Annotated in this window: 46 protein-coding genes and 1 pseudogene (1 of these 47 only partly in view); 17 read left to right on the top strand and 30 right to left on the bottom strand. The window is 50.7% G+C overall.

What is annotated here, in order from left to right:
• Positions 1-100: 100 nt before the first annotated feature.
• On the top strand, positions 101-1,018 hold the full coding sequence (locus D7M11_RS18605) for an AraC family transcriptional regulator (protein WP_158606702.1): 918 nt from the start codon (positions 101-103) through the stop codon (positions 1,016-1,018).
• 61 nt (positions 1,019-1,079) lie between these two features.
• Here the strand turns inward: D7M11_RS18605 and D7M11_RS18600 are convergent, their stop codons facing one another.
• From D7M11_RS18600 to D7M11_RS18585, 5 genes are all read right to left on the bottom strand, one after another.
• Positions 1,080-3,230 (bottom strand): peptidase domain-containing ABC transporter, encoded by a 2,151-nt coding sequence (locus tag D7M11_RS18600; protein WP_205127075.1) that lies wholly within the window; start codon positions 3,228-3,230, stop codon positions 1,080-1,082.
• Positions 3,223-3,414 (bottom strand): hypothetical protein, encoded by a 192-nt coding sequence (locus D7M11_RS18595; RefSeq protein ID WP_120748742.1) that lies wholly within the window; start codon positions 3,412-3,414, stop codon positions 3,223-3,225. The genes D7M11_RS18600 and D7M11_RS18595 overlap by 8 nt, the downstream gene beginning before the upstream one ends.
• A gap of 3 nt (positions 3,415-3,417) precedes the next feature.
• Positions 3,418-6,471 (bottom strand): lantibiotic dehydratase, encoded by a 3,054-nt coding sequence (locus tag D7M11_RS18590; protein WP_205127074.1) that lies wholly within the window; start codon positions 6,469-6,471, stop codon positions 3,418-3,420.
• A 270-nt stretch (positions 6,472-6,741) separates the two neighbouring features.
• Positions 6,742-6,897: a class I lanthipeptide gene (locus D7M11_RS36470; RefSeq protein ID WP_158606701.1), complete on the bottom strand. Its 156-nt coding sequence runs from the start codon at positions 6,895-6,897 to the stop codon at positions 6,742-6,744.
• Between the two features lie 28 nt (positions 6,898-6,925).
• Entirely contained in the window at positions 6,926-8,179 is a 1,254-nt protein-coding gene (locus D7M11_RS18585) for a lanthionine synthetase C family protein (protein WP_120748740.1), read from the bottom strand.
• A gap of 239 nt (positions 8,180-8,418) precedes the next feature.
• Between D7M11_RS18585 and aac(2')-IIb the strand changes: the two genes are divergently transcribed.
• The gene (gene aac(2')-IIb, locus D7M11_RS18580) at positions 8,419-9,144 is read left to right on the top strand and encodes a kasugamycin N-acetyltransferase AAC(2')-IIb (protein ID WP_240041192.1); all 726 of its coding nucleotides are present in this window, start codon (positions 8,419-8,421) and stop codon (positions 9,142-9,144) included.
• Between the two features lie 149 nt (positions 9,145-9,293).
• Here the strand turns inward: aac(2')-IIb and D7M11_RS18575 are convergent, their stop codons facing one another.
• Both D7M11_RS18575 and D7M11_RS37765 read right to left on the bottom strand, forming a co-directional pair.
• Positions 9,294-9,683: an SRPBCC family protein gene (locus tag D7M11_RS18575; protein ID WP_158606700.1), complete on the bottom strand. Its 390-nt coding sequence runs from the start codon at positions 9,681-9,683 to the stop codon at positions 9,294-9,296.
• A 60-nt stretch (positions 9,684-9,743) separates the two neighbouring features.
• Entirely contained in the window at positions 9,744-9,878 is a 135-nt protein-coding gene (locus D7M11_RS37765) for a hypothetical protein (RefSeq protein WP_275671715.1), read from the bottom strand.
• A gap of 221 nt (positions 9,879-10,099) precedes the next feature.
• Here D7M11_RS37765 and D7M11_RS18570 point away from each other — a divergent pair, with 221 nt between their 5' ends.
• From D7M11_RS18570 to D7M11_RS18560, 3 genes are all read left to right on the top strand, one after another.
• Entirely contained in the window at positions 10,100-10,693 is a 594-nt protein-coding gene (locus D7M11_RS18570) for a TetR/AcrR family transcriptional regulator (protein ID WP_120748738.1), read from the top strand.
• Positions 10,686-11,330, top strand: a complete 645-nt coding sequence (locus D7M11_RS18565; protein WP_193556230.1) for a DNA-3-methyladenine glycosylase family protein — start codon at positions 10,686-10,688, stop codon at positions 11,328-11,330. The genes D7M11_RS18570 and D7M11_RS18565 overlap by 8 nt, the downstream gene beginning before the upstream one ends.
• 182 nt (positions 11,331-11,512) lie before the next feature.
• Complete coding sequence (locus D7M11_RS18560; protein ID WP_205127073.1) at positions 11,513-12,682, top strand: trans-sulfuration enzyme family protein; 1,170 nt, start codon at positions 11,513-11,515, stop codon at positions 12,680-12,682.
• A gap of 116 nt (positions 12,683-12,798) precedes the next feature.
• On the opposite strand, the gene D7M11_RS18555 is transcribed toward D7M11_RS18560, so the two are convergent.
• From D7M11_RS18555 to D7M11_RS18540, 4 genes are all read right to left on the bottom strand, one after another.
• Complete coding sequence (locus D7M11_RS18555) at positions 12,799-14,064, bottom strand: extracellular solute-binding protein (protein WP_205127072.1); 1,266 nt, start codon at positions 14,062-14,064, stop codon at positions 12,799-12,801.
• Positions 14,065-14,107: 43 nt separating this feature from the next.
• Positions 14,108-14,701 carry a histidine phosphatase family protein gene (locus D7M11_RS18550; RefSeq protein ID WP_120748735.1) on the bottom strand — a complete coding sequence of 198 codons (594 nt, stop codon included), beginning with the start codon at positions 14,699-14,701 and terminating at the stop codon, positions 14,108-14,110.
• Positions 14,702-14,715: 14 nt separating this feature from the next.
• A complete protein-coding gene (locus tag D7M11_RS18545; protein ID WP_120748734.1) occupies positions 14,716-16,116 on the bottom strand; it encodes an MBL fold metallo-hydrolase in 1,401 nt (466 codons plus the stop codon).
• 200 nt (positions 16,117-16,316) lie between these two features.
• Positions 16,317-17,111 (bottom strand): DeoR/GlpR family DNA-binding transcription regulator, encoded by a 795-nt coding sequence (locus tag D7M11_RS18540; protein WP_120748733.1) that lies wholly within the window; start codon positions 17,109-17,111, stop codon positions 16,317-16,319.
• A 231-nt stretch (positions 17,112-17,342) separates the two neighbouring features.
• On the opposite strand from D7M11_RS18540, the gene D7M11_RS18535 reads away from it, so the two are divergent.
• On the top strand, positions 17,343-18,230 hold the full coding sequence (locus tag D7M11_RS18535) for an MBL fold metallo-hydrolase (RefSeq protein ID WP_120748732.1): 888 nt from the start codon (positions 17,343-17,345) through the stop codon (positions 18,228-18,230).
• Between the two features lie 72 nt (positions 18,231-18,302).
• Here D7M11_RS18535 and D7M11_RS18530 read toward each other — a convergent pair whose 3' ends face one another.
• The 5 genes from D7M11_RS18530 to D7M11_RS18510 form a co-directional block, all read right to left on the bottom strand.
• Entirely contained in the window at positions 18,303-23,183 is a 4,881-nt protein-coding gene (locus D7M11_RS18530; protein WP_120748731.1) for an NHL domain-containing protein, read from the bottom strand.
• Between the two features lie 84 nt (positions 23,184-23,267).
• Positions 23,268-23,861 carry a TetR/AcrR family transcriptional regulator gene (locus tag D7M11_RS18525; protein WP_120748730.1) on the bottom strand — a complete coding sequence of 198 codons (594 nt, stop codon included), beginning with the start codon at positions 23,859-23,861 and terminating at the stop codon, positions 23,268-23,270.
• A gap of 259 nt (positions 23,862-24,120) precedes the next feature.
• On the bottom strand, positions 24,121-24,840 hold the full coding sequence (locus tag D7M11_RS37135; RefSeq protein ID WP_205127071.1) for a hypothetical protein: 720 nt from the start codon (positions 24,838-24,840) through the stop codon (positions 24,121-24,123).
• Positions 24,841-24,843: 3 nt separating this feature from the next.
• Complete coding sequence (locus tag D7M11_RS18515; RefSeq protein ID WP_120748729.1) at positions 24,844-25,710, bottom strand: SDR family oxidoreductase; 867 nt, start codon at positions 25,708-25,710, stop codon at positions 24,844-24,846.
• Positions 25,707-26,402 carry a hemerythrin domain-containing protein gene (locus D7M11_RS18510; RefSeq protein ID WP_120748728.1) on the bottom strand — a complete coding sequence of 232 codons (696 nt, stop codon included), beginning with the start codon at positions 26,400-26,402 and terminating at the stop codon, positions 25,707-25,709. Before D7M11_RS18510 ends, D7M11_RS18515 begins: the two co-directional genes overlap by 4 nt.
• A 280-nt stretch (positions 26,403-26,682) precedes the next feature.
• Here D7M11_RS18510 and D7M11_RS18505 point away from each other — a divergent pair, with 280 nt between their 5' ends.
• Complete coding sequence (locus tag D7M11_RS18505) at positions 26,683-27,528, top strand: PEP/pyruvate-binding domain-containing protein (protein ID WP_120748727.1); 846 nt, start codon at positions 26,683-26,685, stop codon at positions 27,526-27,528.
• A gap of 13 nt (positions 27,529-27,541) precedes the next feature.
• Positions 27,542-29,167 carry a PEP-utilizing enzyme gene (locus D7M11_RS18500; protein WP_120748726.1) on the top strand — a complete coding sequence of 542 codons (1,626 nt, stop codon included), beginning with the start codon at positions 27,542-27,544 and terminating at the stop codon, positions 29,165-29,167.
• A gap of 76 nt (positions 29,168-29,243) precedes the next feature.
• Here the strand turns inward: D7M11_RS18500 and D7M11_RS18495 are convergent, their stop codons facing one another.
• Positions 29,244-31,445 (bottom strand): helix-turn-helix domain-containing protein, encoded by a 2,202-nt coding sequence (locus D7M11_RS18495; RefSeq protein ID WP_240041191.1) that lies wholly within the window; start codon positions 31,443-31,445, stop codon positions 29,244-29,246.
• Here D7M11_RS18495 and D7M11_RS37445 point away from each other — a divergent pair.
• Positions 31,422-31,790 carry a hypothetical protein gene (locus D7M11_RS37445; RefSeq protein WP_240041190.1) on the top strand — a complete coding sequence of 123 codons (369 nt, stop codon included), beginning with the start codon at positions 31,422-31,424 and terminating at the stop codon, positions 31,788-31,790. The genes D7M11_RS18495 and D7M11_RS37445 overlap by 24 nt on opposite strands.
• Here the strand turns inward: D7M11_RS37445 and D7M11_RS38110 are convergent.
• Positions 31,728-32,165: pseudogene (locus D7M11_RS38110) on the bottom strand (AAA family ATPase); the annotation flags it as partial. The gene D7M11_RS37445 and the pseudogene D7M11_RS38110 overlap by 63 nt on opposite strands.
• Positions 32,166-32,446: 281 nt before the next feature.
• Positions 32,447-33,169: a hemerythrin domain-containing protein gene (locus tag D7M11_RS18490; protein WP_158606698.1), complete on the bottom strand. Its 723-nt coding sequence runs from the start codon at positions 33,167-33,169 to the stop codon at positions 32,447-32,449.
• A 138-nt stretch (positions 33,170-33,307) separates the two neighbouring features.
• Here D7M11_RS18490 and D7M11_RS18485 point away from each other — a divergent pair, with 138 nt between their 5' ends.
• Entirely contained in the window at positions 33,308-35,356 is a 2,049-nt protein-coding gene (locus D7M11_RS18485) for a LuxR family transcriptional regulator (protein WP_147433456.1), read from the top strand.
• A gap of 81 nt (positions 35,357-35,437) precedes the next feature.
• On the opposite strand, the gene D7M11_RS18480 is transcribed toward D7M11_RS18485, so the two are convergent.
• The 10 genes from D7M11_RS18480 to D7M11_RS18435 form a co-directional block, all read right to left on the bottom strand.
• Positions 35,438-35,929, bottom strand: coding sequence for a hypothetical protein (locus D7M11_RS18480; RefSeq protein WP_120748722.1), 492 nt, complete (start codon positions 35,927-35,929; stop codon positions 35,438-35,440).
• 236 nt (positions 35,930-36,165) lie between these two features.
• On the bottom strand, positions 36,166-36,462 hold the full coding sequence (locus tag D7M11_RS18475; protein ID WP_120748721.1) for a hypothetical protein: 297 nt from the start codon (positions 36,460-36,462) through the stop codon (positions 36,166-36,168).
• Between the two features lie 199 nt (positions 36,463-36,661).
• The gene (locus tag D7M11_RS18470) at positions 36,662-37,273 is read right to left on the bottom strand and encodes a PspA/IM30 family protein (protein WP_120748720.1); all 612 of its coding nucleotides are present in this window, start codon (positions 37,271-37,273) and stop codon (positions 36,662-36,664) included.
• A 23-nt stretch (positions 37,274-37,296) separates the two neighbouring features.
• Positions 37,297-38,379 carry a hypothetical protein gene (locus D7M11_RS18465; protein WP_120748719.1) on the bottom strand — a complete coding sequence of 361 codons (1,083 nt, stop codon included), beginning with the start codon at positions 38,377-38,379 and terminating at the stop codon, positions 37,297-37,299.
• Between the two features lie 153 nt (positions 38,380-38,532).
• Positions 38,533-42,936, bottom strand: a complete 4,404-nt coding sequence (locus D7M11_RS18460; protein ID WP_193556228.1) for an immunoglobulin-like domain-containing protein — start codon at positions 42,934-42,936, stop codon at positions 38,533-38,535.
• A 435-nt stretch (positions 42,937-43,371) separates the two neighbouring features.
• Complete coding sequence (locus tag D7M11_RS18455) at positions 43,372-44,370, bottom strand: LacI family DNA-binding transcriptional regulator (protein WP_158606697.1); 999 nt, start codon at positions 44,368-44,370, stop codon at positions 43,372-43,374.
• 88 nt (positions 44,371-44,458) lie between these two features.
• A complete protein-coding gene (locus tag D7M11_RS18450; RefSeq protein WP_120748716.1) occupies positions 44,459-45,775 on the bottom strand; it encodes an ABC transporter substrate-binding protein in 1,317 nt (438 codons plus the stop codon).
• A gap of 26 nt (positions 45,776-45,801) precedes the next feature.
• Positions 45,802-47,007 carry a Gfo/Idh/MocA family protein gene (locus tag D7M11_RS18445; RefSeq protein ID WP_120748715.1) on the bottom strand — a complete coding sequence of 402 codons (1,206 nt, stop codon included), beginning with the start codon at positions 47,005-47,007 and terminating at the stop codon, positions 45,802-45,804.
• Between the two features lie 302 nt (positions 47,008-47,309).
• Positions 47,310-48,374, bottom strand: a complete 1,065-nt coding sequence (locus D7M11_RS18440) for a sensor histidine kinase (RefSeq protein WP_120748714.1) — start codon at positions 48,372-48,374, stop codon at positions 47,310-47,312.
• Positions 48,371-49,063 (bottom strand): response regulator transcription factor, encoded by a 693-nt coding sequence (locus tag D7M11_RS18435; protein ID WP_120748713.1) that lies wholly within the window; start codon positions 49,061-49,063, stop codon positions 48,371-48,373. The genes D7M11_RS18440 and D7M11_RS18435 overlap by 4 nt, the downstream gene beginning before the upstream one ends.
• Before the next feature lie 163 nt (positions 49,064-49,226).
• Here D7M11_RS18435 and D7M11_RS18430 point away from each other — a divergent pair, with 163 nt between their 5' ends.
• From D7M11_RS18430 to D7M11_RS18405, 6 genes are all read left to right on the top strand, one after another.
• Positions 49,227-50,756 (top strand): multicopper oxidase family protein, encoded by a 1,530-nt coding sequence (locus D7M11_RS18430; RefSeq protein WP_120748809.1) that lies wholly within the window; start codon positions 49,227-49,229, stop codon positions 50,754-50,756.
• 336 nt (positions 50,757-51,092) lie between these two features.
• Positions 51,093-52,538 carry an MFS transporter gene (locus D7M11_RS18425; RefSeq protein ID WP_120748712.1) on the top strand — a complete coding sequence of 482 codons (1,446 nt, stop codon included), beginning with the start codon at positions 51,093-51,095 and terminating at the stop codon, positions 52,536-52,538.
• A gap of 154 nt (positions 52,539-52,692) precedes the next feature.
• Positions 52,693-53,025: a metal-sensitive transcriptional regulator gene (locus tag D7M11_RS18420; protein ID WP_120748808.1), complete on the top strand. Its 333-nt coding sequence runs from the start codon at positions 52,693-52,695 to the stop codon at positions 53,023-53,025.
• A 144-nt stretch (positions 53,026-53,169) separates the two neighbouring features.
• Positions 53,170-55,605 (top strand): heavy metal translocating P-type ATPase, encoded by a 2,436-nt coding sequence (locus D7M11_RS18415; protein ID WP_120748711.1) that lies wholly within the window; start codon positions 53,170-53,172, stop codon positions 55,603-55,605.
• A 70-nt stretch (positions 55,606-55,675) separates the two neighbouring features.
• Positions 55,676-55,918, top strand: coding sequence for a glutaredoxin family protein (locus D7M11_RS18410; RefSeq protein ID WP_120748710.1), 243 nt, complete (start codon positions 55,676-55,678; stop codon positions 55,916-55,918).
• 298 nt (positions 55,919-56,216) lie between these two features.
• Positions 56,217-56,612, top strand: coding sequence for a hypothetical protein (locus D7M11_RS18405; protein ID WP_205127070.1), 396 nt, complete (start codon positions 56,217-56,219; stop codon positions 56,610-56,612).
• Positions 56,613-56,666: 54 nt separating this feature from the next.
• On the opposite strand, the gene D7M11_RS18400 is transcribed toward D7M11_RS18405, so the two are convergent.
• On the bottom strand, positions 56,667-57,176 hold the full coding sequence (locus D7M11_RS18400; protein WP_120748806.1) for a cupin domain-containing protein: 510 nt from the start codon (positions 57,174-57,176) through the stop codon (positions 56,667-56,669).
• Between the two features lie 151 nt (positions 57,177-57,327).
• On the opposite strand from D7M11_RS18400, the gene D7M11_RS18395 reads away from it, so the two are divergent.
• Positions 57,328-57,671 carry the 5' portion of a DUF3995 domain-containing protein gene (locus D7M11_RS18395; RefSeq protein WP_120748709.1) on the top strand. The gene runs 163 nt beyond the window's last position, so the window shows 344 of its 507 coding nt (coding positions 1-344); it begins with the start codon at positions 57,328-57,330; its stop codon lies off the right edge, out of view.

The following is a 57,671-nucleotide window of genomic DNA, read 5'->3' as shown; positions in this document are numbered from 1 at the left end:
GTTTTAATGAGGATCATGATTTCATGTTTACAGTCCGATGTAGGTGATGGTTTAATGGAATAAATGTATTCTGTGACACTTACGTATAAGGATGATTCTCATGGATAACACATTTTATCTGGAGTACCAGGGAGACATCGACGATATTCCGAGATTCCGAGAAACGCAAGAACGCTTCGGCATCTATCAGACTAACGTTTCACAGACCAACCTGCATTATCACGATTATGCGGAAATCTCGTACTTCACGGGCGGAAGCGGTTTCGAAACGATCAATGGCGTCCGTCATCAGCTGCGGCAGGGTACGGTCTCGTTCCTCTTGCCCAATCATATGCACTCCATCTCAGGCGCACCTGGTCAGCAAGTTTCCAAATACTGCTGTATGTTTGACGTTCAATTGCTGTTCGGACATCAGGAAGATCGTGAGTTTTCCAGCTTACTTGATTCCATCGGCACCGATTTACCTTCCTTCCTGGATTTCGAAGGCTCTGATAAGGAGAGAATGAAACAAATTTTCGAGTTCTTGTTGGAAATTTTCAGCGAATCCGATACTCCCTTTTACCGCCATCTGGTTCGCACCAAGCTTACGGAGGCGATCCTGATCTACATCCGCTGTGCGAGGCGCCAGCAATCCCGCCCTAACTCACTAATCGCAAACAAAGAATCAGTTGCGCGCACACAACTGTTCTGGCCCGTTCTGCGATATGTTCATCTCCACTATCGAAAACCGCTCAGCCTGGAGGAACTGGCTGAGCGGTTCGAACTCAGTGTCTCTTATATCGGTGTGTCTTTTAAAAAGTATACCGGCCACACCTTCGTAAAATATATCCATCACCTGCGAATTGAAACGGCTGACAATATGCTGCAGCACACGAATATCAGCGTAACGGATATTGCTATGGAAGTCGGGTTTGAATCGTTTCGTACATTCGCTCGCGTATTCCGCGAGAGGAAAGGGATTACGGCCAACCAATTTCGCAGCTTGTCGAAACAAAAGAAGGATAGCGATCCTGTCTAATAACGATCGAGGCAACGGGACACCATTCATACCACACTGCCAGCAATGCGCTCTCTCGCCTTCATGTCACCTGTGCCGACACAAGTTCGGCGTATTTTCCGCCTAGTGCAAGTAACTGCTCGTGGCAGCCTTGCTCCACGATTCGCCCTCCCTCCATCACCAGGATTCTGTCAGCCCGAATAATGGTGCTGAGCCGCTGTGCAATAACAATCCGGGTACATCGGAGCGACGTTAGCGCTTCCTGGACGTACGCTTCGGTGACCGTGTCCAATGCGCTTGTTGCCTCGTCCAGCAGTAAAATAACCGGATCGTGAACAAGCGCCCGAGCCAAGGCCAGCCGCTGCCGCTGCCCTCCGGAAAGTGTTGTTCCCCCTTCCGCCAACAAGGTTTCATAGCCCATCGGCATGTCGATAATATCGTCATGAATGTGCGCTAGGCGGGCGGCCCGGATGACGGAATCCAGGGGCAGGGCCGGATCGGGAAGCGTTATATTGTCCCTGATAGTTGCAGCGAATAGGTAGGGATGCTGAGGCACGATGCCGATTTGACGGCGAACGGAACGAAGGTCCAGTTCAGCCAGACGGATGCCGTCATACCGAATTTGCCCTCTGTTTGGCACGTACATACCCAGCAGCAGGCCGGCCAAGGTGGATTTGCCCGATCCGGAGCGTCCGACAATGGCAACGAACTCACCCGGACGAATCTCAAGGGACACGTCCTGTACGGCCTCTTCCGACAACGGACCATATCGGAAAGAACCCCCCTGCAAGCTGATGCCGCCCATCAACTCTCCCGACTTCCTTACCTTGGACAAATCCTGTTCCGGCGGCTTATCCAAGACATCGTTCAACCTGTCGATATAACTGCGTGCTTGCTCCAGCTGGACGGCGGTCGTAAGCAGGCTGGAGAGAGGGAGCAAAAAGCCTCCGGCCAGCGCGCTGAGCGCCAGCATACTGCCGAGCGTTAGACTCCCCGTAAGCACTTGGACGCCCCCGACCACCAGAATCAAAAGCGGCGACCCCATACGAATCGTACTCAACAGCGATTCTACGTTAGCATGGAGCCGGTCCCGTTTCAGCAGTTGGTTCAGCTCATGAATAAAAAGCCCGGACCAGTGCCTGACGGCACGTTCTTCCGCGCCCGTCGCCTTGAGCGTCTCCATCCCTGCCAGCACCTGTACCAGGTAGGCGCCGGAACGGGCGTTAGCCTCCAAGCCGACAATGGTTAATTCGCGGAGACGCCTCCGGGATGCGAGAAAGATACAGATTTGTACCAGTCCCAGTCCTAGGGTGACACATCCAAGAGTCGGGCTCATAACGAGGAGGATCATCAAATAGGTGATGACAAGCCCGCCGTCCAGAAGCGTCGAGACCGCACCGGAAGTTAACATCTCTCGCAGTACGGCGTTGCCTCCGACTCTCGACATGAGATCGCCCGATGTCCGGGATTGAAAAAAGGGGTACGGAAGGTCCATCAGATGCGTAAGGAAGCCTTCCGTCATCTTCCGGTCCAGGATGCTCCTTAGATGGAGCAGCAAATGCGACCGAACCAGTGCAGCCAGCAGTTGAAAAAGGACAATGGCAAGCAGCCCGACAGACAACACACTCAGCAGCGAGTAGTGGTGTCCAGGCAAAACGCGGTCCACCAGGGCGCCGGTCAGAACAGGCAAAGCGAGTGCAAGAATTTGAATCAATACGGACATCAGCACAATCTTAATCAACAAGCCCGGGGACTGGAATACGATTCTGAGATGCCGCCATAAGGGCTGCTCCGTGCGCTTTGACGGCTGGAAGCCGTCACCCGGCTCCAGCAGGAGGGCGACGCCTGTGAAGGAACGGCGAAACTGTTCCATTGGGATGATCCTCCGTCCGAAGGAAGGATCGACGATCTGAACACCACGCGCAAAAATCCGTTCAAACACGACATAGTGATTGAAATTCCAGTACAGGATCGCACCGGGAGCAAGATCCTGCAGGTAGTCAAGCTCAAAGGTCACTCCGTTTCCATCGAGGCCGAACCAGCGGGCGGCCTTCAATAGCGACCGGGCATCTAATCCGTCCCGTCCGGAGCCCGTTACTTGACGTACTTCATCAAGCTTGACGGACATGCCGTAGAAACTTAAAACCATCGCCAGACATGCTGCACCGCAATCCGCCGTCTCCATTTGAAGGATGACCGGAATTTTGCGTCTGAACCGTATCCGGTTATCCAAGGAAGCCACCTCCGAACAGCGTTACCAGATAAGGCAGTCTGCCCGACAGGACGAGTCCCGCAACGAGGGCGCTAGCCGAAATGACGAACCAAAACGTACCGTTCACCCAGACCGGAATCGGTGCAATTTCCGTCTCCTTGACTTGTTCCTCGTCTCTATGGGCAAGAGCCTCCTCTCGGAACACGGTTCATCCCCCTCCTCTCATTCGAGCCGACCATGACTCGTAAACCCGAGCCAAATAGTCGTAGAGCACTAGCTCTTGGGCACGATGGGCCGAGCGCAGCAGTCGATTCACATACATATGAATGAAGCTCGCCGCCAATTGGTCGATGGAGGGCAAACCGGTGCCCAGCCGTTGTAAGGCCTGCAAATGCTCTGCCGCTGCCTGGATTCGTTCTGACCGCTCTTGAAGGATGGCGAAACCCGGCGCCAGCCAGTTCCCGCTGTCCGGACCGGCCGTAAGGTCCTCTTCAATACCGCTTCGTTCCTTGCGAAACCGCTGACCCAATTGGATCCTTAAGGCTTTGTCCACTCCGAACTCCTGCGCAAATCCGTCCCGGGCGCGGCTAATCACCTTAATCTTCTTATCCATGTCAAGTCCCAGGTCATCCAGGAGCAGGTGAATTCCCCGAAGCGCAAGCCGCCAACGGGCGTCCCTGTCGTCCCTATGGAACGTCTCGACCAGAGCCAGGACAGCTTCGCTGTCCAAGTGGAAAAGCTCCTCCGCTGCCCTTATTCCCTCGGGACCGCCGTATCGATTCCACTCCGGGACATAGGTGTCAAGTTGAACTCTCCACGCACTGCCGTCATTCAACAACGGAGCAGCCGTCGCCCTAAGAGCAGGAAGAACCTCCGTCAAGAGTCTCTGAGGGTCTCCGTGGAAACGCAGACGCAGATGAAAATCAGGATCGCCGTAACGGATAAAAAACCAGCGGTCAGCCGCACCGGATTGCAAAGCCTTGGCGGTAACCGGACGGATCACTTCCCGCAGCACCCGGTCTGCGGTCGCTGTACCGGTATACAGCTTGGCATAGAGCCACTCCGACCCCGGAAGAAATACGCGGCGAGACAGGGAAATTTGCGATGATGCCGGTCGCTGGGGCGCAGATACGGCAAGGGCAAGATCTGCCGATTCCGCTTGACGCACGAAAGGAATCACCAGTTCATGGACGAAAGAACCTTCGGGTCCGGAGGCAATCAGGCGGTCGGGCGCCGGGAACAGCTCCGTCAATTTTACGGCATCCCGTCCTTTTACCAATTCAACGAACGATTCCAAGCTTAGGACATTATCCAGGTCCACAGGCAGCTCGTTGTCGAAATCCGCAAGAACAAACATCCCCGGAATCCCCCTTTTGGCTGCCCATTCCCGTACAGATCTGCAGCGGGCTGCTCCCTGGAGCTCGCCTAGAGCACGAAGCTCCGCCTTCGTGACATACCACTGAGCTCTGGAAAGCACGAGCCGCCCATGAACCACTCGGGGCAAGAACGGACAAGTCGACAGCGGTCCCCAATTCCAACCGAAACTGGAAGCTACCTCCTCGGACTGCAAGGAACATAGAAACCGATAAATTCCCAGTCCGGGCAAATCAAAATTATGGGCCGTGGACATACGAGGAATGACTTGCTTCCGGAGTCGTACGGAATGGAGGATGATGCGCTCGCCTTCAACCGAGACGGTCAGATCGTGAATAGGAATCTGTTTCTCTATGGGAGCGCCCGACCGGCCCAGATAGACGATCTCGTATTCGCGGAGCACGGGGCGAGCGATTACATTGCCTATACGTCCCTCCGGCAAATGCACAATTTCGGCAAAGACAGCGTCGGGCCTAAACGCCTCCTCCTCCCGTAAGTGATCGCGTACGCGGGAGTGAAGAACCTGGTCAGACGAGCAAAACCGCCCAAACAGCCGCGCTCCGGAGGGACCGCCTCCCCCCTTCAGCCAGACTTGAAAATCCCCATGTTCCACCGCCTCGGTCGTGGAGGCCGCCAGCCTTGCCGTCACGGAAAATGCATCCGGCAGCGGCGGCGGGATTTCCTCCCCAGCCATCTCATCGACATCTTTCGTATCGATCGATATCTCCCGGGCACCGGACGAAAGCGCCTCGGCCAGCTTGTGCAGCAGCACGGCATGAGATTTCCCCCACTGTCTGCTTTCGTTACCGGACGAGGGAAAAACCAAACCCTCTATTAAAGGGGAAGGCTCCACATGGGCGGCATCCGCTTCACGGAAGCCTATCCCCGTCTCTTCATCAAGCGCCTCCGCCAAGGGGACCTCTTGGTCCCCGTATCGGGTAAGGAAAGCCTCACGAAACTGGTCCAGGAAGCTTTTCTGCGACAGACGGCTCAAGCGATGAAGGATCTGAATCCCCTTGGTGATTTCCTCAAGAACCTCTTGCCCAACGGTCAAGTTAGGAGCCGGCTTGGTCATATCCACTTGGAATAATCGCGGCAGTTCGACCTTGGCTGGCAGGACGGTCAAACGTTCCCCGATTTCCCGGTAGCGCCCCGGATCGATCCCCAGCCCTGAAGCGTCCAGCTCCTCCAGTTCCTTCTCCACCTCCGCCAGGTGCTTCGCTTCCTGTGCAGTGGCGGGATCGCCCTCCAGCCGCGAAATCAATTGGCGAATCGCCTCTCCGCCGGTAACTGTGGGCATTATGCCGGGCATCAGGATCTGACTGTCGATCAATTCGTGTAGGTACTCTGCGCCTTCTTCCGGGGTTATCTCTGGATCATGCGCCACCAGAGCGTCCACGAGAGAACCAAAACCGGCTCCAGCTTGAGCGAGCTCCAATACTCGATCCAAATATTCCGTCGGATCCACCGCTACTAAATGGTAAGAGCGGTTGGCGCCATGGAGACGGGCTTCCGCATATCTATACCGTCCTGCTGTCCGGTAAAGGCTGGAGTTCGGATAGTAGGCGAATGTACTCCGGAGCTCCCGGATATTCCCGAGCGTCTCCGCAAGCGAAAAGATATAATCCATGTCAAGCCTTGTATGGCGTCGATAGGCATGGATAGGAGGAAGAGTCATGCTGGTCTGTCTGCCGACAGTACCGATGGAATAGCCGGCAAAAAGCCCGAACGGCGTCGCCCGCCCTGACATGCGGCACACATATCGAACCAGCGCCGATTCAATCGTTTTCCCGCGTTCGTTCGCCGGAGCCTCGATCCACAGACGAATCTGATCTTCCAGGTCCGGCGAAGCCAGGAAAATGGCCTCCCGTATGTCAGGACGGGCCACGAATGCCCGAAGACGGTCACGCAAGAGGGATTGATCCGCCCTATAGGAGGTATCCCCAACATCGGAGTTGTCTATGGCCCTATGCGATTCTGTTCCTTTACTCCACGCGATCAGTTGTTCGAACGGGAGCAGCGGGGTGCGTAAAACGAAAAAACCCGCCGGTCTAAAGCAAACCGAATGCCGATGCACAATCATGGTCTCCTCCTGAAATGCCGAGAAGGGGCAGGATACGTCTCCCGCCCCTTCATCGATCCCGGTATTAGTTCTGTGTTACTTTGTTGCCCCAGAAGAATCGTTTGTGCACCCAAAATAAAGCGTCGCCGCCCTGCCGCCGACTACGTTCTTGATCTCGGACTCCGTGAGCACGCGAACGGTCTCCTTGTGAAGAACGAGTTTCTTGGCGATCTTTTGATCCTTTTTATTCACCTTCATCACCTCCTTTCCGAGCGTAGTCTTACCTAGATGATACGAGAAACATGCGATCCCAAGCAGGCTCGACCGGCGTACACGCAGCAAGAAGCGTTAAAGCGATTCCGGCGCTGCCGCAGAGAATTCCAGGGTCAGCGGCCCCTTCCGTTTGCTTCCGCAGCAAAGATACGGTTTCTTCAAGCCAGAATCGCGCCGCTTGCCCGAGCACCTCATCCCCAGTCATCTGGAACATGCGGTTGTAAAGATGTGCCAAGCCGGCGGTACCCTGGCAAAACCCCGCATCCTTCACCCCGCAAGCCTCATACGGCCGAGTTGCTGCATGCCGGGCGACGGCGAGCGCTTCCTCCCTCCACCTTGGGTTTTCAGCACCTCTCGCAGCAATCATCAGCGCCATCGCGATCCCCGGATCCCCATAATCCCATGCGGCCCCGGCTGCCGGTTCAGGTTTTACACCAGGCGTGAACGCGCCGGGGAAGAGCCCCGTTGCCGCCAAATCCAGCCGTTGTGCCAAAAGCCATGAGACGGCTCCAGCCAGAAGAGACTTGCCTTTTTGTTCGGCTACCCCAACACGGCAGGATGCGCCGAGGAATGCAATAACACCCGGAACTCCGTGTGCCATGCCCAAGTTATAATAGCCTTGGGGGCATAACTTTCGAACCCGCTCGGGGAGTGACTCCGGCGGAATTTGCCAACCGATCCCCTGCGGCGTCTCTACAGCGATTTCCGAAAGCCGATCCATCACACGCTCCAAGCCCGTAACTGCCGAAGCGGAGGGCAGCCGCTCCAGAAAGTAAATCCCGTATCCGACCAAGCCTTCTATCAGGCCGTAGTCGCCTCTCCAAGGAGTACGGTTCACGTAGTCCAGAAGTACGCCGTCTACCTCGGCACAAGGATCTTCGAACTTATAATCGCCAAGCCGTTCCTGAAGATGGGCCAGAGACCACGCTATACCTGTAAAACCGCCATGCAGAGCCGAGGACATAGGAGCTGCTGCTGCCTTGCTCATGGCATGCTCCAGAAGCTCTGCGGCAGTAGAAGCATCATCGCCGGACCGTACTCGATCCAGATAAGCGAACAGAACCGCTAAACCGCAAGTACCTTCGCTCAACGTCGGATTTTCGAAAACGGTCAGATCCGGCTCGGCGGAGCTTTTATTTTTGCGCCAAGAAGCCCGGAGACTTTCGGCTATTCCATCAACCGCTTCCAGGGCGCGTGCCTTCGCATTTCCTTCCAATACCGGACTCCACTCGATTGACAACAGCTCATCACCTCGAATCATCCGCAGTTTTCCAATTTATCCCACCGACACTCCATATGATACTGGATTGTTACAACACCAGCTAGTTACAAACCGTCATGATCTTTGTCACTCGTTCTGTCATGTTGAATCCGTCTCAGGACCCCTTTTTACCGACGCAGCACATTCCAAAGCGGGAAAACTTCCATTCTACTCATTTTTTCTCAGCAGCCTTGCCGGCGATTTTGTTACGATGAGGGGAGAAAGATGGGAGGGACACTATGACGACGGGTCAAAAAAACACCGAATCTAACGCTTCCGAACTGATGAAGCTCCATGTCGAAGCCTTGTTCACACACGATCGGAATATGAGGCTTCGCACCATTAACGAGCCCTGGCCCGGAGAAGATCCGGCACCCCGTTTTTTCTTGGGCCGCGATCTTGAGGGGACGGCGCTATGCCGGTTTCGATACGATGTTCCGGAAGAACTGGTCGGGAAATTGACAACACTTTGCGCGGATGAGGCTTTATCCGGCGGCGATTTTCAAGCGAAACCGAAGCATTTCGAGACCTATATGGAGATCCTCCAGGGGGATCGGTTCACTATGGGGCCTTGCTTTCTCGTTCCGGAACGGCTGGAACCGAATAGGGATGTCATTCGCATTACGCGAGAGAACCAAGAGGATGTTTCGCGCGGAGGGTTCGAGTGGCTGGCATCGGAAATCGATTATGCGCAGCCCTGTGTTGCGCTGTTACACGACAACCGGGCCGTGTCGGTCTGCCGCAGCGTCCGCATTACACCCAGGGCGGATGAAGCTGGGCTGGAGACACTGACGGATTTTCGCGGAAAAGGTTACGCCGCCGCCGTTGTGGCCGGATGGGCAATGGCGGTTCGGCAAACGGGAAAACTCCCGCTATACAGCACATCATGGGACAATCTGGCCTCCCGAAGCGTCGCCGGAAAATTGGGTTTATCTCTGTATGGAGTCAATTTCAAGATTTGGTAATCCGACAATTACACTGGAGAGGGAAGGATGCGGAAGCGAAGTGCCGTCAGGCTGTACAACTGCTTCGCAGTTCCTTGAAGGGGTTTACCTGACTTCTTTGTCTTCCACACTTTCCCATCATTTTGTGCAGGCTTAAATAACGCCTGTGCTCAGAGCGTTTGGAGGAAACGTTTAATGGCCAGACAGCCTGCTTCGACCAAAGGTTCGACGCGCTGCGACGCCTCGTCCGGCAAAAAGTCGCTGATCCAGACGAAACGTACGCCTTCGGCAGTCGGCAGCAGCTGCATGGATGCGCTGTGATGGGTGAATCCGCCGTCCACTACGGCATAGGCCAGACGGCACGTCTCTTCGTCTATGCTTACAAGCCGCTCCTGAACCACATATCCGTTGCCGAAGGTCACCGTCCGCTGTCCCGAGGCTTCCCGGCAATCCACCAGAACGCCCGCGAACAATGCAGCCGCGTTTCCGAAGTCCCGAAGCTGGACCCAAGCTTTATCGAGACTGCAATTGATTTCGATTTCACGCTGAATCGTTGCCATCCCTGTTCTCCTCCCCATATTCCGCTGTTAGTCTCTCATGTATCCAAAGCGCCGTAACGATTATTTGCCATCCGTTCTCCAGCACGCCTGCTCCGCCGTTAACCCCTGCAGTCCGCGTTCCAGCGAAGGGTACCAGCCGCTTTCCTTGTCATAACCGGAATCCCACACACGCACCAAGTTTTCCGTTGCCGTCATATCGCAAATACCTCCAATTGGTTCAAGTGGACAGATGCATCAACGCCTTTAACTCCACACGAATAGATACAGATCTGTCTCTATTCGATGATATTACAGTTTTTTCAATTTGCTGTCAAACTTCTTATCCCCGCTTTTTCACTGGTCAATTGACAATACACTACTACCTGTCATAGTATATAAAGAGACAGGACTGTATCTTTTAGAATGACGGTGATCAAATGCCAAGAAAGTCAGTGCGGGACCAAATTCTTCAAGTCGCATCGGATTTGTTTTATAGAGAAGGCATCCGGGCCGTCGGAATTGATCGTATTATTCTTGAATCAGGCGTAGCCAAAGCCAGCTTTTATCGGAATTTCGCATCGAAGGACGATTTGGTTGCAGCTTATTTGGAATATCAGCAGGAGCTGAATGCGAAGGACTTGGAGGCGGTTCAGCTTTTGTTTCCGGATTCAAGCGCCCTGCAATTGCATGCCTTGATCGACAGATTCGTTGCCAAAATGAAAGTGCCGGGATACCGGGGGTGTCCTTTTGTCAATACGGTGGTCGAATTTCCGGACTCCGCTCACGACAATCATGTCAATGCAGTGAAAGGGACGGAGGAAAACTGGAAAGCGATCGAGAAACTGGCGGAGAAGGCGGGTGCCGCACGTCCATCCGAGCTGGCGGAGCTGCTGCGCATCTTATGCAATGGCGCCGTTATGCTGTCTTATATCCAGCAGTCCGACTTTAACCCTGATCATTTCTCCAGATCGGCCCATACGCTCGTTGATTCTCACTTGTTCGGCTGGACTCCGACAAGAAAGGATGATTAGCTTGTTGCATCTGTTCGATATCGGTCCGAACGACCGCTGCGCGCGCGAATTGTGCAAGAGCGATCCTCAGTTGGACAAGTTGATCAACCGGGTCGGCCCGATCCGCGTTCCGGGTGGGCAAGACGGCTTTATTTACCTGACGAGATCGTTAGTCGGGCAGCAGCTTTCGGGCAAAGCCGCCGAAACGATTTTTCGCCGGGTCGAACAAGTATGCGGAACGATAACGCCGGAAACCGTCCTGGCTGCAGAAGAGGAGCAGTTGCGCGCAGCCGGACTATCCAGGAACAAGCTTGGCTATATTCGGAACGTCGCCGAGAGGGTCCAAGCAGGCCTGCTCGACTTTCAATCGTTTGGCGGGCTGGATGACGAGGAAGTCGTCCGCCTGCTCACCTCCGTAAAAGGAATTGGCCGGTGGACGGCGGAGATGTTTCTCATTTTTTATTTGGGCCGAGAGGATGTTCTCTCTTTCGGGGACAGAGGGCTGCAGCGTGCTGCGGAATGGCTGTATGCCGCGGAGGAGAACGATGGCAAGTCTTTATTACAGCGCAAACATGCCGAATGGAAGCCATATTCCACGATCGTATCCCTGTATTTGTGGGAAGCCGTTAATACCGGCTTGATACAGACGGAACTATGAATGCTTAACGCAAAAGGTACCGGCAGATACAACCGCTTCCGGTCCTCAACGAAATAATATCCCGTCGCTTGCATCAAGCGGTCCTACTAGTAGCTCCTTTCAGTTTCGCTGTTGAAGTACCTTACAACTCTTGTTATATTTTAGAGGAAACTACTACATCGCGATAGGAGCACCATACCCTAATGTCCCATTCCAACGATTCCCCCAATCCTAAGGAAATTATGAGCAAGGAAGAAATCTGTACCCATCTCGGGGACGACTACGACCGGTATTTGGGGGCGATCGTGCCGCCGATTTTTCAAAACTCGCTGTTTACCCGTAAAACGCAAAACCACGGCTATGTATACACCCGAATCAGCAATCCGACGACGGAAATCGCCGAGCGCAAAATCGCAGCACTTGAGGAAGGGGAAGCGGCTCGCTGCTTTTCCTCGGGCATGGGTGCTATTTCCGCCGGCATTATGTACTGGGTCGCGCAAAATACTCATGTCGTCTGCGTGAAAAGCGCATACGGACCTGCCCGCGAATTTCTTTCCTCCTATTTGGCTGCATTCGGCGTAGAGGTTACGTTTGTTTCCGGGGAATCGCTGGAGGAAATCGAGCAAGTGGTCCGTCCGAACACGAAGCTGCTTTATTTGGAAAGCCCGTCGTCGCATATATTCGCCATGCAAGATTTGCAGGCTGTTGCAGACTTCGCACGCGCGCGCGGTATCGGCACGCTGATCGACAACACATGGGCTACGCCGCTGTACCAGAACCCGCTCCGCTACGGGATCGATATGGTCGTACACTCCGCCTCCAAATATTTGGGCGGGCACAGCGACATTATCGGCGGGGTGCTTATCGGCTCGGCCGAGGCGATGGAGCGGATCGCGTATAAGGAACGGGCGCTATTCGGCTCCGTTATGGACCCGCACCAGTCGTGGCTGCTGCTGAGAGGACTGCGGACGCTTCCGGTCCGGATGAAGCAGCATCAGGAAAGCGCCATGACCGTAGCGGCTTTTCTCGAAAGCCATCCGAAGGTGGAGCGCGTGTTTTATCCCGGCTTGCCCAGCCATCCCGGGTACGAGCTTGGCCGCAAGCAGCTTGCCGGTTACACCGGCCTGATCAGCTTCGTGCCGCGCGCCGAGGACCAGGCGATTCGCGATATGATTCCGAAGCTGCGCTACTTCGAGCACGGCCCAAGCTGGGGCGGCTTCGAAAGCCTTATTGTCGATGTCGGCGTAGGCATTAGCGAAGAAGCATCCCGCAGCACGGGAATCCCTCACGGTCTCGTACGCATCTCGGTTGGCCTGGAACGGGCGGAAACGCTGATGGCGGACTTGGATCAAGCGCTGAACACGCTCCCTTGAGGCACGCATAGCTCGGCAAAAAATATAAAAGCTCAGCCGACTGTTACGTCGGCTGAGCTTTTTATCTGTTAATTTCTGGAACTTTTCACTTCCGCGATCTTCTTGTCGGCAAGCTCCTACGCTTCCCGAAGCGCCGTATTGACGTCCTTTTTGTTCACGGCGATTTCCTTCGCCACATTTCGGACTATCGTCGTAACGGCGTCGTCGTAGATGGAGGACGGGGTAGACGAAGCCGCTTTAAACTTGAATAAGTTATCCATTTGTTTGCCCTGGAACGCTTTTACGTCCTGGCTGAATTGCTTCCGGATTTCCGAGTCGTTCAACACGGATATGCGTCCGTTTCTGCTTTGGAGAAGCTGCGCTTCGAGCGAGGATACGGCTTTGAGCACCTGCATGGCCTGATCTTTGTATTTGCTTTGCTTCGCGATGGCCAAAAACTGCACCGATTCGTGACGTCCTACGCCTACATACTCCGGAAAGTTGGGCACTGTTACGATATCCCAGTTCGGAACCTTTCCTTTCGCATCCGCTTCAAGGAGCTGAGGCATCATTTTGTTGTACCAGTCCACATACATTCCGACGATTTGATCGTTTACAAAATGACTGGGCGTATATCGGAACAAATCCTTCGGCCCCATAAATCCGGGAATTTCATAGCCCGTCTTCATCATCTCGAAAACCTTCTTGTAAGCGGGCGTATCGATTAAAGCCTTGCCCGTTTTCGGATCGACAAGAGGCTGAACGAACGGACTAATATTGGCGTCGGGGAACCCGGGCTCCCAGCCGATGTATTGGATGCCGCCCTGCGTTACAGTCATCTTGCGGGCCAAGCCGATTACGTCGTCGTAAGTCATTCCGTTAGTCGGGTAAGGGACGGCAAACTTATCGAACATCTCTTTATTGTAAAATAAAGCCGCCCCGTTTCTGCTGAATGGAATGCCCGTCATGTTGCCGCCGGCCAAATCCCGCATCGTTTGAATCGAATCCGGGGTAAAAACCGATAGGTCGAGACCGTTTAACTTGAGCCTGTCGGTCATGTCCTCCAAAACACCCAGATCTTGGAGCGACATATAGTTGTCCGATCCGGAATAAAGGATATCGGGAATCGTGCCGGCCGCGATCCATTCCTCCAATTTCCCTCTCGCGCCGAATGAAAATTCCAATGTAATATTCGGATTTGTTCTCTTCACCACATCGGCGAAGTAGGTTTGAAACGTGCTTTGATCCAAGGCGGCCACGTGAGCGTAAAACTTTAACGTTACCGGCTCTGTGGAAACCTTTACCGGCGCTGCTCCTTGATTAGACGTTTTCGTTTGATCGGAGCTTTGTTTCGAACCCGAGCCCGGGCCCGGGCCGCAGGCCGCTAATACAGCAGTTGCCATCAGTAATGCGACGGCACCTTTTAATAATGGATTCAACACGCGCTCACGCCTCCATCAAATTCGGATCGAGATGTCTCATACAGTTATAAAGCTGGTACTCCCACCGGTTTCCACTGCGCACAACGGCCGTGACGGACGTATTGCCAAGCCGTTCCCCCGTAGTTTCGTCCTGCATGATTGCTTTTAACGTTTGGCCGATCAAAAACCCGTGGCTGACGACAAGTATGTTTTGACCGGCATATTGTGCGGCTACCTCGCCGACAAATCTCTTGCCTCTTTCCCGCACCGATTCATGGCTTTCCTCTCCGAGATCAAGTTCGCGCCAGTTGGGTCCCCATCTGGCGATCCGTTCTTCCTCGATCGTTCCTTCCAGCTGCCCTCTGCCAATTTCGCGCAAACGGACATCGAAACGAGAGACGGGTATACCGAGCTCTTCGGCAATAATGTCCGCAGTTTGTCTGGCCCGCCATAAATCGCTTGAGAACATGACATCCCAGTTCTCCCCGGCCAAACGTTTGGCGACGGTTTTCGCTTGAAGGATACCCGTTTCGTTCAGCGGGTTGCTCAGATGGCCTTGTGCGCGCTTTTCCCGATTGAAGTCTGTGATGCCGTGTCTAACGAATGTGATCGTTGTCAAAATACGAAACCTCCTTATCTCGCAACAGCGGCGGCTAAAAGCTCCGAAATCGAACGGGTCTCTCCGCGTTCCGGGAAATACACCTTGACGCCCCTTGTATCGAGCTGCTCCCGGTGCAAAGTATGGACCGGTATTACCATTCGGGGAGCGATCCGCTCGATCAGATCGGATATTTCATCCGGAGCGGCGTGTCCTTTATTGCCTATCGCGTGTCCGGTAATGCCAAAGACATCCAGAAATTGCGCCAGTTTAGGGTTGTCCGGCTTGATGCTGTTATCGGCCTGAACATAGTGCGAGTCCCCCCGCCTCCCGCCTAGCGTTTCAAGCTCGATCCAATGACCGAGATTCGGAAACCTCATCACATATAAACACTCGTTCTTTCTTTTCGCGACTTCCTCCAGTAATACCGTTTCGTATGGCAGACGGACTCCGTCCGGTATTGTTCCCTCCATGATTTGAAGGCTCGCGAGGAGAGCCGGATGGTTGTCGAGCGCCGCGATACCTTCGCGGGTAGCCGTATGCCAGATGGCGGCGATGGAACCGTCCATTACGATCTTTCGTCCCTTGTCGGCGGCCATTTGGATCAGATCGGCCATTCGTTCAAGATCCCGTGGCGATGTTTGCACATATACAAGCCCCTCGGACTCATCCAACACGGCTGAAAACATAGATAAGGATTTCGCTTCTGTTCGCGAGTTTTGGAATGCCGCGCCTTTCCCTACCCGGGTCCCTTCCGTGATGAGGATATCGATTCCTTTCCGGCGGCATAGCTCGATAAATCGGTCGATTCGCTCCGGATGTTTGCCATGAAGGCGCCAATCGCCGGTAACGGCGATTTTATGCTCCGGGCTTTCTATAACAATCGCCGAGGAACCCGGCGTGTTATGGTCCATTTCGATAATCTGCACGGAGAACTCTCCAAAATCGAGCACACTCCTATCGTCGCATGGAACAAGGCTTGCCTCGGTATCCGGATATTGTCGCGAATATACGATACCGCGGTATAAAGAATAGGCGTCTCTATGCATAAACACGGGAATCCCTTTCCGCGCAAAGGGCAGCAGCGACATATGATCCTGGTGCATATGTCCGATGAAGATGCCGATGTCGGCGTATTTCGGAAAATCCCGATCGTTCCAAAGAGGGCGCAAGGTTTCCGTATCCAGTCCTTGCAGATGCTCGGGACTATACAATTCCGGTAAAGGGGGCGCCATTTTTCCAAGCAAATATTGACGAAGTTCACGGCCTGGAGTTGGCCTTACGGGGTCACTTGTATTCAAATAAGCCGGGTCAAGCAAGCAATGGTGGGCGGTCCCAAAATCGAAGAGCAGCGCTTTGCCTCCTCGCTCATACACAATTTGAACGCCGCCGGATTCGTCCACTCCGCCAAAAAACGTAAGATTGTCCTGTTGCAATCGAAACCCTCCCGTGACTTTCTTGGAATGTCCAGTATGTGATGGATCTCCTTCAGTCACTTTTAATAGTATCAAGGGTTTGTTAGACGCAAATAAACGGCTCTATTAAATTGAGGTTTAAATTGTCGCCCTTTATGACCGGTTTTAACAATTCGGATGAGATTTTCGTTAGCAACGGTCATTTTGAGGGCCGGAAACAGTCAAAATGGCGGGTTAGCCGCAACAATTTTACAGTGGGCATTGGCGGTAGCATCGAGGAAGGAACGAGGAACATCCCGATCGGTAATGAGGTAATCCAATCGGTTCAGATCCAGACCGAATAAAAAAGCGGAGCGATTGATTTTGGATGAATCGGCGAGCAAAATAAGGCTTGTACTAATTTCAGCAAGCGTAACGATCAAGTGCTGGTTTTCCGGTTTTGTACAGAAGCAGCCTTTTACATTTACGGCGCCGGTCGAGAAAAACGTTTTGTCGAACCGGTATTTGATGATTTCCTGCTGCAAACGGGGCCCCATCGCCATCCCGCCTTCGTTCATCTCCCCTCCTACCAGAAACACCCGGCACCGGCTCGCTTGCAGACGATAGGCCACATGAATGGAATTCGTGACGACCGTTACTTCCAGATCGGAAGGAATGTGTCTGGCCATAACGATACAAGTCGTTGTCCCTTCGATAAAAATACAATCTCCGTTCTCAAGCAGTTTGACGGATTCAAGCGCAATCGCTTCCTTCTGCGGAAAATGGAGGTTCTGCCGAACCGAGTAAGGAATGTTGCGAGCGGATTTATCAAGCTTGATCGCACCGCCGTACACTCTCTTAACGATCCCCCGCGTTTCGAGGAATCGGAGGTCCCGGCGAATGGTTTCGACGGAAACCTCAAATTCTTTTAGCAGAGGTTCGACCCAAACCTCATGTTCCCGGTCGATACGGTTTATAATTTCCTGCCTTCTTTTCTCCGTTTTTTTGGTAGTGTCCTTCGATTTTTGGTCCTTCAATTCCGAATACCTCCAAGGCTCGTCAATTTTCGCGTATATCCATAAAATAATACATATTCCGTGCGTTTACGTTTTTTTTCGGAAATTTACTCAAGATTAACAAACGAGGGGACCAAAAGGAGTAGCGGCAAAGTTCGGAAGTCATTGAAAGCGGTAGAAAAAAATCCGGCGGCCCTGTAAACTAAGGAGGTTATCCATAAAAGGATTGCCGATGGAGGAGGAAGGAAAACGATGGCTACGCGGAATAATCCGGAACGAACGCCGGAGCGGCTCATGGAGGAGATTCGTGGAACGCGGCTACCAATAGGCTGTATTGCCGTATGGTTTTTCGGGCAAGAAAGCATGGTGATCAAAGGAAAAGAGACGGTAATCCATATTGATCCGTTCTATTCCAATTACCTCGAAGTGCGCGGGGTGAAGCGAGTCTACCCTCCTCTACTGAAGCCCGAGTCTATTACAGTCGCCGATTTATGCTTGGTTACCCATGAGCATGAAGATCATTTGGATCCATGGACGCTGAAGGTGATTGCCAAGCAATGCCCGAAAGCGCGGTTCATGGCTCCTTTAAGCTGCCGCCCCGAGCTGGAGACGAGCTGCGAGATGAAGCCGGAACAGATTATCGATGCGCTCACTGGGGAATGGCTCGAACTTGACGGCAATAACGGAGAACAGATCCGGGTTAAGCCGATCCCGGCTGCTCATGAATCGATCGAGACTACAGGAAACGAGCGGGCGCATCGTTATGTGGGCTACTTGCTCGACATTAACGGCGTCAAGGTTTACCATGCGGGCGATACTATCGTCTACCCCGGACTCCCGGAGCTTCTTGCCGAGGAAGGTATCGATCTGGGCATGCTCCCGATCAACGGGCGGGATTACTTCAGAACGTCCCGCGGAATCGTCGGAAATATGAACATTCGCGAAGCGGCGGAGCTGGCCAAGATCTCCCATATGGACATGGTGGTTCCGCTCCATTACGATCTTTTTGCCGGAAACAGCGAAAAACCGGGCAATTTCGTGCAGGAGCTATACGAACGTTATCCCGAGCAGAAGTGCCATGTCATGGCTCGAGGCGAGCGATTCGTCTATGCTAGCCCCTGGTCGTTCTTAACCGAATAAGACCCTTGCCTGAACTAATAAGCACTGGCTTCTTTGCAGGAGCCAGTGCTTGATGGGAATACAAAAAACTTTTTATTCCACTTTCTGTTGTCCCAGCATTCGCAGCAACATGACCGCTGCTTCCACCCGCATCGCTTTTTCATTCGGTTCAAAGCGGTTCTGGCTGCGTCCATCTACGATGCCAAGCACACGAATCGATTGTATTGCGCCCTTTGCCCATTGCGGGATTTCCTCGTCGTCGGCAAAGCCGGTCGGTGCTTGAACGTGATGTTGCAGCCTGAGAGCCCGGGCGATCATGACTGCCATCTCTGTACGGGTAATAGGTTCAGCCGAACGGAAACTGCCGTCTGCGTATCCATTGACAATGCCCGAATGCACCGCCCTGGCAATGGCCATCTTGGCCCACGCACCGATTTGATCTTGGTCAGTGAATGGAAGATGGGCATCTTGCCCCTCCAGTTCCAGAGCGTTTGCCAGCATAACCGTAAACTCGCCGCGAGTAACGGGATCATTCGGTTTGAATGCTCCATCCGGATAACCGCTGACGATGCCCTTCGCTGCGGCGCGTTTAATGTCGCTCTCCGCCCAGTGTCCTGCGATGTCGGTAAACGAGATTACCGGGGGTTCAGGTTGTTCCGAGTTAGGCATTACCCGGTTAATAGTGAACGTATAGGTTTTCCGAGTACCGTCTTCCGCTTGAACGATCAGCTGAATGACGTTCTCTCCCTCCTCCAACTCAATCTCGATGCCGTCTTCCAATACCCGGCCTCGCCATAAAACTTTGGACGCTATATGATCCGCAGTCATTTTCACTTCAACTCGTTTTGCTTCCGTTTCGATTGTATAGGAGTAGACGTTCGCCGAAAACGATGGTATAAGAGAAGCTCGTTGACCCGCCATCCAAATTTCCAACGTTTTCAGGCTGGCATTATGGGACAAATACCAGCTGCCCCCCGAGTTACCGCCTGTATCATCATTACCGCCTGAGGGGTACCGACTCGTTGTGGCGGTTTTGCTTAATCCGGCTGCGCTTTCGTTCCCCGCCGCATCGTAGGCCGTGACCTTGATTGTGTAGATGCTGTCTGCGTTCAAGCCATCGACAATTGTCGCATAGACACTGCCGCTTACCGTCTTGTGCTCTGTATCGTTCACATAGATCCGGTAACCTATCACCCTCACATTATCCGTAGCACTTGGCCATGACAGTTTCACGCTCGTTTGTGTAATATCCGAGACGATCAGCTCACTGCTATCCGGCCATTGCGGAGCTTCGGTGTCCGGGTCAGGCGGTTGCGGCAATGTAGCGGCTTTCATCCTCAGCCCTAATTTACTCTCATTCCCCGCCTCATCATAGGCTGTGACCTTGAATAAGTAAGTGCTGTCTGCGTTCAAGCCATCAACGGTCGTCGCATAGACACTGCTGCTTACGGTCTTGTGCTCCGTATCGTTCACATAAATCCTGTAGCCTAGCACTCTGACATTATCAGTGGCACTTGGCCACGACAGTTTTATGCTTGTCTTAGTAATGTCCGACGCCATCAATTTGCTGCCATCCGGCCATTTTGGAGCTTCAGTATCCTGTTCATGCAACGCCGTATCCATGATCGGAATGTCCAGCGTTTCAGGAGTGCTTAAGCTGAAATGGATCGTAAGGGTAAGCAAGCCTGTCGCCTGAAGAGCCAAGTATTCCTTTTTGATCGTCAGCACATTGTCGACAATGGTGTACTCCTCGCCGGTCGCCAACTCTTCCGAACCGTTCTTGATGCTAAGTATAGTATTGTCTTTCATTTTAATCGTGGTGGTCACATCCGCTTGATTGGGCGGATTCTTATCGAAGTTACCGGCGAACGGGTCAACAAACACGGGGCGCGGAAGAGTAATGGCCTCGCTTGTTGTAACCCCGCCCGATCCAGGTCCAGCCGCTGCAAAGGTTAATTGAGCCCCTGTAATCTCTGTATAATAGTTCGCTCCCAGATTCTCAAAGACCACTTTTCCATGTTCCGCTTGCTTCATGTTGGTACCCGTTAATTCCCAGTTTCCAGAATCGTTTTTAGATACGGTAACAGGCGCGGAACTATGTAAACTCACGTTGCCAAAATCATCAACCAGCCATAAGATCGGCTGCGGGTCAAATAATCCCGTACGCTGATCAAATCTTGAGATATCTCTTTGTAGTTGCAGTTTCTTTCCGTCACCCGATTGGGGGTGTACGATAATGGCTTCCAAACTGGGCTCTGTCAGTCCTTGAACTTGAAAATGAAGCGCCTGCTGTACGGCTGCGTGCAAGACAAGCGGTACTTTAGAGACACCATTGCTAAAATGCACCTGAAACGTTTTGGGTGTGCCGTCCAATTTCTCGCCTGCAAAAAATCCTGATGTCCCATCCGGCGCTGCTGCATAGCCTTCGAGTGTTACTTCTGCCGGCTCGTTAAAGGAAGTATTCAAGCTGCCGTCTGCATCATGAACTTCAAAGAGAACGTTTACCGGCGAGCCCGCCGTTACCTCTGACGATTCAAGCTCAGCTACCGCTTGATAGGGCACGTGGACGAGTCGATAGTAGGCGTTTCCGTTAGCCGTATCGTTAAAAGGACCTTCCACGAGAGTATCGGATTTCAGATTAACGGCCGGTCGTATGCCAAGCTTTAAGCTGCCGGACTTCAAAACAACTTCCCCGTTCACGTTATTGACTAGATAGGGAAGATATCCAAAAATGCCATTTTGCGATCTCGTCCAATGATACTGTGATTCGCTGCCACTCGCCGCTCTGTGGTTAGCATCCTTGAAGTAAGGAATGACGTACTGATCTTTACCGTAAACAGGAATTAGCTCTAAAGCTGCAAAAATGAAAAATGTGTCCTCTTGCAACGAATCGCCGCCGGATAAACCTTCGTAGCTCGTTAACGAGATTGCATTGCGGAATTGGGAGGAGAAGGCGGGATAAAACGATTCTCTTAGCCATTGGCGAATGGGAGAACGATTCCAGGGAACTTCTCGCTCGGTAACTACTTCTTGCGTTTCAGCTACAATTTCTTCTGAAACGAACAAGCTGGTACCGCGCTCGTATTTATCTTGGTCAATAAGAATCCAGTTGATAGGCGCCGTCTTGTAAACTACAGCATCCGACAATCCCGCTTCAATTGGCCCGGCTGTGAAATAACCCCATTCCCTGCTATCGCGAATGTTCGTGCCGATCGGCAAATCGCCCATACGCCGAATCGTTACCTCAAGAGCCTCCCAAGGCAATGTTACAGTATTACTATCAATTGGCGGCAAGCCATCCGCTTCAAATCGAAGCTGCGCTCCCGTTACCACGGCGCCATTCGTTGCGCCAAGATCGGTAAACGTTACGCTGCCTGAGCTTGCTGTCGCCGTTGTTGTTCCTGTAAGATTCCAGGCTTCCGAGACCTTCTTCTTTACCGTAACAACCGTATTGTTGTCGCCCACACTCTGATTGCCATAAGCATCGAAAAGCGTGACGACAGGCTGCTGAGCGAATGCGCCTCCATTGCTTGCTGGAGCTTTCATGTCCGTGGTTAGCGCCATAGAGGCCGCACTTCCTGCTACTGGCGTAATAATCAACGCATCGGCAACGGGCGATACCACGTCCGCTACACTTATGTGGATCGTTTGCGTCCCCGCTCTGTGCAGACTCACATTTACTGTGGCAACGCCATTGTTAAACATGACGCCGATCGTATTGGGAGATGCGCTTAAGGCCGTCCCGTTCAAGCTGCCATAGGAGTTGTCCGGCGCTTGTAAGTATCCGGATACGGTTACATCATGCGTTCCGTTAAAGGATATATCCGTATTCCCTTGCGCATTCTTCACGGTCAGTGTGATCGTGTCCTCCATGCCGACTCCCGGGGTGGTCGAGTCGGCGAATGCGGCGACGTTTTGCGCGTGTATGCTTAGCTTCCTTATCCGTTGGTTAAACACATCCGCAATATAGAGATCCCCATCGCCTCCTGCCGCGATTCCAAAAGCATTGGCAAGTTGAGCCGACGTTGCAGCTCCTCCATCTCCCGAATAGCCATTATCCCCCGTGCCTGCGATCGTACTTATAATGCCCGAGGCATCTACCTTTCTGATCCTGTAGTTTCCTGTGTCTGCTATATACAACTGTCCGTAGCGATCTACCGATACTCCAGCGGGGTAGTACAACCGGGCTGACGTTGCGGCTCCTCCATCTCCCGAATAGCCATTATCCCCCGTGCCGGCGACCGTACCGATTATTCCCGCTGTGTCTACTTTTCGGATTCGATTGTCGATAAGGTCTGCTATATATAGATTACCGCTGTCGTCTACCGCGACGCTAGTCGGATTCCTCAGCTCTGCTGATGTCGCAGATCCTCCATCACCCGAATCTCCGGCACCTCCTGTACCGGCGACCGTACGGATCGTCCCCGACACATCTACTTTCCGAATCCGATAATTAGACTGGTCCACAAAGTACACATTGCCATCGTTGTCCGCCGCTATTCCGCTTGGATAGCTTAATTGAGCTGATATTGCAGATCCTCCGTCTCCCGAAAAGCCAAAAACCCCCGTACCGGCGACCGTACTGATCGTTCCGGATGCATCCACTTTTCGGATTCGACCGTTTACCGTATCCGCAATATACAGATTGCCGCTGTTGTCTACCGCTACTCCCATTGGGTAGTTCAATTTGGCGGATGTCGCATCTCCCCCATCCCCCGAAAATCCGGCACTCCCCGTACCGGCAACCGTATGGATCGTCCCCGAGACATCTACTTTCCGAATCCGATTGTTTTGGTAATCGGCAATGTACAGATTTCCACTGCGGTCTACCGCTACTCCATATGGATTCATCAACTGAGCGGATGTCGCAGGTCCCTCATCCCCCGAAAAGCCGCCGGTCCCCGAGCCCGCTACCGTATCTATAATGTAAGCGCCTGCAGCGTGGACTTTCTCTCCGTTCAGTTCCGGCACCACGGATAGGATCAGTAAAAAAGTCAGTACACTGGCTGCTATCCTATTTACCTGCCTACGAATTTTTATCCCCTCCCATGACCATTTCTACGGTTCTGCAATTCCGTATAAAAAAAGACGCACGACCTCATCCGCCAATAGCTCCGGCTCTTTAAACGAGCGTTTTTTTTGTGTCGCAATAAAACGTTCCATCATGCCCACGATACTATCCGCAACGACCCCCATATTCAGGTCCTTACGGAAATAGCCTGCCTGCTGCTCCGAAATCAGGTTCGCACGAATCTGATCGGCCAATTGGTCTTTAATCTCGGCCGCCTGAGGCGCAATCAAAAAACCGATGCTGGCCAGATGGGGTTCTTCGATGAAAAATTGGAAGAACGGCATAAGCCCCTCCGCAATTTTTTGCCGGATGGCAGTTTTCGCAATACCCGGTTCGAGGCGGCTTTTCTCGGTATATTCGCTCAATCGGGTACGAAATAACTGAACCAATTCCTGAAACAGCGCATCTTTATTCTCGAAGTAAAGATAGAAGGTAGGTTGGGTAACCCCCGCCTTCTCGACGATGCTGCTTACCTTCGTCTCGTGATAGCCTCGCAAGGCAAATTCTTCTGTGGCGATGCTTAATAGTACACCGCGACTTTGTTCACCGCTCGCTCCTTTCTTCCTTCCTCTTTGCCCCATCTGTACCCATCTCCCTCCATTCATTTATATTACTATAAAGTATTATATTATTTCACCCGATTTCGTCAAGGATTGCCTTCTTAATTACGAACATGTAGGGGTTAATCTCTTAAAACGATTAAAAAACGGTATCGCCAATGGATACCGTTCCGTTTGTCACAAGTAATCACCTTGTCATAAATGATACAACGTCCTCGATCATTCAAAGTCGGGGAGAGAGTTTCTCCCCCTCCCTCCGATTCTACTGACGAAAGCCCGCTCACTTAATCTTCTGCTGCTCCTCTTCCGAAATGAAGTAAGCATGGATATCGTAGTGCGGCACTTCGAACCCTTCGTGCCCGGTTGCTTGAAATTCAATATCGAGCTGCACTACGGACGGCGACGGAACGCCCTTCATTCCAGCCAAATTAATGTGATCCGTTCCTTTTACAAAATCGTCCTTCGCGATCATATATTCCAGAAAAACCAGCTTCCCGTTGTAGACGCCATATATCGGCCCCGTCGGCAGGTCGCCCGCCTGCGGGTTGGACCAGTGCTCTCCCATGGCCGGAACGACCGGAGTGATCTGAACCGAGCCCTGCGGCAATGCAAGCACGTATACTTCTCCTTGCTCCTGATCCCATCCGATGTTTTGCGCATGAACAGCTCTGGCAAGCTCCTGCACCCACACGGTCGCTTCGCCTTGTTGCCAACGAATATCGGTTATCTTTTGCCCGTTGAACGCCACCGATTGATGATCCTCGCTGACAGTCGCCTCTTGATGAAACAGCCTTGCAAATTGCGCTGCGGACACATAAGCTTTCCCGTCCCAGAGATGATTGGCCGCGGATTGAACCGGAACGCCGTTGACCAGAACCGTCAGTTCATGCGGTTTGGAATGCCCCGCGTGCGCACTTGCAGCGGTTCCCCCCGCCAGCATAATAAACACGAGCATAAGCAGCATTGCGCCTTGCTTTTTCATCGTTTTTTTCTCTCCCATTCGTTATTCATTTTTCCAATTGGTAACCGTTTCTGCTACAAAATCATCGAACGAACGAGGTTCTCGCAGCAGCAATTCCTTCTGGCGCGCGTAATCTTGCTCCGTTCCCAAACAGCCGAATTGTTGGAAGCTTGCATACATGACTTGAAAATCGCGGGCAAGCCATTCCGGCATCGCCGTTACCGCCTGCCGGTACCATGCATCCAGATCGTTGCCGGCGTATCGGACATCTGTGCCCGTGTGTCGGCTGTATGTCTCGGCAATCGTTTCACCGGTTAAAGCTTCCGGGCCGTTAAGCGGGTATTCGCCGCCTTCATATCCTTTGAGCAAAAGCGCGTTAGCCGCGGCATGGGCGATATCCCCAATATCGACGCGGTGGAGACCAACCGTACCAAGCGGTTGAGGGTACACGCCATACTGTAAAATGGCGTCTCGGAACCAGCAATCGTTTTGGTAAAAGTTGTTCGGACGCAAAATCGTGTAAGCTATTCCGGAATGCTTGATCGCATCCTCAACCCCGATTTTGCTTTTGATATGAGGGATGTGCAGCATATGCTCCGCCATCGGTACGGATAAATATACGATTTTGCGGATACCCGCCTTTTGGATGGCGGTAACGGCCGCGATCCCTTGGTTCGTTTCGTTCTGAGCCAAACCGTTCAATAGAAAAACGGCATCCAGTTGATCAAATGCCCCTTCCAGACTACCTGGAGCTTCCAAATCGCCGCGAACCCACTCCACACCCGGATTACTGCCCCGATGCTTCTCCGGATTCCTTGCCAGAACGCGGACGGAAACATTGCGCTCCGATAATTCCCGTACCAGCCGGCTGCCTACCAATCCTGTACCTCCGATTACGCCGACTTTCATAGGCTCATCCCTTCCGCCTTGACTTCCTCCAATGCGGCTTGGAGTCGACCCCAGTTCGCCGCGTCCAGTCGCGACTCTGCCAAGCCGAGCACGCCTGCGTAGGCTTCCTTCGGGGCGTACAGCTTCATTTCGCCGAGCATTTCTACCCTTTCCGCATGGCTGATCGCCGGAATGATGTAGTACATAAATATGGCCATTGTTTGGGGAGGAATGGACGAACGAATTTTTTGCGACAGCACCTTCAGCTCCCCATCCGTCAGGTGCTCCCACAATGCCGTCATTCCGGGGCCTTCTTCGCGTTGAAGGTGAATCAGGTAATCGGCTGTAAATCGATTCAGCGCTTTGCCGACCTGATACCACGCGTTCTGGCGTCCTACGGGGTCTTGCTTTGTATTCTCCAATTGGTCAACCAGTGCGACCAGTTCGCCCAGTTTCAGCTCCAATCCGCTGTGCTCCTCTTCCAGTTGGTGCAACGTGTCGGGAGCGAACTTCTCGTAGGATTCATTCAGATGGGCATCCTCGTCTCTGGAGTGGGACTCCAGAATGACAACGATACGACGAAATTCCTCGGCGAATGCAAGCACCTTTTCGTCATCGGAACAATCGGCCGATCCTGCTTGAAAGCATAAGCCGCTTAATGCCAATCGGATCCCTTTGTGAACTTGGGCGTACAGATCAAAACGATGAAACATGTCAAAGCACTCCTTTAAATTGAGAATGTAAGAATCGGTTTCGTCTACACAAATAAAATTATCAAATTCTCCGTTTGCGTCCTATCGAGTAAACAACGTATTTTCACCGAATCGAATTACGTACTCTTCTCGATCCCGTCTCCGCCAAATATGTAAAAACCGCCAAACCGAGCCGTTCTCCAAATGACGCACGGAATACGTAAATAACCTGATAGCTGAGCGAGCGGATTTCACGTAAAATGACCATAGGAAGCAACTATCGTGAAGGAGTGTTTCATTAGTGAGCGGGATCATCTCCCTATCGGATGCGAGTGCCGAGGACGCCGTTGGCTCAAAGGCGTATACCCTTGCCCTGCTGCTGCAGTCTCATTTTCCTGTTCCCAAGGGCTTCGTTATCGCGGCACAAGCGTTTCAACGCGCTGTTCAACACGATCCGGACCCTGCCCTGCGGATGTTTCCGGAAGCATTGTGCCATGCAATTATGGAAGCGTATCGGACTTTTGTAACCCCTCCTGTTGTTGTCCGTTCCTCCTGTTCCGCGGAAGATTCGAAGTCGGCCTCCTTCGCCGGACAATATGAAACGATTCTTCACGTGACTGAGGATAACCTGCTCGAATCGATCCAGCGCTGCTGGCTCTCCTGCAACCAAGATCACGTCCGTACCTATATGGCGCAAAGATATTCCGCGGGAAGACAAACAGCGGCATTATCCGTTATTGTACAAGAGCTGATCGATGCAGACGGAGCGGGAGTGCTCTTCAGCAAAAACCCGGTCACGGGTAACGAAGACGAGGTCGTCATCAATTCCAGCTTCGGATTGGGCGAAGCGGTTGCGTCAGGTCTTGTCACACCGGACTTTCACATCCTCTCCAAGCGGAGGAAAGAAATTGTCGCCAGAGAGCTTGGAGACAAAACAAGCAAAGTGATTCTCGGCGGGTCAGGGACCAGAGTGGTCGAAACGACTCCCGCGGAACAAACGGACTACAGCTTACGGGACGAACAGCTGCATGAATTGCTGGGCATGGCCATAGCTATCGAAACGTGTTTGGGATATCCCGTTGATATCGAATTTGCCTACAGAAGTGGTCAGCTTTATATTTTGCAAGCAAGGAGAATTTCGACGTAAAGGAGAAGGCCTCATGAACGACCTGTCCGATTTTAAGAAAAGCTTGATACTCAGCGATTACGATAAGCAGCAAGGATATTGGATGCTGGATGATACCCATTTTTCAAAACCGCTGGCGCCCCTGTTTGCCTCCTTGCTGCTGCCGGCCGTAACCATCGGTTCGAAAAGAGCCTTCGACAACATGAAAATGCCTATCGCTCAATTCGTTGTGAAGACCGATCACGGCTATTATTATCAGTTGATGCCTCCCCATCCGGAGCCGTTGGAAGAAAGAATGCCCAAGCATAAGAAAAAAATGGAGGAGCTGTTCCCCCGAATCAAGTCGTACTTGGAGCGTACTGTCGACGACCTTCTACTGCCGTTTTACAACAAATTATCCGAACTTTCAGCAGTTCGTTTATCTCCGAACGAAGCCTTGCATTCTATAAAGGATCTACAGCAATTTTACGAGAAAACGTGGCAAAGCCATTTTGAAATTTCAATACCTCGCACCTATCTGGCCGTCACCTTGGAAGAGCTTTACGGACAAGTGACAGGAAGCGAAAATACGGCGGAGGTCTATGATTATTTACAGGGAATCATGAATATGTCCCTCGAGACTGACCGCGGGTTGTGGCTGTTAGCCAATCAGGCGAAATCCTCTCCATGGCTGCGCTCCGCGCTGGCCACATCTGCGAGTCCGATCGAAACTCTGCAGCATACGGCGGAGGGCAGAGAATTTCTAAATGAACTGCGGGATTTTTTGAATATTTATGGTCACCGCACCGCCGCCACCCACGAATATTCGGAAGAAACTTGGTTCGAGAATCCGTCCTATGCACTATCCCTTATTGCAAATTACATCCAAAAGGATTATGACTTCGACTCCGCTTTCAAAGGGGTCGTCTCGGAACGCGACGCCAAGGTTAAGGAGTTGTTCGATCGTCTTCCCGATAACGAGCTGACAAATCGGTTTAAAATGATGTATGAATGGGCTTTCGACTGCTGGGGAGCGGATGAGGATCATCATTTTTATATCGATGCCATGATCGCCGCCAAATCGCGTTACTTCTTCAAAAATGTTGGGCGAACCTTGGTAGAGCACCAGGTTATCGGCTGCGAAGAAGATATTTTTTATTTGTATCTCGACGATGTATTGGACGCTCTGCAGTTGCCCAAGCCTCTCCATGAAGTCGTCGAGATTAATAAAAGAAAATGCAAAGAAAATAGGAGTAGAAAACCGGAACCCTTCCTCGGCGTTCCTCCCGCTACATTGCATGACCCGGTTATTGAACGTATTTTTGGAAAACCGCATGTACATGACGCCACAAGCGGGCAAGCGAAATCCTTCAAAGGAAGCGCCGCTTCCAGGGGCACCTATACCGGGACCGTTAAGATCATAGGCGGGCAAGAGGACTTCTCGAAGCTAACGAAAGGCGATATTCTCGTCTGTAAAACGATGACGCCGCCCTGGACCGTTTTATTCTCGATCGCCGGCGCCCTCATCACCGATGCCGGCGGAGTTTTGTCCCATGCCAGCATTGTTGCCAGAGAGTATAAACTTCCCGCCGTTGTTGGAACGAAGGTAGCTACATCCTTCCTGCAAGACGGAGACCGGATCACGGTTGACGGAACCAACGGGGTTGTTTACATGGACTAACCGGTTAAGCGGGGCCGCCTCCCCCTATACGCAAAAACCGCTAATCTCCACAACTTCGGGCGATTAGCGGTTGCCATTAGGATGATTCCATCAAATATTTGACCAGAGAGGCTCTGGAGTTAATACCGAGACGCCGATAAATTTTTTCCAGATGTGTGCTGACGGTGCGCGGACTTATAATCAGCGCTTCTGCGATTTCATTGTTGGATAATCCTTCGGCAACGAGGCGGGCTACCTCCATCTCTCGTTTGCTCAATTCCGTTTCCTTTCGGCTTACGCTCGCCGCAGCAGGCTTTGGCAAACGTAATCCGAGTTTTTTCATCAATGCTTGAGTGGCCATAAAATCCTGCTCCGATTCGAAATGCTCGAATAGTTCCATGCACTCCAGCAAGCGTTGCTTCGCTTCGTCCGGATCGGAATCGATAAGCAGACCGACATGGAGGAGCAGGGATCGTCCGTAATCAAGCGGCATTTTTAACAGTTTGAAATCATTGGCCGCCTCGGTGATATAAAGCAGAGAAGCTTTCCTATTCCCGCAAGCGGCTTCCAGCTTGCTGCATAACCGCCTTCCAAGCGCCCAAGCATACAGGTTTTCCGCTTTTTTTCCGACAAGAAGTTCTTCGGCCGTTTTCATCGCTTCGCTCCGATCGCCTGCAGCTAGCTGGATTTCCCCCCATAGCGCCAGGTTAAGCCAAGGAAATGTGACGAAATACGGCCGTATCCGATTCTTAGAAGCATAATAATCCTCCGCCTTTCCAGTACCCAAGGCAATCATCATCTCGATCGGAGCCATCATATCCATAATATGACCATCTTTCACCGGAACGTCAGGGACTGAGCTTCTCATGTCATCAAAGCAGCATTCGGCAGTCACATAGTGTCCCATCCACGCATAAACGCTCGCTTTCGTAATATGAGCGTACATGAGCGGCCTTCCGACGTCGACTCTTCGAGCCTTCGACATGCTCAAATCAACCTTGGTCATCGCCTGCTTCCAGTGACCGCTTAACAGATCAGCTTGAACCTGTATCCAGTAACTGCGGATTTCGTACTCCGCGATCCGTATTCGCTTGGCGGTCTCCAGCGCCTTCTGCGAATACGTTTTGCTTAATTCGTGCTGACCGCAAAAGGTAAAATTGATAGCACTGAGAAAGCAGCCGCGAAATAACGTCTCATCTTCCGCCTCGGACTTGACGAGATCTTCGATCAGACGCTCAACCTTCCCTGGATTGTAATTATCCTTATAAACGCAGGAGGTCCAATAGTCAATTTCCGCCACTTTGGCTTGCACAGCGGCTTGCGGGGTCCCGATCAGACGATGCACAGTTTGAATTTCTTCGTATACGTCGCAATATTCCTTCGGCCGTTTAAGCCGACTTAAAAAAATCAGGCTCCTGTGTAGAAGCTCATAACGCACTTCAAGGGAATCCGGTTGTCTTCGGGCGATGGCCAAGCCGTTCTCCAAATGCTGTACGGACTGCTCGATATGTCCGGACTCCCAATAAATAACCGACAATAAACCGTGCAACCGCGCAATTTCCATCTGGCAATCATTTTTAGCGTATGCGCCTATCGCTTCCAGGCAATACCTCTTGGCCTCGTTCCGCTCACCCAGCATGTTATGGGCCTCTCCTAAACGCTTCAGAAGCCGGGGAACGCGACTGCCGCCCTCAGCATCAGCCTTATGATTTTGAAGGAGCTGATAGGCCAATTTATAATATTTTGCGGCCGATGCGTAAGCGTACACATGAAATGCCCGGTCCGCTTCCTTGAGGAAAACATCCAGAGTGCGCTCAGGGCCGACATCCGGACCAGCTCCATCATATAAATGAGCCAAATATTCCGTATCTTCATACCCGCTCTCTTCCAGCGCTTTGATGAACGACCGATAGGCTCGCCGGCGAAGCATGATCGGAAACTCTTCGATCACAACTTCCCCCACCAGCGCATGATAAATACCGTAGTAGACATCCATTTGTTCGATTTCTTCATACATCAATCCCGAAGCTTTCAGTCTCTGAATGGCGGCCAAAAAAACATCCTCCTCCATTTGGGAGAGACGGTGCAGGATTGGATGAGAAATTGTTCTTTTCGCTATGCTTGCATAGAGAAGGACTTTCTGGTCTTCGGAATGGAACCTTTGAATGCGATCCTTCATCAGTTCCTTCATTCGATAAGGAATCGTATCGATGGAGTGTCCGGTAAAAATCCAGACTCCTCCCTGCTTCGATAATTTTCCTGTTTCGAGCAAAGAATGCAACAATTCATCGATAAACAAAGGCACGCCTTCCGTATGGTTCATCACGATCGGAATCAATCCGTCCGGCAATGGTTCGCCGAGCCTATCCGCAAGCAGACGGATAACGCCTTGTTCGCTCAGACGGGTCAAATGGAATTGTTGAAACCAGTCCTCTTTGCGCAAGGACTGGATCAGCCCTTTTACATGGTCGTTATCGGCCAGTTCAAACGTATCGATCGTAACTGCCAGAATCAACGGGAAACTGCCCATCCCGCGACTCAAATAATGGAGAAAATCAAGGGAAGCAGGATCGGCGAAATGCAGGTCCTCCTGAACGATAAGGAGCGGCTGATCTTCTGCCATCCGTTCCACAAGACAGGCTAGCGATTCAAATAAACGCGTTTTCTCCAAGGCCGGGTCCCCTACCTTGGGCGAATCGGGGAGCTGCAAACGGCGGAACAGCTTTCCCAAGTCCGGGAGATCCTTCGTCCATGCAGCCACCTTCTTAGGATCCGTGCGCCGAAAATGCTGCTGAACCATTTCGATAATCGGTGTGTAAGCCGTATCCTTCGCTACTGAATAGGAACGGCCATGCAGAATCTGGAATCGCTGCTCTTCAGCTATATGCATAATTTCTTGGGAAAGCCGCGTTTTCCCGATACCGGGTTCCCCCATAATGGCAACAATAGCTCCTTTGCCATCGGCAAGATTGGCTATGATGGCGGGAATCTGGTTAATGTGCTTCTCCCTCTCGACCATCTGCGCTTGTTTTAAAGTCATGATTGGAATCCTTCCCTAATGGCGAATAGGTTCCTTCTATTTCCATGTTATTGTATTCTCTAGCAGTCAGCATTTTTCCTATGTGCCGCCGCCACTGTACGAAAACAAAAAAAGCCTCCTCGCCTTAGCCCGGAACCGTTCCATTGAAGAGATTACGTCCTCTTCATAAAAACAGTCAACAGTCGAAGCATCGGAGGCGCGGATGCTTGTAAATCACAATCTAAGATTCATAATCATCAAAATGGAAATCAATGTTTAACTCAGGATTCCATTGAATTACGATCTACTGCCGACTTTAACTTCGAAAAGCTTTGAGGATCCAACCTGCTTTCTGCCAAACGAAGAACCCCTTCGTAGAATTCCCGCGGAGCGAAACGTTTCATGTCGCTGACAATCACGAATCGATCCGCGTGTGTAACGGCAGGCAGCATATAGTAGAGAAGAATCATCATAGCTTGGGGCGGAATGGAAGAACGTATTTTTACAGACAATTCATGGATTTGCTCATCGTCCAGGTTCCCCCACAATGCTTCCATCCCAGGTCCTTCTTCCCGCTGCAGATGAATTAAATATTCGGAGGTAAAGCTATCCAGGCTTCTGCTAAGCATGTACCACAAACGATGACACTCTTCTACCGAAGTTGTCGGGCACTGGATTTTGTCAACAATTTTGTTGATTTCTTTTATTTTTCCGTCCAACATTTCATGCTCCACTTCAAGCTGCTTTGCCGTTTCCGGCGCATACTTCATGTACACTTCGTCCAGATGGAGATCCTCATCGCGGGAATGCGCCTCCAGAATGATCACGATTCGTTTCCATTCTGCTAAGATCGCCTCCAACCTCTGATGATCCGCGATGTCTGCCGACCCCGTTCGGAAACAAATCCCGCCTAAGGCATGTCGGAGGCCCTTATGAACGGGACCATACAGATCGTAGCGTTTATGCGCGTAGATAACTCCTTTATTATTTCCGGCGATATTCATAGTTCGACACTCCATTTGTGATTTACCGTTCTTTGGATAAGATAGCATGGAGCGTGGTCCGGTGTGTATTACACGGAGGTTGTAACAGTGGTATACTTAAGTCGTATAAAGGGGATTTCGTGTCAAGGAGTGAAGAAGTTGCTTAAGAAAATCAATACTTTCGATGAGCGGGAATATCAATTCATCGTTGGCCGCGATCATGAAATCTCCATGTTTTCAGAGTACTTGGATAACGGGATTATACATGGCAAAAACATCTGGAACCTTTACGGTACTGGAGGCGTAGGCAAAACCACTCTTATGCAAGTATTTCGTCTCCTTGCCAGTCAGAAGGATGCCTTATACATATTGCTAGATAGCAGAGACTTTAACCGTACAGGACATGATTTGTTAAAAGCACTGTATCGACAAGTAAAAGGCACCTCTGGTGAGTTTGATCTGGAACCCCTTTTGGAGGCGAGCGTTACTGCCCTGCAAGAGCTTTCTGCATATCAGAAAGTGGTTCTGGCGTTCGACACCTTCGAAGAATTGACAGGATTGGAATCATGGCTTCGGGAACATGTATTGAAATGGCTCCCGGAAGATGTTCTCGTCCTGATTGCCGGTCGGCTTCCCTTAAAAGGATCATGGCTCCTATCTCCTTCGTGGAGAGAAAGAATCCTTCCAATCCCGATTGAGCACTTGAATCGAAAGGACTCATTCGATTATTTACGACGCTGCGGAATCAACTTAGAGGAACAAATGGAACATATGTGGTATCAGTCGAAAGGCCATCCGCTCGCTATTTCGTTAATGGCTGCCACGCAATGGACGAATGGCAAATCGGTTCGCATATTCGGATTGAACTGGTTTTATGATATTGCCGCTTTATGGCTGAAAGAGGTACCTTCCAAAGAAATGCGGAAACTAGTAGAGGTCGCCTCGGTACTACAGCATTTCAATCAGGAGATGCTCGCTTACCTGCTGAATGAGGAAATTGATACCGATCTTTTCGATGCCGTGACTCGCTTGTCCTTTGTTCAACGCTCCGAAAAAGGCTGGAAGATTCATGATTTAATGCGAGAAGCGACATGCCGTCTTTTAAAAGAGCGAACACCCGGCTACTACCAGCATTTAATTGAGCAATGCGCCTTCTATTACGCCAATGCCATCCTCGAAAAATCGCGAAAAGCAAACGTTTCTTGGGAGGTCATGGAATTTCTTTATTTCTTGGAAGATGGTCTTGTGCGAACGGTAAAATATTTGGCTGACAACAAAAAGTATTACTGGGAGCCCCTTACCGATTTCACTGTCTCCGAAGCTCAGGCTTACGTAGAAGCCCGAATGCGTTCAAAAAACAAGGTAGCTTTTAAACATAATGATCCGGAATCGGGTACGGAGGTTCAGTTCGCCTTAACAGCAGAGGAATCAACGTACTTGATTAAAGATGTAGATATTCGTGCTTTTCATGAACTGGATTCCCGATGCGTACATCTCCTGCGTTCAGATGAAGGGGAGATAGTAGGGATCGCTATTATCGTACCTCTCCATGAAGGCACCCTCCTAAGCTTAGAGGAGGATCCCGTCCTCCGTCCCTTTCTTTACAATCTATCTTCTTCCGAGCGCAAAAGGCTGGAAACATTACCGGATAGGCCGGCGGGATGGTTTATGCGCACGTTGGACTTTTGTGATCCCGGTGATCCCTCTTACATTGGGGAAGGGTTTCGATTGGAAAGCTCGTATTTGTGCACCGGGGGGATTTTCATCCTCTCTCCTCCGCCGACTGAAGCGGTTATTCAGGGATTTATCAATTGGGGTTTTGAAATAGTGCCGGGAGTGACGCAGTGCCATTACGATAGTAAAACCCCTGCCCCCTATCTGATCGTTGACACTCGTGAAAACGGACTGGAGCAATATCTTTCCCGCCTACTGCATCAGGCAGGGATGGAATGGCGGCGGCATGAAGGAATACCTTCAGCGGAAAAGCCGCAGGGGCCGCTTTGGAGTTCGTGGAATTTAACACAGCGAGAGCAAGAAGTGGCGGATCTGGTCGTTGAGGGCTGCTCAAACGCAGAAATCGGCAATCGGCTTTTTATAAGTGAAATGACGGTGAAAAAACACCTTTCCTGCATATTGAATAAAGTTGGCGTCAAAAATCGCGGTCAACTGATCGGAACTTTTATGAAGCAAAATTTGAATAAAAATTAAGAAAAACACCGGGAGTATAGCATTTGCTTATTCCCGGTTCAGACTGTCGAGAAAGTCTCGACAGTCATTCTTTTGTTGCGATTATTTTTTCGTTTGATACGTAAGCGACACAGAAGAGAGCCGGTTGTCCTCCGTTGTCATGCTGATCATCACCGTGAGTTTGTTGCCTTCAAGCGTACCGGTTCCAACAAAGGAATCCCCTATCAACGTTTCGTTCGCCATCTGATAACCGGCTGATTTGAAGTACTCCTTGTATATTTTTAACGTTTCATCAAAGCTCTTCTTCACATCGAAGGCTACGGTCATACTATCCTCGTACTTCATGGAAGCGAGCATTTCGGCATCCCGAGGGATCGGAATTTGTTTTGGAAAACCGTCCGGCATTTTATCCGATGCCGAAAGTACCGCTTCAACGGCATGGCTGATTGATGACGCTGTTTGAACAGCCGTTTGCCTGTCAATGCCTGTTTCAGACTTGTCACCCATACATCCAGTAAGGATGAAAAAGCTGGAAATAACCACAATCAGAAGGGCATTTGGACAAGTTGCATTTCGTTTAAACCTGCAGTACATGTTCGACTCTCCTTCAATTAGTTTTTATCGGATGAAACAACAACGTTGCATCGCCTTGATTAAAGTATCATGTATGCAGAACGGGAACTATCGAGTAAATTACGTATTCGTTCCATTGGAACTACGTATATTTTAATTCAAGCCGTAGAATCTTCAGAATGGTGAAAAAGGGCCTCTTCCCAATGGTTGGCGAAGAAACCCTTCTTTTTCATCACAGCACGTATTAGAGTACAAACTTAAACAAAAGGAACCTCGGGCTGTTCTGGCATGGACGGATCTTCGCTCCGTTTGACCGCCACAGCAGCCGATCTCTCAGGCTTCGCTTCCGCCTTGACTGCCACGGCAGCCGATCTCTCAGGCTTCGCTTCCGCTTTGACTGCCACGGCAGCCGATCTCTCAGGCTTCGCTTCCGCTTTGACTGCCACGGCCGATCTCCCGGACTTCGCATCCGAATGGATAGCAGTAAGCGACGTGCCTGTGGAAGCTATCATACTTGCGACCAACATCATAGTAATTACAGGTTTTCTTTTCATGAACAGTACCTCCATGTATTGTATTTGTTTAATCAAAAAACATCACTTCGTGTACGTTTAATAAATTAACATGAACACGAAGAATATCCTATCGAGTAAATTACGTATTTGTTAAGAGCCCGAATGACGTACTCTCCTTTTTCTCACCTATAACTGCCAATACGTATTTTGTTTAAAGAAGCAAGAAAAACGAGCAATTTCAGGAAGTATTCCTGGATTTGCTCGTTTTCAATAATTGTTCAAACTCTTCGTCAATGGATAAGCTGCTTACTTTAGAAACTTCCTCCTCTGCTTCAAGCAGCAGGATTTTATCTTGCCAAGTTCGCACATACTCAATCGCTTCATCGCTTGATGCGGAAATAATTTCTTGCAGCTTCTTTTTGTCGATGGCCGTTCTTCCTCTTAGCATCAAGAGATCCCGATTCGCTTTTGCTTGATTCAATTTTTCTTTTATAGTCGAATAAGAGTTTCTGAAAGGCTCCATCATTTCGTCCATTTTGAGAAGCGAGGCCTTTTTCTTTTCAAGCAGCTGCTTTTTAACATGCTCCTGCTCCAGGAAGCTTCTGGCCTTGATCTCGTTTTGCTGAAGACAAGCTTGCTCAGCATCCTTGCGCAGATAAGCTATCTCTTGTTCATAATTATGGATAGACGTTATGGCAGATAAACGATCGGATTCGGCTTTACTGATTGCAACCGTAAGTTCTCTCAGTCTCTCCGAAGTCATTTCAATGTAGGAATTAAGAAGCCGTTCCGGGTCTTCATTTGGGTTCGGTAATTTGAATAAGCTTTTGATGCGCTCAAAAATCCCCATACTCGCGACTCCCCGCCTATTTCTTAATCTTCGCAGTATTTTCTAGAGTCTGCTTCGCCAAATACTTTTTGAGTAATAAACCGTCCCGGCTCTCCGTTATCGCCGTATTCGTATACAAAAACGTTTCCTTCGGGAATAAGATGGCCTAATACATGAACGGGAGTAACTGCTTTATAGGTCGATGCAAATGGGCAACAATACCAGTATCCATCTTCTTTAATCTGCCCTTTGGCCAAGAGCTCCTCGACGGTTACTTCATATTCGCGTTCTTCCTCGCGAATCCGATACGTCTCCCAGTGCTCGATCAGATCATCCCGAGCCTGCTCCCATTCTCCTGCTTTTTGAATTTCCCGAATCGCTATTAGCGACGTCACTTTCCAAATATCGTCAGAATCCAGCTTGCATGTTTTGTACTTTGCCGCGTAGGAAGCCCTTACGGTTTCGGGAGCCTTTAAACCTTGATTGACAAGCATATAACTGGATAAAGCCATCCAGTATTGTTTTTCCGCGTCCTCGTGAGTCTCGGCTGAAACCCGGCGTCTTTTAGAAAGAGTGCCTATAATCGCATCCCCGGCTTCTTTACGCGTCCTGGCTTCCTCATAAAGAAGAATAACTTCCTTATACAACTCCCCTTTTCTTCGAGCTATCATGATTCCACCCGACACAAGCTGCTCCATGTCGGCAGATGCTCTTCGCAATCCAGAGAGGTGTTCGATCGGACAGGGGCTTGGCCCTTCCAATTGCCCGTCAAGCTTTATCGGCAACTCCAGTTTCGCAGAACCCGGGAAGGCGGCCTCTTGTCGGGCTGCCACTAACAGATCGGGGATAAGCCCGTACCATACATCCGCTTGATCGTGCGTAATGATCGGAACCGCCTTGGACGCGCCTCCGAAGCTGGAGAAGGCGTCCCCCAGAAGGGAATCCGCCATTTTTTGCAAACTTCTTGCCGCCTCCAAAAATGCGAGCGCCCGCGGGCTTTCGCATGCCGCCAGCTCCACGTGAAGCCCATAAACCTGCTCGCCTAAACGTCTGTAGCTTTCAAGATGTTCGATTGGGCAAACTTTTTGTCCGGTAAAGCTGCCTCTTAGCCAATCCAATATCCCCAAAGGTTATGCCTCCATCCATCTTTTTCCTTACCTAGTGATACGTTGCATGCACAGATTTGTTTCGTACTAGGCATAACTGCTGTATGGTACCAAAAAAAAGCCGATCCCTCCCTAATCCAGGGCAAGGATCGGTCTTTTCCTGCTTTTTCGGCCTTATTTGTTAATCAGGTCCGACTTTTGCAGCAGCCTTTGCAGCATCATCGCCACTTCCGCTCTCGTAACATAAGCTTTTGGCGCCAATCGTTCACTGCTGGTTCCCGCAACGATCCCTGCGCTTACACTATCCGCAACACCGTCCAGAGCCCAGTTCGAGATGGTGTCGGCATCGGAGAAAGTGCGAACCGCTTCGCTTGCGCTTTGGCCTCCCGGTTTTCCCGGTAATTTCGTAACGGCCATCGCTTTCGACACAATCGTCATCGCCTGTTCCCGAGTAATCTTATCGTCCGGACGGAAGGAGCCGTCTTCAAATCCGTTAATGAGCCCGTATTGGGAAGCTGTCCGAATCGCACGATCGTACCAGTCCGACGACCGGACATCCATAAACAGGCTCTTGCCCTCTTCCAGGCGCAGCCCTAATGCTCTCACCGCAATGGCTGCAAACTCGGCGCGAGTCATGTCGCGGTCCGGGCTGAACTGTCCGTCTCCCGTTCCTTCCACGATCATCCGCGATCCCATGTCGTTCACGGCATCTTTCGCCCAATGTCCGGCCATATCCTTGAACTCGAGCGGATGCCATACGACCGCGTACGTGCTGTTTGTCAAACTGTTGATCTTCACATAGGAGCTGCCTCCTACCTCAACAATCTTGGTTGGCACATGCCGCATGGTCCCGTCCGGCTCGAGCACGACACCGGTTGTGATCCGCTTCGGATCGATGCCTGCCGGAATCGCAATCGTCCGCTCCACATAGGCGTCAAAATTCGTCACCTCGACTGTACGATCGCCGTAGACAGCAGTTACCTTGAAGGTGAGCGGAGGAAGAACGAGCACAAGTCCGTCCCGACGGGCCCCATCCTCTACCAGTCGAACCGTTTCAGGCCGCGGCTCGGCAATTTCAATGTGAATCCGGATGTCTTGCAAGCGGGCATTCGTTCCGAACTGCCCGGCAATCGCATCCATATGAAGCAGCTCAGCAGGCAGTGTATAGGCGGCCTTCCCGCTCTGAACGACCAAGACGGCCTGCCGCTTCTCCATCAGGCTGGCTAAACGTCCGCTCACTTCCCCGATGACGATGTCGCTATCGTTCGATACGTTGATTGTGATAACCGCCCCTGTTCCTGCCGCTTCAAGCGCTTGCTGCAGTTTGACCTCATCCAGCGCGACGGTTGTTACCTGCTGCCCGTTAACTACTCCCGTCGTTTCTTTCCCTACTTTCTCTACTTTGCCGTTAACGAGGATATCGACTCCAGTAACCGCAGGTTTTGGCGGCTGCTCTTCGGTTACCGGCTCGGATGGCGTATCCGTATCTGTATCTGTTTCCGGATCGGTGGGGCCTCCGCCGCCCTCATTCGAGTAAACTTGTACGGTGCGCTTCAAGCTTGCCTTGTTCCCCGACGAATCCGAAACTTCGTAAGTGAGCGTATACAGGCCCGGTATATTCGTATCTACGGCTCCCTTGATGACAATAGCCGCGCTAAGATCGCCTTCCAAACGGTCCCGCGCAGTGGCTCCTGGTTCCGCATACGCTTTCCCTCGGGCGATTTGATACGGGTTAGCCCCCAGCAAGGTAAGGTCAGGACTCGTCGTATCAACCACATTTACGATTCGAGTAACCGGAGCGGCGAAATTCCCGCCCGCGTCTTGAACGTTGTAGACGAGCGCATACGTTCCAAGCCGGTCCTTATACACGGCTCCCGTGACGGTTACCTTGTTCGTCAAGTCTCCGTCTTGAGCATCCCATGCTGTAAATCCGGGATCGATGAATATGGTACCCGCTTCATGCGTCATGTTCGCTTCACCAGCCAAGGCTATGACCGGATGCATATTGTCGTATACGACAACCGTACGGGAAGCGGTCCCCTGATTTCCCGAGGAGTCTGCCGCTCGATACGTAAGTGTATGCGAACCCAGAATGCCTGTATAAACAGAGCCCGTTACGGTGATTCGATTGCTTATGTCTCCTTCAAAAGAATCCGTTGCCCGCGCCCCCGGGTCGACAAAGGGACTGCCTACCGGAATCAGGAGCGGATTGTCGCCGATTACGGCGACTACCGGTTTCGTCGTATCGACAACATGAACGATCCGCACTCGCTCTACAGCCGCGTTGCCCCCACGATCCCTCACATTGTATTTCAATACATAATCGCCAAGCTGGTTCGTATACACGGAACCGGTCACCGTCAGCTCTCCGGCCAAATCGGAATCGTAATTGTCCGTAACCGTAACGCCGGGATCGGTGAATGCGGTGCCCGCTTCATGCTGCATCTCAGCATCTCCAATCAGCGTAATGACCGGATTATCTCCATCATATACTTCCACGGTCCGACTTACGCTTCCCGCGTTGCCCGCCGTATCTGCAGCCGTATAAGTGACGACATAGATGCCGCTTTTCGCAGCGTTAACAACGTCTCCGAGGATCGTAATCGCCGTGATCGTCCCATCGATGTTGTCCGTGGCCGTTGCCCCAGCCTCCACATAAGGGTCGCCAATCTTCACCCGAACGGTAGAAACCCCGAGCAGCGTTACAACGGGCGCTGTGCCATCATAGGTGATTGAGTATGGGACCGCTGCGGTATTGCCGTTGCCCGCCGCATCGAATGCAGTGCCCCCGTATACGCTTACTGTCACGACTCCATCTGTAGCGGCAGTGATGTCGGCTTGATACGTACTTCCGGTTACGGTCTGCAGGTTGCCTGCGCTTCCGTTTATGACGCTAATGCCGCTAAGCCCGAAGTTCCGTACCGGTTCGTTAAATTGAATGGTTACGGGGATGGTCCGTTCTTTTGTCGGACTGGTTTTCGCCGATGTCAGCGTCACTGCCGGCGGAGTTCCGTCGTATGTAACCGTGAACGGCGCTGAGGCCAAGCTTCTGTTACCCGCAGCGTCTGCAACTGCGCCGAGGCGGACCGAAACGGTTACTACACCGTCGGCCAGCGGGGTCACGTTGACCGTGTAGCTTTTATTGTCCAGGGTATATACGGAATTGACGCTTCCATTCGTTACGTTCAGGCTGCCTGCGCTAAATCCGGTGACTGCCTCACTGAAAGATACGGTCACGTCAAACGGAGATTGCTTCGTCGAACTCGTTTCTGTCGATGAAACAGCGACCGTCGGGCTCGTAGCGTCATAGGCAACGCGGAACTCCGGGGAAGCCAGGTTTCCATGACTCGCCTTGTCGAGCGCGGCATCCGCTCCAATCTGTAGAACGATGTCGCCTTCCGCGACTGCCGAAACCGTAGCGGTAAACATTCGATCATTGGACTGTTGGAAGTTGCTTAAGGTTCCGTTCGTTACCGTGATACCCGATGCCGTAAATCCGGTTACCGATTCGCTGAATATAATCGTTATATCAAACGAAGAACGATTCGTTGCACTCGGCACGAGCGATGAAATCTCCACTGTCGGCGAGGTTATATCCTCCACCACGACATGCACAATGTCGCTGTAAATTCTCGCTACTTTATCTCCCGGCGCAGCTTCATTATCGTTGGTGATCCATGCAAAGTAATATCCTTCATCGGCCGTTTGCGTCCGGACCGTGAAGTTTTTGTCTGTAGCTCCGACAACAAAAGCACCGCCGGACAGGCTGTTCGTCGTGTTTCTAATCCATTGGTAGCTGAGCGTTCCGCCGTCGGTTACGCTGGCGTCCACGCTTAACACCAAAGGCGTGTTCTCCGGCACGGGCGCTGCCGGTTCTTGCGGCTGGGAAAGGATACTTGGCGTCTCCGCCGCCGTGAGAGCAGTAACAACGACATGCGCTGTATTGCTTCTAACACTGGTCGGCTGAGCATTGGGCACGGTGTTGGTAACCACTACATAAAAATAGTCGTCCCGGCCAAAGCTTGTCGGCACTGTATACGATGCGCTTTTCTGAGGAGTCAGCTCGACACCGCCCATATTGCTGTCCACGTCGTTCCGGTACCACTGATAGCTCAGGATGCCGCTTCCCGTCGCCGTTACCTCCAGTGTCACAGGTGTTCCCTGGTTCACCGCCGTCATTGGCGGAAGCACCGCCGTCGGCGCGGGCGCACTTGGTAGCGCGTTCACGACCACATGCGCTGTGTTGCTTCGTTCGATTGCCGTTTTGTTCACTGTTGCACTTGGATCCGTATTCGTTACCACTACATAGTAGTAAGAATCCAATCCAGCAGGGGTCGGCACCGTAAACGACGGCCCCGTAGCATTTAGGCCAACACCGCCCATATTGCTGTCCACGTCGTTCCGGTACCACTGGTAGCTAAGGGTGCCGCTTCCCGTTGCCGTTACCGTAAGTATCACGACATCTCCAGCGGTTACCGTCGCCCCTTGCGGCTGCCCAGTGATCGTTGGCGGCAGCGCATCCGTGAACGGGGTGGCCGACGCTTGATGAAAGGGAACACAGAAGGAAAGTACCATCATTAGGCAAACGATGAATCCGATTAAATGAAACCTTTTTTTCATAGAAAGCACCTCAATTTGAGCGGGTAACCTTGTCTGGCAAGGTTTCTTTTATCGCTTATAACGTCAGGAATAAGTCCATTTATGCACTTCAAGGGAGAGCGACTGCGGTATAGTAGGAGATTCAGTTGGTTTTGGATTTATTCGTTTCGTCCGAAAACGATAGATCCTGCTACAAATCTCCCAAATCTCCCTCCTCTTTTTTCTTGCATGGGGACTAACGACTCATTTTAGCTTTCGTACAAATCCAATAATACCACTCCTTTTTTTCAACCGTAACCCCTTATTTCGTATATAATTTCACAGATTCATAGTCGGCTCGAATCCAAAAAAGCGGTTGTCACCTTAAGGTGACAACCGCGATCCATTTCTGGAATTCATTTGCTCGTATTAATCTCACAACGCATAGTCCGAGACCGGTCTGGTCGTTCCGCGGACAGTCAATTGCGAAGCCACTTTTACGTGGCGATGCCCGACTTCTGCCGGATGCCCCTGTCTAAGTTCGAACAAAATGTCCAGTGCCGCGCTAGCTAAATGCTCGACGCTTGGCCCAACTGTCGTAACGGCAATATCCGTGATCTCCTCAAGTTCTGGAACATCGTCGTAGGCGATGAGCGAAAAATCCTCAGGGATTCGCAAACTATATGTTTTACACAGCTTCAGCAATTTGAACATGGCGATATAGCTGTCGACGATGAGAGCCGTCGGCCGCTGCGATTTGGGTTTGCGGAGCATGTCCGCTACCCGATTCCACGATTCCGCAGCGTTTTTCGGAGTGAAGATGAGGCGGTCGGGATGCTCTTCCAGCTCCAGAAGCTGCGTGGCCCGGTCAAACCCGGTGATCTTCTCCGAATTGTAGCCGATAAAGCTGATCTTTCGATGGCCGAGTCCGGCAAGATGATCTACAGCTTGTTGAATCGCCTCTTGCCGGTCAATGGATATGGTATGGTAGTAGGGACTTGGAGAACTGTTGAACATCAGCAGCGTCCCCTGAAACGCCTCTCTCGCCTGAATAAATTCCGGGGACGTATTTTCTGAAGACGGCCATACCACAATCGTATCGACAAAATGTTTCATGAATGTCCGAACCGACGCCGTCGGGTTTCCCAACGCAACCATTACCGAATATCCCGCCTTTTCGGCCTGGATTTGAAATTGCTCGAACAGATGATATAGAAACAGGCCGGATTTGTTCGGCCAAATCAAACCGATGCTGTCCGATTTACGGTCAACGAGGCGGCGGGCGGCCAGATTCGGGACATAATTCAGTTTGCTCGCGATTGCCAGAATTTTGTTTCTGGTTTCCTCGCGAACCCCCGGTTCGCCGTTAAGCGCTTTCGACACTGTCGTGAAGCTGACGCCCGCCATCTGTGCAATATCTTTAATCGTAACCACGTATTCACCCGATTCATGAAAGTTCTGTTCTATGCTCCCATTATAAAGGAGAATCGGGGACATTGCCATTCACGGCGGGTAAGGCATCTTAACGCTGCTTTTTTGCCTCCGCAACCGCCTTTTGCGCATTCTCGCCAGCTTCTCTCAGCGCGGTATTCAAATCGATCTCCCCTTTCACGATTCGAGGAACGACCGCCTGCAGCTGTTTGCCCGCCATCAGCTCATACCGGCTGCTTTTCGCCATTGGGCCCGGTTTGTTGTAGAAAACCGATTTCCAGTTTTCCCCCTTAAATATCGTATCCTGCGCAAACGAACTGCGGACGTCTTCGCGATCCAGTACCGGCATATAACCTTTTCTGGAATAATCGCTCTGCATCTCCAGCGACATCAAATATTGAATCGCCATCATGGCGGCATCCTTGTTCTCCGATATGCTGGTAACCCCCATGACGTACGGAGTCGACTGCGAGCCAACGCCGGGCTCCTCTGCAAGAGTGGGCAGTGCGACCATGTCCCAATCTATCTTCTTCATATCTTCCGGGACAGTGAGGGGAAACTGCGAGTTAAATACAAACATCGCCAGTAGCTGGGCATTGGTCAATTCCAGCCGGTAGGGAAGGCGATTGCTCGCAACCACCCATTCCTTATAACCCGCCCCTTGCGCCGGATCGATAAAATATTGCTGAACCAGACGTTTCCAAACTTCCTCCTGGAATGTCGGCATGTCCGACTTCGTATCCCAGAACGATTGTCCGTACGGATTCATGCTCAGAAAGGACGGAGATGCGGCAAAGCCAAGATACTGCTTATCCCCCTCTTTCCGCGTCAGCCGCTGGGCCGTTTGCAGCATGTTTGCCCAAGTCATGCCGTCTACGGGATACGGCACGCCGAACTGATCGAAGATCGTTTTGTTGTAAAATAACGACTGAACGATATTGGTGATTGGCAGCGCATACATTTCGCCATTTGTCGTACGCAGCCCTTCTATCAAATCCGATTGGTACTGTCCCAGATCGATACCGTGCTTTTGAATGAGCCCGGTCATATTATATTGAAGCTCAACAGGCATGGCCATCTCGTTAAACGTATTGCTTGCGCTGTACAGAACGTCCACTTTTTGTTTCATTCCGAGCAGCTCCGGAAGCGTCCTCCCTGCAGCACTGCGAATATAGGTGATCGTCCAATTCGGGAACTTTTTCCTGAGCGCGTCTCCATAAAAGGAGTTAAACGATTCTTCTGTATCTCCGCTGCTCGAATGGAAGACGAGTTCCAGCTTTTGATCGGCAACCGCTTCCTCGGCCTTCGGCGGGGCTGTCGTTTCCTTATTCTCCTGCTTTTGGCAAGCAGCCGAAAAGCCGAGGGTCAGCAAAATAAGTCCTGTTACGGTAATCGATTTCTTTGACATCGTATCCTCCTCGTCGCCTAATGAATTCAATCCAGCAAATCTTGAATCCGTATATTCTTTCCTTCTGCAATCGAACGATTCGCGGCAACACCGATCAGCATGGCCATCGCTCCCGACTTGGAACCGGCGCGCTGCCGCAGCTCATCCTCCGCTTGCGTGCAGATCATCTGTTGAAGACGGTAATCACCGCCGCCATGTGAGCCTGTCGCTTTTTTGGACTGCCGGCTGATCACCTCTCCGGCGCGGTTATAGATTTGAATGTGGTGCATAGGCTCTTCGGCTCGAGGTCCCCTGAAATATTCGCCCGCTTCCATTCTCCCCCCCGTTCCATTAAACGTGGCGGACCAATTTTTATACGGACTGTGCGCCACCAAGGTGTAGTTCAGCAAGGCGCCTCTTTTGTATTGAACTTGGGCTGACATCGTGTCGTAAATATCTATATCGTCGCCAAACACGCATTTGTCCCGGATATACCCGTCTTCCTTCTCGTTATCGTAATAAAACTCGCGGAGGTATCTGCTCGCTTGAATATCGATATAATGCTCGCACGATTTTTTGAAGCTGCACGTTAGGCATCGTTCCCCTCTCTGTTCCCTCGAAGCCCCGAAATATTGCCTGGTTCCCATCGCACCCACTTGCACCGGCTCATCGTCCAGCCACCAATTGACCAGATCGAAGTGATGGGTCGATTTGTGCACGAACAGCCCGCCGCTTTGATGCATATGCCGGTGCCAACGGCGGAAATATTGCGCTCCGTGAAGCGTGTCGAGGTACCAGTTAAAATCGATGCTCAAAATCCGGCCGATCGTCCCCTCCTCGATGATTGTTTTCAATTGGGCCATATAGGGCATAAACCTGCAATTAAAGGCTACCGTCACTTGCCGCCCTGTGCGCTGTTCCGCTTCCAATATCGCTTTGCACTTGTCGCTGTCTGTCGTCATCGGCTTTTCGGTAACAACGTCAAAACCGGCTTCCATCGTCCGGATGATGTATTTGTGATGGGTATAATCCGGCGTTGCAATGACATACAACTCGGCGCCGCTTTGAGAAAGCATAGTATCGAAATCGGTATAAACGGGAACTCCGCCATGCTCTTGAGCGAATGTATGGGCTCGCAACGGATTACTATCGAACACGCCTACAAACTCGACCTCGTTCGGGAAAGCGTCCGCCATCGGTTTTCCGAATGCTGCCGCCCTGTCCCCTGTTCCTACGATGGCATATTTTTTCACTTTAGCACCTACTTTAACGTTTTCTATTATTGTTTATCAATTATCAAATAATCCTTTTATATAAACGAATTATTCGATGAAAATAAATATACCAAACGTTTTCCATCGTAGCAATACTTTTTTTTGCCATCAAGAGCCCGGTGACCGAACCGGCCCATTCGAAGCGATCGCCCCCGGAGACTTTCAAAACACAAAAAATCCGCTTTTAGCCTTTGAGATGGCTTTAAACGGATTTTTTTCTTGTTATATTGCCGCTACAGAACTTTAACACAGTTATATAGGTTGCATAAAAAGCCGATTGGCTATCCCTTGGGAAGCCGTATGGTAAACGTAGTACCTTGCCCGCTCTCCACCGATATGTCCCCGCCGTGAGCTGCGACCAATTCCTTTACAATGGTCAGCCCCAGGCCGCTGCCGCCGGTCCGCCGATTGCGAGACTTATCCGCTCGATAAAAGCGTTCAAACACATAGGGCAAGTCCTCTTGCGGGATGCCCGTCCCCGTATCCTGAACTTGGATCCTAACATGACTGCCGTCCTCGCTTCCCTCAACACGCACTTCTCCTCGTTCTGGAGTAAATTTCAGCGCATTACTAAGCAGATTGACAAGGATTTGAATGATCCGGTCAAAATCCACATAAGCACGGATATTCGGGCTAACTGCTCCTCTTAAGATGACGTTTTTTTCCCGGTAGGCAGCCGCAACCAATTCTACACCTCTCTCAATGATAACCGACAACGATTCTTCTTTTTTCGCCAATTGAAAACCCGGCGATTCCACATGGGTCAAGTCTTCCAGTTCGGCCACCAGCTGCGTTAATCGTTCAATTTCTTCGTAGCAGGAGTGGATGCGCTCCGGCGTGGGCTCCCAAATCCCGTCCTCCAAGGCCCGCATATGGCTTTTGAGCGTGGCCAGCGGGGTCCGCAGCTCGTGGGCGATATCTTCCGTCATCGTAATGCGCAGCTGCTCGTGCTGTTGAAGCTGACCTGAGAGAGTATTAAGTGACACTCCCAAATCTGCAAGCTCATCCTTCCCGCGAATAACTACTCTTGTGCTCCATTCCCCTCCCGTCATTCGTTCCGCAACACGTGTCATATGCACAAGAGGAGCCGAAATCCGTCTGGCCACATAAAAACCGAGAAAGATCGCAAGTGCAATGGAAATTAGACACGTCCAAACGATCGTTTGCATAAGTGCTTGTTCTAAATGGTAATCGAGCTCCGGAAATGGATGACTCATGCCGGCTTGTGTTTGATACAACGAGAAGTGATAGTGAGTGGTTAAAATGAGGCTGATGGTCGAAATCAAGACAATACCGGCAGCAATTCCTATTATCATTAGCGCTAAACGGGTATGGAGCCTGTTCATACTGTGCCTCCCGCAAAACGGTAGCCCGTCCCATACACCGTCACAATATATTTAGGCGACTTGGGATCCATTTCTATTTTTTGCCGGATATTTTTCACATGCTGATCGATCGTGCGAATGTCCCCTTCAAAATCATAACCAAGCACTCTTTCCACGAGTTGTTCCCGCGAAAAAATGCGCTGAGGATGTTTGGCCATAAGGAGCAGCAGCTTATATTCATTCGGAGTCAAGCTCACCAGTTCACCGCCGCGGTACACATGCTGCCTCAACGAATCGATTGTCAGCTCCCCTTTGTTAAAGGCCAGCCGGTCCGCAAGCAAGTAGGAGTCGTCGGTCCGCCGCAAGATGGCACGTACTCGCGCCACCACTTCACGCGGATCGAAAGGTTTGATCAAGTAATCGTCAGCTCCTACGGATAACCCCTTAATCCGATTATGTTCCGAAACCTTGGCGGTCAGCATCAGAATCGGAACGGAATGGATTTGTCGTATCGATTGGCAAACATGCTCGCCCTCCATATCAGGGAGCATGAGATCGAGAATGACGAAATCTACCGATTCGTTTTGCACGATCTGGATGGCCTCTGAGCCAGTTTCGGCCTCAACCGTCTGAAAGCCCTCTTTGCTTAAATAGGACACAACGACATCTCGAATTTTAGGTTCATCATCTACAACTAATATCGTTTTCATCACTAACCTCCATCCATACACAATACATGTAGTCTACCGTACCAGCCACTTGTGTAGAAACGATGTAGCTCCCCTTTCTTCAAAAGTTCTACATATGAACCGGTTATGATGGATCTATCCAATTTTTTGATACAGAAAGGAAGGATAAATCATGGCTAGCTGGATGTTTAAAAGTCTACTTGCAATCGGAGCTTTATCCGTCGTATTGGCGGGTTGTTCCGATTCAAAAAACGAAATGGATCACTCCAAAATGAATATGGAAGGGACGCAACAAGCTCCGAAAGAGACGACGGATACGAAAACGGTGAAGCCGGCTGTTCTAACGGGCAAAGGCATTGATTTGACGGCTTCCGTAAGCAATCAGGAAATAGCTCCCGGCAAAACTTTGCCGGTCTGGACATTTAATAATTCGGTTCCCGGGCCGCAAATACGGGTTAAGCAAGGAGATACCGTTAAGATTAACTTGAAGAACCAGTTGCCGGAGCCAGTCACCATTCATTGGCACGGCGTTCCCGTGCCCAATGCGATGGACGGCATACCGGGCGTAACGCAAAATGCGGTTCAACCGGGCCAGTCGTTTACGTACGAGTTTAAAGCGGATGTCCCCGGCACCTACTGGTACCATTCCCATCAGGATAGTGTAAATCAGTTGGATCGCGGGCTGTACGGTTCTTTCGTTGTAGAAGGTAACAACGAGGATAAAGCGGACCGCGATTATACACTGATGCTGGATGAATGGATGAGCTCCGGGGAAATGTCAGGCATGAATATGTCCGGAGGCAAGATGTCCGGCATGGACCACAGTATGATGAATATGGGACACGATATGAGCATGTACGATCTGTACACCATCAATGGAAAATCCGGCTCGCTGGTCGATCAGCTCCCTGTCAAGCAGGGAGATAAAGTCCGAATCCGTTTGATCAATGCAGGGTATTTGTCTCATCAAATTCATTTGCACGGACACGAGTACAAAGTTATTTCTGCCGATGGGCAGCCGATAAATAACCCGGGTATTTTGAAAGATAATGTGATAAGTATTGCTCCAGGAGAGCGTTACGATATTGAATTTGTAGCGAACAACCCAGGCAAATGGTTGATCGAGGACCATGGCGGCAACACAGCAGTTAAAGGGATGAAGGCGACGATCGTTTATGAAGGAGCTGCCACAGGTTCCGACAAGGCGAATGAATCGGAGAAGCTGGCGGCCGTCGATATAAGCCGTTACGGCCAAGCGGGCAAAGCTACCTTTACGTTAGGTCAGAAGTATACGTTGGAATACACAATGAATTTGAACACCGAAATGAAAAACGGCGACATGGTCTACACCATAAACGGAAAAACGTTTCCGAAAACCGAACCGATAAATGTTAAAAAAGGAGATACCATCAAGGTTCGCCTCGTCAATAACTCGAAAACCGACGATCATCCGATGCACCTGCACGGGCACTTCTTTCAAGTGCTGAGCAAAAACGGGAAACCGCTTGAAGGGTCCCCCCTTATTAAGGATACGCTGAATTTGAAGCCGGGCGAAGAATACGTTGTTGCATTCGAAGCTGATAATGAAGGGAATTGGATGTTCCATTGTCACGATCTTCATCATGCTTCGTCTGGCATGGTAACGGAATTAAAATATACAGACTATAAGGCTGATTTTGTTGCAGACCCCCATGCAGGAAATAAACCGGAGTGATACCATACTGAGCGTTCGCCGGTGTTGAAGCCAATCACTCGCAATAACCTGGCCATTTGGCCGGGTTTATTTCGGGTGATTATTTTTGCGAATACCCAATAATCCTGCTTCATACAACATGCTCCAAATACCATCTCCCTTACCCCTACATGAAAATAAAACAAATCATACTCGCAACAAAAAAGGATCTTGACAATAGGGTAGGGGCCTATACTATAATGGTCGTAATCCGGAAAAATATGGCTCTCCACAAATCTCGTTTTATGACGGCCGTCACGAGGTTATCTTGACTGGAGAGAGTTCTTCGGAGGATTCTGCTCATCTGGAGGTTATAGTATGTCGAAGCAATCACAAGCTTTATTGCAAGCCGATCCTAAGCGCTGGAAAGCATTGGCTTTGCTTTGCCTTGCAAATTTTATGGTAATTATGGACACCTCGATTATCGGGGTAGCATTACCGGCCATTAAAGAAGCACTCGGATATACGCAGGAAAGCTTACAGTGGGTATTTAACGCCTATGTCATTTTCTTTGGCGGTTTGCTATTGCTCGGCGGCCGATTATCCGATCTATTCGGTCAACGAACTATCTTCATCTGGGGTTTTTCCATCCTTTCCTTGGCCTCCCTGCTTGCAGGATTGGCATGGAGCGATATGGCGCTTAACGTTGGCCGCGCATTGCAAGGGTTCGGTTCCGCTTTAATTGCACCGTCGGCATTAACGATTGTCATGATGTTGTTTAGCGGAAACCCGAAGGAGCTGGGCAAGGCTCTTGGCTTCTGGGGCGCTTCAGCGGCGGCGGGAGGGTCTGCCGGCGTGTTTCTTGGAGGAGTGATTACCGAATGGCTGAGTTGGAAGTGGACATTTCTAATCAATGTTCCAGTCGGTATTTTTGCCTTATGGTTAGCCCCTGCCCTGTTGTCGAAAGGGCTGCGCAAAAAAGGGAGTATTGATGTTACGGGCGCCCTCTTCGTCACAGCCGCTTTAGTTTTAATCGTATACGGCATAGTAACTGCAGAGCATAAGGGGTGGACTTCGCCGTCCACTCTATGGACCCTCATTTTAGGAGCTGTTCTTTTCATTCTCTTTCTTTTCATGCAGGCTGTTAAAAAAGAGCCTCTTGTACCGCTTCGAATATTTAGAGCACCCAACTTGGCAGCCGGGAATATTGCGCTTATCATGCTGTCCGGAGGCTGGATTCCGCTTTGGTATTTCCTCAACCTTTACATGCAGCAGATTTTGAAATTTTCCGCCTTCGCCGGCGGGGTTGCTTTGCTGCCGATGACGATCCTGATTGCGATTTTCATGATGTTCATTACAGGCAAATGGATCGGGAAGTTCGGAATGAAAGCTAATTTAGTGATCGGCTTGATCGCTCTTGGAGTATCCATGCTTATATTTTCCGGAAATACACCGGTAGACGGTACTTTTGTTGCGAACGTCCTCCCGGCATCGTTATTAGGGGCGCTCGGTATGTCTCTTGCATATATCCCGGCAACGATGGCAGCCATGTCAGGAGCGAAACCGGAAGAGGCGGGCCTGGCATCCGGCTTGGCTAATACCAGTTACCAGATCGGCTCGGCCATTAGTTTGGCCATTATGGTGGCGATCGCTGCAGGGGGAGCAGCCTCCCAAACAGGGAGCGATTCATTAACAGCTTTGAATACCGGGTTTCATCAAGCATTTTTTTGGTCCGGCATCGTGGCCTTTGCAGGAGCTGTTTTAGCATTTCTCTTTATACGTTCACCCAAACAAGGGGAATCAAGCGGGCCGGCGGCAATGTGATTAGGATAGGTCTCTAGCTAACGAATCGCTTGGCTGGAGACTTCAATCGAACAATCCCTCCCCACCCCCTTTCAAACGAACCTCATTGTATAGGGGGTGGGGCTATAGTATAATACTTGTATAGGAGGCGAATCAGATGAGTGTTGATATGGAAATGCTGGAGCATGTAAGTGAACATGATTCGGGTTGCTGCTCGCCCGATGGATCCGATCGAAAAAGCCATCATTCGGATAAAGTGAAAAACAGCTTAGTCAGCCGATTAAATCGGATTGAAGGTCAAATACGCGGTATAAAAGGGTTAATTGATAAAGATACGTATTGTGATGATGTTCTGAATCAGATCGCCTCTGTTCAATCTGCTTTAAACGGAGTCGGAAAGCTTCTGCTGGAGCATCACCTCAAAAGCTGTATCATCGAGAGGATTCAAGAAGGCGACACCGAGGTTTTGACGGAACTTATGACAACCATGAATAAGTTAATTAAATAAAAATCGGCAGCTTTTGCTGCTTTTTCTTTTGTCTGGAATATAGGATTCCGGGGTATTGTAAAAAACCGTTGACTAAATATAGGGTAGTGGGGTATACTAAAAACAAGAAGATCAATGGAAATGGGTATAAGGGAGTGAACAATCGTGGCAGCAACCGCTACTCAGGAAACGAAGCAAACAACTTTGCAAATCACAGGTATGACTTGCGCAGCTTGTGCGAACCGCATTGAGAAAGGCTTGGGTAAATTGGAAGGCGTCGCTTCCGCCAATGTAAATTTTGCTTTGGAAAAAGCGAGTATTACTTATGATCCGGCGATAATCGGCGCCCAAAATTTGGAAGAAACGATAAAAAAACTCGGATACGATACGGCCAAAGATGTGGCTCAGTTCAAACTTGAAGGGATGACGTGCGCTGCGTGCGCGAATAGGATCGAGAAGGGGCTTAGCAAAATGCCCGGCGTTACAAGCGCCTCCGTCAACTTTGCGATGGAGACAGCACGGGTCGAATATTCGCCGGGTGAAGTCTCGGTTGAGGATATGCAAAACAAGGTCAAACAGCTTGGCTACAAAGCGATCTCGAAGCAGGAACATGAAAACGCGGGAGATCATCGCAATCAAGATATTCGCCATCAAAAACGGAAATTGCTGATTTCAGCGGTACTCTCCATCCCTCTTTTGTGGAGCATGGTCGCTCACTTTTCATTCACTTCATGGATCTACATGCCGGAAGTACTCATGAACCCATGGTTCCAGTTTGTCTTGGCTACTCCGGTACAATTTTATGTCGGAAGGCAGTTTTATGTAGGTGCGTATAAAGCACTTCGCAATGGAAGTGCCAACATGGATGTTCTGGTTTCGCTCGGAACCTCGGCCGCTTATTTCTACAGCCTCTATCTGACAATCGATTGGTTCGCTCGGGGAGGCAGTGTCCATCACGGACCATCCTTGTATTACGAGACAAGCGCGATCCTGATAACGCTGGTCATTCTAGGGAAACTGTTCGAATCGCTCGCCAAAGGGCGCACATCGGAAGCGATCAAATCTTTGATGAGTCTACAGGCGAAAACAGCTTTGGTTGTTCGTGACGGCCAAGAGCTGACGGTTTCGGTGGATGAAGTCATCGCCCAGGATATCGTACTTATACGTCCCGGCGACAAAGTACCGGTCGATGGAGAAGTACTTGAAGGCGTGTCGTCTGTAGATGAATCGATGCTCACCGGCGAAAGTCTTCCTGTGGAGAAAAAAGTCGGCGACTCTGTAATCGGAGCCACCATCAACAAAAACGGCATGCTCCGGATTAAGGCAACGAAAGTAGGCAAAGAAACAGCGCTTGCTCAAATTATTAAAGTCGTAGAAGAAGCACAGGGCTCCAAAGCGCCGATTCAACGGGTAGCGGACATCATTTCCGGCATTTTTGTTCCGATTGTCGTAGGGATCGCAGTTGTCGCATTTTTGGTATGGTATTTCTTCGTTACGCCTGGTCAACTAGCAGAAGCTTTGGAAAAGGCAATCGCCATCCTCGTCATTGCCTGCCCTTGCGCCCTTGGTTTGGCAACGCCGACTTCCATCATGGCAGGTTCCGGTCGCGCGGCGGAATTCGGGATCTTGTTCAAAGGCGGCGAGCATTTGGAACAAACGCATAAGATAAACGCGATCATTTTGGATAAAACCGGTACCGTTACGAAGGGGAAACCGGAGCTGACAGACGTTTTGACGGAAGAAAACGAAACGCAATTCCTCAGACTCGTCGGCGCGGCGGAGAAAAACTCGGAGCATCCCCTGGCGGAAGCCATCGTTGCAGGCATTCAGGAAAAAAACATCGAGCTGCCGAGTACAGAATCGTTCGAGGCAATTCCAGGTTTCGGGATCAAAGCTGTGGTAGAAGGCAAACAAATGCTGATCGGGACTCGCAGATTGATGGATAAATACGAAGTGGATGCAAAGCAAGCTTATGCATCGATGTCTCGTTTGGAAGAGGCCGGAAAAACAGCCATGCTTGTTGCGATCGATAACCGCTTTGCAGGTATGGTCGCTGTGGCGGATACGATTAAGGAAACATCGAAGGCCGCTGTGAGCCGCCTGAAAGAAATGGGAATTGAGGTCATCATGATCACAGGCGATAATGAACGGACGGCCAAGGCTATTGCGGCTCAAGTCGGCATCGATCATGTTCGCGCAGAAGTGCTTCCGGAAGGTAAAGCCGAAGAAGTGAAGAAACTGCAAGCTCAAGGGAAAAAAGTGGCCATGGTCGGAGACGGTATTAATGATGCCCCTGCTCTGGCAACAGCGGACATTGGTATGGCTATCGGAACCGGTACTGATGTGGCCATGGAGGCAGCGGATGTAACCCTCATGCGCGGTGATCTGACAAGCATCCCGGATGCGATTTATATGAGCCGCAAGACAATGAGCAACATCAAACAAAATTTATTTTGGGCACTTGGTTATAACACCCTCGGAATACCGATTGCTGCAATTGGCTTGCTGGCACCTTGGGTAGCAGGTGCTGCGATGGCATTAAGTTCTGTTTCCGTTGTTCTCAATGCGCTTCGCCTTCAGCGTGTTAAAGTACGCCATTAAATGCTGATGAAAAAAATAAGGGATATAACGTTGTAGCATAACGGTAGTCTAGACAAGGAGTGATCTTGAAATGAAGGAACCAATTAAAATTTATTCAATCCCCACATGCAGCGACTGTAACTATGCCAAACGTTACTTCAAAGAACACGGGATCGCCTATATAGATTATAACTGCGAAGAAAATGTCAAGTATGCAGAAGAAGTCTGGAACTTGACGGGAAAACAAGTTGTACCGACGATCGTGATTGGCGATAAGGTGTTTGTTGGATTTGCAGAAAATTTAAGTGAGATCAGCGAATTGCTAAGTACCTAGATCTTATCCGTAATGGATTAGATCCAAGGCCTCCGGAACCGCTTATTCTGCGACCGGAAGCCTATACTGCTAAAAAAAGCCGCAGTTTGCGGCTTTTTTAATTTTCTTGTACCCGACAACAAAGATCAGGCCAAGCGGTTCTATCTATCTTCACAGGATTTATTCCAACTTATAAAGAACCAACCTTTCATGAGTAAGATAATTACCTATTTAGTCTGTTCAACGAAAAAGGATATACCCTTCTCACCGAGAATATGAATAGAAAACCTTAGTAAAAACGAGTATAGGGGGTGCGAATATGGCGGTATTCAAAGAACAGACTAACCTTCTCAGAATTAGCTGGATATTCCTTTTAATTACTGGAATCGGGATCCTGATCTTTGGAATATTGGTTTCCGTGTACCCACAGACCGCAGGTTCTTATGATTTGGGATTGGTGCGAGCGCTTGGCATTGCAACGACAGGAATGGGTTTATTCGGTACCATGATCACGCTCCTGTCATACAGAAGAAAAGAAAGATGGGCATGGTTTATTCTTTGGTATTACCCCATTTTCTGGACTTTACATCTGGTGGGCGGGTTGCCACCAGAGAATGATCATATCCATCAAGTTGTTTTTATTGTTATATCTCTCCTGGGATTGATCATCCCTTTTAGACAATTCTTCCCGAGGAAACCATTACCTTGGAATTAAACAAAAGCGGATAGAATCCTGAGCATCACGCCCGGTTCAATCCGCTCTGCTGTTTTACTCGGCAGCCGTTGCTATTGGTTTTGTTTCTTGAACTATGCCATGTGGATGCTGTGGAGGCGCATAAATCGAGTAAAGTTTTATCGGCTTATTCCCCGTATTAATTAGATTGTGCCACGTTCCGGCAGGAACCATGATTGCATAATTTTCATGGACATTTGCTTGAAAATCCAATCTGTCTTTACTCTTTCCCATTTTAACAAGTCCTTGACCTTCTTCAATACGTAGGAACTGATCGAGTGTCGGATGAGTTTCCAAGCCGATATCTTCTCCAACGTTGATACTCATCAAAGTAACTTGTAGATGTCTTCCTGTCCATATTGCGGTTCGGTAATTATTGTTTTGCTTAGTAGCCTCTTCAATATTAATTACAAGTGGATTTGGCCCATAGTCCTTTAAGGCGATGTTTCCGTTATAATGATTTCTTTCGTTTTGAATATTCGTATAATGGAATAAATAAGGGTTATCATGAATGCTCCGATTGTTGTAATACCAGTTGTAATACATTGGATGGAGCCACTGGTGGTGGTACCCTAATTGACGGTACAATTGCAATTCCCTCCCCGATTATTACCTTCTTCATCCTATGCAATTGCCTATTTAAAGGAGTGTAAAATGGGCAGTAGCCTTCTTTAAACCCAAAAAGGATGTGCTTAAGATGGAGAATACTGACAAAAACGTTCCTCAATCAGCCAAAATCTCCCCATATAAACCCTACGCCGCTTATTTCGCATGCGTATGGTCGTTTACATTCGCCGCAAAAAGCTTCTACTGGGCTGCGGGAGGAACTGCCGGCACGGCGACGATTGGCGATACCATTACAGAGTTGTCACAATCCGCCTGGTTTTCATTGGTACTGTGGGGGACCGGCATTTCGAAAGCATTGGTCGGATTGCTCGCGCTTGCGCTTGTTCAACCTTGGGGAAGTAAGGTACCGCGCTGGATGTTACTCGTCGCCGCTTGGGGCACGGGAATCTTATTCACGCTATATGCGGGAGCTAA

The sequence above is a fragment of the Paenibacillus ginsengarvi genome, assembly GCF_003626695.1.
Classification (GTDB): domain Bacteria; phylum Bacillota; class Bacilli; order Paenibacillales; family NBRC-103111; genus Paenibacillus_AB; species Paenibacillus_AB ginsengarvi.
This window is presented reverse-complemented; position numbering and strand designations above follow the sequence as displayed.

Coding starts and splice junctions, on each gene's coding strand:
- D7M11_RS37135 (WP_205127071.1), bottom strand. CDS start 24,840: ATGGGAGAGAAAAAAACGATGAAAAAGCAAGGCGCAATGCTGCTTATG.
- D7M11_RS18555 (WP_205127072.1), bottom strand. CDS start 14,064: ATGGCAACTGCTGTATTAGCGGCCTGCGGCCCGGGCCCGGGCTCGGGT.
- D7M11_RS18425 (WP_120748712.1), top strand. CDS start 51,093: ATGTCGAAGCAATCACAAGCTTTATTGCAAGCCGATCCTAAGCGCTGG.
- D7M11_RS18435 (WP_120748713.1), bottom strand. CDS start 49,063: ATGAAAACGATATTAGTTGTAGATGATGAACCTAAAATTCGAGATGTC.
- D7M11_RS18565 (WP_193556230.1), top strand. CDS start 10,686: ATGATTAGCTTGTTGCATCTGTTCGATATCGGTCCGAACGACCGCTGC.
- D7M11_RS18605 (WP_158606702.1), top strand. CDS start 101: ATGGATAACACATTTTATCTGGAGTACCAGGGAGACATCGACGATATT.
- D7M11_RS18475 (WP_120748721.1), bottom strand. CDS start 36,462: ATGAAAAGAAAACCTGTAATTACTATGATGTTGGTCGCAAGTATGATA.
- D7M11_RS18410 (WP_120748710.1), top strand. CDS start 55,676: ATGAAGGAACCAATTAAAATTTATTCAATCCCCACATGCAGCGACTGT.
- D7M11_RS18440 (WP_120748714.1), bottom strand. CDS start 48,374: ATGAACAGGCTCCATACCCGTTTAGCGCTAATGATAATAGGAATTGCT.
- D7M11_RS18585 (WP_120748740.1), bottom strand. CDS start 8,179: ATGATTCGAGGTGATGAGCTGTTGTCAATCGAGTGGAGTCCGGTATTG.
- D7M11_RS18570 (WP_120748738.1), top strand. CDS start 10,100: ATGCCAAGAAAGTCAGTGCGGGACCAAATTCTTCAAGTCGCATCGGAT.
- D7M11_RS18400 (WP_120748806.1), bottom strand. CDS start 57,176: ATGTATTACAACTGGTATTACAACAATCGGAGCATTCATGATAACCCT.
- D7M11_RS18430 (WP_120748809.1), top strand. CDS start 49,227: ATGTTTAAAAGTCTACTTGCAATCGGAGCTTTATCCGTCGTATTGGCG.
- D7M11_RS18450 (WP_120748716.1), bottom strand. CDS start 45,775: ATGTCAAAGAAATCGATTACCGTAACAGGACTTATTTTGCTGACCCTC.
- D7M11_RS18420 (WP_120748808.1), top strand. CDS start 52,693: ATGCTGGAGCATGTAAGTGAACATGATTCGGGTTGCTGCTCGCCCGAT.
- D7M11_RS18560 (WP_205127073.1), top strand. CDS start 11,513: ATGTCCCATTCCAACGATTCCCCCAATCCTAAGGAAATTATGAGCAAG.
- D7M11_RS18480 (WP_120748722.1), bottom strand. CDS start 35,929: ATGTACTGCAGGTTTAAACGAAATGCAACTTGTCCAAATGCCCTTCTG.
- D7M11_RS18510 (WP_120748728.1), bottom strand. CDS start 26,402: ATGTTTCATCGTTTTGATCTGTACGCCCAAGTTCACAAAGGGATCCGA.
- D7M11_RS18535 (WP_120748732.1), top strand. CDS start 17,343: ATGGCTACGCGGAATAATCCGGAACGAACGCCGGAGCGGCTCATGGAG.
- D7M11_RS18515 (WP_120748729.1), bottom strand. CDS start 25,710: ATGAAAGTCGGCGTAATCGGAGGTACAGGATTGGTAGGCAGCCGGCTG.
- D7M11_RS18470 (WP_120748720.1), bottom strand. CDS start 37,273: ATGGGGATTTTTGAGCGCATCAAAAGCTTATTCAAATTACCGAACCCA.
- D7M11_RS18405 (WP_205127070.1), top strand. CDS start 56,217: ATGGCGGTATTCAAAGAACAGACTAACCTTCTCAGAATTAGCTGGATA.
- D7M11_RS18490 (WP_158606698.1), bottom strand. CDS start 33,169: ATGAATATCGCCGGAAATAATAAAGGAGTTATCTACGCGCATAAACGC.
- D7M11_RS18525 (WP_120748730.1), bottom strand. CDS start 23,861: ATGGGGCAAAGAGGAAGGAAGAAAGGAGCGAGCGGTGAACAAAGTCGC.
- D7M11_RS37765 (WP_275671715.1), bottom strand. CDS start 9,878: ATGACGGCAACGGAAAACTTGGTGCGTGTGTGGGATTCCGGTTATGAC.
- D7M11_RS37445 (WP_240041190.1), top strand. CDS start 31,422: ATGCAACAATTCATCGATAAACAAAGGCACGCCTTCCGTATGGTTCAT.
- D7M11_RS18460 (WP_193556228.1), bottom strand. CDS start 42,936: ATGATGGTACTTTCCTTCTGTGTTCCCTTTCATCAAGCGTCGGCCACC.
- D7M11_RS18500 (WP_120748726.1), top strand. CDS start 27,542: ATGAACGACCTGTCCGATTTTAAGAAAAGCTTGATACTCAGCGATTAC.
- D7M11_RS18575 (WP_158606700.1), bottom strand. CDS start 9,683: ATGGCAACGATTCAGCGTGAAATCGAAATCAATTGCAGTCTCGATAAA.